This window comes from Actinomycetospora aurantiaca (genome assembly GCF_037401875.1).
GTDB lineage: Bacteria > Actinomycetota > Actinomycetes > Mycobacteriales > Pseudonocardiaceae > Actinomycetospora > Actinomycetospora aurantiaca.
In genome coordinates this window covers 1-56,761 of sequence record NZ_JBBEGN010000020.1, presented here as the reverse complement: position 1 = coordinate 56,761, position 56,761 = coordinate 1, and the positions used below count along the sequence as shown (strand labels likewise).

Annotated in this window: 50 protein-coding genes, 1 tRNA gene and 2 pseudogenes (1 of these 53 cut by a window edge); 24 read left to right on the top strand and 29 right to left on the bottom strand. The window is 75.1% G+C overall.

Annotated features, from left to right (window positions below):
* On the top strand, positions 1-540 hold the 3' portion of the coding sequence (locus WCD74_RS26040) for a PrsW family intramembrane metalloprotease (protein WP_337697814.1). It extends 252 nt beyond the left edge of the window; the window shows 540 of its 792 coding nt (coding positions 253-792); the start codon falls outside the window, past its left edge; it ends in the stop codon at positions 538-540.
* Complete coding sequence (locus WCD74_RS26035) at positions 537-2,096, top strand: FAD-dependent monooxygenase (protein ID WP_337697813.1); 1,560 nt, start codon at positions 537-539, stop codon at positions 2,094-2,096. The genes WCD74_RS26040 and WCD74_RS26035 overlap by 4 nt, the downstream gene beginning before the upstream one ends.
* On the opposite strand, the gene WCD74_RS26030 is transcribed toward WCD74_RS26035, so the two are convergent.
* Entirely contained in the window at positions 2,045-2,680 is a 636-nt protein-coding gene (locus WCD74_RS26030; protein ID WP_337697812.1) for a TetR/AcrR family transcriptional regulator, read from the bottom strand. The genes WCD74_RS26035 and WCD74_RS26030 overlap by 52 nt on opposite strands.
* A gap of 86 nt (positions 2,681-2,766) precedes the next feature.
* Between WCD74_RS26030 and WCD74_RS26025 the strand changes: the two genes are divergently transcribed.
* The 3 genes from WCD74_RS26025 (at position 2,767) to WCD74_RS26015 (ending at position 5,583) form a co-directional block, all read left to right on the top strand.
* Positions 2,767-4,311, top strand: a complete 1,545-nt coding sequence (locus tag WCD74_RS26025) for an acyl-CoA synthetase (protein ID WP_337697811.1) — start codon at positions 2,767-2,769, stop codon at positions 4,309-4,311.
* Positions 4,298-5,089, top strand: a complete 792-nt coding sequence (locus WCD74_RS26020) for an enoyl-CoA hydratase/isomerase family protein (RefSeq protein WP_337697810.1) — start codon at positions 4,298-4,300, stop codon at positions 5,087-5,089. Before WCD74_RS26025 ends, WCD74_RS26020 begins: the two co-directional genes overlap by 14 nt.
* Before the next feature lie 92 nt (positions 5,090-5,181).
* Entirely contained in the window at positions 5,182-5,583 is a 402-nt protein-coding gene (locus WCD74_RS26015; RefSeq protein WP_337697809.1) for an OsmC family protein, read from the top strand.
* 13 nt (positions 5,584-5,596) lie between these two features.
* On the opposite strand, the gene WCD74_RS26010 is transcribed toward WCD74_RS26015, so the two are convergent.
* The gene (locus tag WCD74_RS26010) at positions 5,597-6,535 is read right to left on the bottom strand and encodes an NADP-dependent oxidoreductase (RefSeq protein ID WP_337697808.1); all 939 of its coding nucleotides are present in this window, start codon (positions 6,533-6,535) and stop codon (positions 5,597-5,599) included.
* A 93-nt stretch (positions 6,536-6,628) separates the two neighbouring features.
* Here WCD74_RS26010 and WCD74_RS26005 point away from each other — a divergent pair, with 93 nt between their 5' ends.
* On the top strand, positions 6,629-7,153 hold the full coding sequence (locus WCD74_RS26005) for a MarR family winged helix-turn-helix transcriptional regulator (protein ID WP_337697807.1): 525 nt from the start codon (positions 6,629-6,631) through the stop codon (positions 7,151-7,153).
* Here WCD74_RS26005 and WCD74_RS26000 read toward each other — a convergent pair.
* A complete protein-coding gene (locus tag WCD74_RS26000) occupies positions 7,133-9,055 on the bottom strand; it encodes an acetoacetate--CoA ligase (protein ID WP_337697806.1) in 1,923 nt (640 codons plus the stop codon). The genes WCD74_RS26005 and WCD74_RS26000 overlap by 21 nt on opposite strands.
* 61 nt (positions 9,056-9,116) lie before the next feature.
* Between WCD74_RS26000 and WCD74_RS25995 the strand changes: the two genes are divergently transcribed.
* On the top strand, positions 9,117-10,418 hold the full coding sequence (locus WCD74_RS25995; RefSeq protein WP_337697805.1) for a PucR family transcriptional regulator: 1,302 nt from the start codon (positions 9,117-9,119) through the stop codon (positions 10,416-10,418).
* A gap of 2 nt (positions 10,419-10,420) precedes the next feature.
* Here the strand turns inward: WCD74_RS25995 and WCD74_RS25990 are convergent, their stop codons facing one another.
* Complete coding sequence (locus WCD74_RS25990; protein WP_337697804.1) at positions 10,421-11,026, bottom strand: dihydrofolate reductase family protein; 606 nt, start codon at positions 11,024-11,026, stop codon at positions 10,421-10,423.
* A gap of 169 nt (positions 11,027-11,195) precedes the next feature.
* On the opposite strand from WCD74_RS25990, the gene WCD74_RS25985 reads away from it, so the two are divergent.
* The 4 genes from WCD74_RS25985 to WCD74_RS25970 all read left to right on the top strand — a co-directional run bounded on the left by WCD74_RS25985 (position 11,196) and on the right by WCD74_RS25970 (position 16,623).
* Positions 11,196-12,410, top strand: coding sequence for an acyl-CoA dehydrogenase family protein (locus WCD74_RS25985; RefSeq protein ID WP_337697803.1), 1,215 nt, complete (start codon positions 11,196-11,198; stop codon positions 12,408-12,410).
* 90 nt (positions 12,411-12,500) lie between these two features.
* Positions 12,501-13,865, top strand: coding sequence for an APC family permease (locus tag WCD74_RS25980; RefSeq protein ID WP_337697802.1), 1,365 nt, complete (start codon positions 12,501-12,503; stop codon positions 13,863-13,865).
* A gap of 59 nt (positions 13,866-13,924) precedes the next feature.
* Positions 13,925-16,153 carry a S9 family peptidase gene (locus WCD74_RS25975; protein ID WP_337697801.1) on the top strand — a complete coding sequence of 743 codons (2,229 nt, stop codon included), beginning with the start codon at positions 13,925-13,927 and terminating at the stop codon, positions 16,151-16,153.
* A gap of 8 nt (positions 16,154-16,161) precedes the next feature.
* On the top strand, positions 16,162-16,623 hold the full coding sequence (locus WCD74_RS25970) for an SRPBCC family protein (protein ID WP_337697800.1): 462 nt from the start codon (positions 16,162-16,164) through the stop codon (positions 16,621-16,623).
* On the opposite strand, the pseudogene WCD74_RS25965 reads toward WCD74_RS25970, so the two are convergent.
* Positions 16,588-17,531 (bottom strand): annotated as a pseudogene (locus tag WCD74_RS25965) (pseudouridine-5'-phosphate glycosidase). The gene WCD74_RS25970 and the pseudogene WCD74_RS25965 sit on opposite strands and share 36 nt — an antisense overlap.
* A gap of 54 nt (positions 17,532-17,585) precedes the next feature.
* Between WCD74_RS25965 and WCD74_RS30005 the strand changes: the two are divergent.
* The 4 genes from WCD74_RS30005 to WCD74_RS25950 all read left to right on the top strand — a co-directional run bounded on the left by WCD74_RS30005 (position 17,586) and on the right by WCD74_RS25950 (position 22,076).
* Positions 17,586-17,663 (top strand): putative leader peptide, encoded by a 78-nt coding sequence (locus WCD74_RS30005; RefSeq protein WP_373696136.1) that lies wholly within the window; start codon positions 17,586-17,588, stop codon positions 17,661-17,663.
* A 93-nt stretch (positions 17,664-17,756) separates the two neighbouring features.
* Positions 17,757-18,968 carry an acyl-CoA dehydrogenase family protein gene (locus tag WCD74_RS25960; protein ID WP_337697799.1) on the top strand — a complete coding sequence of 404 codons (1,212 nt, stop codon included), beginning with the start codon at positions 17,757-17,759 and terminating at the stop codon, positions 18,966-18,968.
* Between the two features lie 103 nt (positions 18,969-19,071).
* A complete protein-coding gene (locus WCD74_RS25955; RefSeq protein ID WP_337697840.1) occupies positions 19,072-19,701 on the top strand; it encodes a ribonuclease H family protein in 630 nt (209 codons plus the stop codon).
* A 323-nt stretch (positions 19,702-20,024) separates the two neighbouring features.
* Positions 20,025-22,076, top strand: a complete 2,052-nt coding sequence (locus WCD74_RS25950; protein ID WP_337697798.1) for a DEAD/DEAH box helicase — start codon at positions 20,025-20,027, stop codon at positions 22,074-22,076.
* On the opposite strand, the gene WCD74_RS25945 is transcribed toward WCD74_RS25950, so the two are convergent.
* Entirely contained in the window at positions 22,053-22,451 is a 399-nt protein-coding gene (locus tag WCD74_RS25945; protein WP_337697797.1) for a YchJ family protein, read from the bottom strand. The two genes, WCD74_RS25950 and WCD74_RS25945, sit on opposite strands and share 24 nt — an antisense overlap.
* A gap of 145 nt (positions 22,452-22,596) precedes the next feature.
* Here WCD74_RS25945 and WCD74_RS25940 point away from each other — a divergent pair, with 145 nt between their 5' ends.
* The 3 genes from WCD74_RS25940 to WCD74_RS25930 all read left to right on the top strand — a co-directional run bounded on the left by WCD74_RS25940 (position 22,597) and on the right by WCD74_RS25930 (position 26,002).
* Positions 22,597-24,504 carry a LuxR C-terminal-related transcriptional regulator gene (locus WCD74_RS25940; RefSeq protein ID WP_337697796.1) on the top strand — a complete coding sequence of 636 codons (1,908 nt, stop codon included), beginning with the start codon at positions 22,597-22,599 and terminating at the stop codon, positions 24,502-24,504.
* An 80-nt stretch (positions 24,505-24,584) separates the two neighbouring features.
* Positions 24,585-25,673: a class I SAM-dependent methyltransferase gene (locus WCD74_RS25935; protein ID WP_337697795.1), complete on the top strand. Its 1,089-nt coding sequence runs from the start codon at positions 24,585-24,587 to the stop codon at positions 25,671-25,673.
* A 26-nt stretch (positions 25,674-25,699) separates the two neighbouring features.
* Positions 25,700-26,002, top strand: a complete 303-nt coding sequence (locus tag WCD74_RS25930; protein WP_337697794.1) for a hypothetical protein — start codon at positions 25,700-25,702, stop codon at positions 26,000-26,002.
* Here the strand turns inward: WCD74_RS25930 and WCD74_RS25925 are convergent.
* From WCD74_RS25925 to WCD74_RS25910, 4 genes are all read right to left on the bottom strand, one after another.
* Positions 25,986-26,468: an SRPBCC family protein gene (locus WCD74_RS25925; RefSeq protein ID WP_337697793.1), complete on the bottom strand. Its 483-nt coding sequence runs from the start codon at positions 26,466-26,468 to the stop codon at positions 25,986-25,988. The two genes, WCD74_RS25930 and WCD74_RS25925, sit on opposite strands and share 17 nt — an antisense overlap.
* Positions 26,465-27,163, bottom strand: a complete 699-nt coding sequence (locus WCD74_RS25920) for a DUF899 family protein (RefSeq protein WP_337697792.1) — start codon at positions 27,161-27,163, stop codon at positions 26,465-26,467. The genes WCD74_RS25925 and WCD74_RS25920 overlap by 4 nt, the downstream gene beginning before the upstream one ends.
* Positions 27,164-27,273: 110 nt before the next feature.
* A tRNA-Pro gene (locus WCD74_RS25915) sits at positions 27,274-27,347 on the bottom strand.
* Positions 27,348-27,614: 267 nt separating this feature from the next.
* Positions 27,615-28,175, bottom strand: coding sequence for a TIGR03086 family metal-binding protein (locus WCD74_RS25910; RefSeq protein WP_337697791.1), 561 nt, complete (start codon positions 28,173-28,175; stop codon positions 27,615-27,617).
* A gap of 118 nt (positions 28,176-28,293) precedes the next feature.
* On the opposite strand from WCD74_RS25910, the gene WCD74_RS25905 reads away from it, so the two are divergent.
* Complete coding sequence (locus tag WCD74_RS25905; protein WP_337697790.1) at positions 28,294-30,900, top strand: helix-turn-helix transcriptional regulator; 2,607 nt, start codon at positions 28,294-28,296, stop codon at positions 30,898-30,900.
* On the opposite strand, the gene der is transcribed toward WCD74_RS25905, so the two are convergent.
* Genes der through WCD74_RS25890 form a run of 3 tightly spaced genes read right to left on the bottom strand, consistent with a single transcriptional unit; the run spans position 30,897 to position 33,841 of the window.
* Positions 30,897-32,270 (bottom strand): ribosome biogenesis GTPase Der, encoded by a 1,374-nt coding sequence (gene der, locus WCD74_RS25900; RefSeq protein ID WP_337697789.1) that lies wholly within the window; start codon positions 32,268-32,270, stop codon positions 30,897-30,899. The two genes, WCD74_RS25905 and der, sit on opposite strands and share 4 nt — an antisense overlap.
* A 3-nt stretch (positions 32,271-32,273) precedes the next feature.
* The gene (gene cmk, locus WCD74_RS25895; protein WP_337697788.1) at positions 32,274-33,056 is read right to left on the bottom strand and encodes a (d)CMP kinase; all 783 of its coding nucleotides are present in this window, start codon (positions 33,054-33,056) and stop codon (positions 32,274-32,276) included.
* 38 nt (positions 33,057-33,094) lie between these two features.
* On the bottom strand, positions 33,095-33,841 hold the full coding sequence (locus WCD74_RS25890; protein ID WP_337697787.1) for a pseudouridine synthase: 747 nt from the start codon (positions 33,839-33,841) through the stop codon (positions 33,095-33,097).
* 96 nt (positions 33,842-33,937) lie between these two features.
* Here WCD74_RS25890 and WCD74_RS25885 point away from each other — a divergent pair.
* A pseudogene (locus tag WCD74_RS25885) lies at positions 33,938-34,975 on the top strand (YbfB/YjiJ family MFS transporter); the annotation flags it as partial.
* A 37-nt stretch (positions 34,976-35,012) separates the two neighbouring features.
* Here the strand turns inward: WCD74_RS25885 and scpB are convergent.
* Genes scpB through WCD74_RS25870 form a run of 3 tightly spaced genes read right to left on the bottom strand, consistent with a single transcriptional unit; the run spans position 35,013 to position 37,266 of the window.
* Positions 35,013-35,633: an SMC-Scp complex subunit ScpB gene (gene scpB, locus WCD74_RS25880; protein WP_373696135.1), complete on the bottom strand. Its 621-nt coding sequence runs from the start codon at positions 35,631-35,633 to the stop codon at positions 35,013-35,015.
* Positions 35,579-36,382 carry a segregation and condensation protein A gene (locus tag WCD74_RS25875; RefSeq protein WP_337697786.1) on the bottom strand — a complete coding sequence of 268 codons (804 nt, stop codon included), beginning with the start codon at positions 36,380-36,382 and terminating at the stop codon, positions 35,579-35,581. Before WCD74_RS25875 ends, scpB begins: the two co-directional genes overlap by 55 nt.
* Positions 36,379-37,266, bottom strand: a complete 888-nt coding sequence (locus tag WCD74_RS25870; protein WP_373696134.1) for a ParA family protein — start codon at positions 37,264-37,266, stop codon at positions 36,379-36,381. Before WCD74_RS25870 ends, WCD74_RS25875 begins: the two co-directional genes overlap by 4 nt.
* 197 nt (positions 37,267-37,463) lie before the next feature.
* On the opposite strand from WCD74_RS25870, the gene WCD74_RS25865 reads away from it, so the two are divergent.
* Positions 37,464-38,252: an IclR family transcriptional regulator gene (locus WCD74_RS25865; RefSeq protein WP_337697784.1), complete on the top strand. Its 789-nt coding sequence runs from the start codon at positions 37,464-37,466 to the stop codon at positions 38,250-38,252.
* A gap of 5 nt (positions 38,253-38,257) precedes the next feature.
* Here WCD74_RS25865 and WCD74_RS25860 read toward each other — a convergent pair whose 3' ends face one another.
* A complete protein-coding gene (locus WCD74_RS25860) occupies positions 38,258-38,845 on the bottom strand; it encodes a hypothetical protein (RefSeq protein ID WP_337697783.1) in 588 nt (195 codons plus the stop codon).
* Between the two features lie 152 nt (positions 38,846-38,997).
* Here WCD74_RS25860 and WCD74_RS25855 point away from each other — a divergent pair, with 152 nt between their 5' ends.
* The 3 genes from WCD74_RS25855 to WCD74_RS25845 are packed head-to-tail and all read left to right on the top strand — an operon-like array spanning position 38,998 to position 43,031.
* Positions 38,998-40,236, top strand: a complete 1,239-nt coding sequence (locus WCD74_RS25855) for an MFS transporter (protein ID WP_337697782.1) — start codon at positions 38,998-39,000, stop codon at positions 40,234-40,236.
* Positions 40,233-41,816: a thiamine pyrophosphate-binding protein gene (locus WCD74_RS25850; RefSeq protein WP_337697839.1), complete on the top strand. Its 1,584-nt coding sequence runs from the start codon at positions 40,233-40,235 to the stop codon at positions 41,814-41,816. Before WCD74_RS25855 ends, WCD74_RS25850 begins: the two co-directional genes overlap by 4 nt.
* A gap of 12 nt (positions 41,817-41,828) precedes the next feature.
* A complete protein-coding gene (locus WCD74_RS25845) occupies positions 41,829-43,031 on the top strand; it encodes a CaiB/BaiF CoA transferase family protein (protein WP_337697781.1) in 1,203 nt (400 codons plus the stop codon).
* On the opposite strand, the gene WCD74_RS25840 is transcribed toward WCD74_RS25845, so the two are convergent.
* The 12 genes from WCD74_RS25840 to WCD74_RS25785 all read right to left on the bottom strand — a co-directional run bounded on the left by WCD74_RS25840 (position 43,028) and on the right by WCD74_RS25785 (position 55,724).
* On the bottom strand, positions 43,028-44,194 hold the full coding sequence (locus WCD74_RS25840; RefSeq protein WP_337697780.1) for an acyl-CoA dehydrogenase family protein: 1,167 nt from the start codon (positions 44,192-44,194) through the stop codon (positions 43,028-43,030). The genes WCD74_RS25845 and WCD74_RS25840 overlap by 4 nt on opposite strands.
* Positions 44,195-44,204: 10 nt before the next feature.
* Positions 44,205-45,125: a site-specific tyrosine recombinase XerD gene (gene xerD, locus WCD74_RS25835; RefSeq protein ID WP_337697779.1), complete on the bottom strand. Its 921-nt coding sequence runs from the start codon at positions 45,123-45,125 to the stop codon at positions 44,205-44,207.
* Positions 45,126-45,177: 52 nt separating this feature from the next.
* Positions 45,178-45,861: an NUDIX domain-containing protein gene (locus WCD74_RS25830; protein WP_337697778.1), complete on the bottom strand. Its 684-nt coding sequence runs from the start codon at positions 45,859-45,861 to the stop codon at positions 45,178-45,180.
* Positions 45,858-47,624 carry a CTP synthase gene (gene pyrG / locus WCD74_RS25825; RefSeq protein ID WP_337697777.1) on the bottom strand — a complete coding sequence of 589 codons (1,767 nt, stop codon included), beginning with the start codon at positions 47,622-47,624 and terminating at the stop codon, positions 45,858-45,860. The genes WCD74_RS25830 and pyrG overlap by 4 nt, the downstream gene beginning before the upstream one ends.
* 44 nt (positions 47,625-47,668) lie before the next feature.
* The gene (locus tag WCD74_RS25820) at positions 47,669-48,586 is read right to left on the bottom strand and encodes a copper transporter (RefSeq protein WP_337697776.1); all 918 of its coding nucleotides are present in this window, start codon (positions 48,584-48,586) and stop codon (positions 47,669-47,671) included.
* Positions 48,583-49,800: a putative cytokinetic ring protein SteA gene (steA, locus tag WCD74_RS25815; RefSeq protein ID WP_373696133.1), complete on the bottom strand. Its 1,218-nt coding sequence runs from the start codon at positions 49,798-49,800 to the stop codon at positions 48,583-48,585. The genes WCD74_RS25820 and steA overlap by 4 nt, the downstream gene beginning before the upstream one ends.
* Positions 49,801-49,931: 131 nt before the next feature.
* Positions 49,932-51,782: a DNA repair protein RecN gene (recN, locus tag WCD74_RS25810; protein WP_337697774.1), complete on the bottom strand. Its 1,851-nt coding sequence runs from the start codon at positions 51,780-51,782 to the stop codon at positions 49,932-49,934.
* A 129-nt stretch (positions 51,783-51,911) separates the two neighbouring features.
* The gene (locus WCD74_RS25805; protein ID WP_337697773.1) at positions 51,912-52,817 is read right to left on the bottom strand and encodes an NAD kinase; all 906 of its coding nucleotides are present in this window, start codon (positions 52,815-52,817) and stop codon (positions 51,912-51,914) included.
* A 20-nt stretch (positions 52,818-52,837) separates the two neighbouring features.
* Positions 52,838-53,668 (bottom strand): TlyA family RNA methyltransferase, encoded by an 831-nt coding sequence (locus WCD74_RS25800; protein WP_337697772.1) that lies wholly within the window; start codon positions 53,666-53,668, stop codon positions 52,838-52,840.
* Between the two features lie 5 nt (positions 53,669-53,673).
* On the bottom strand, positions 53,674-53,886 hold the full coding sequence (locus tag WCD74_RS25795) for a hypothetical protein (RefSeq protein ID WP_337697771.1): 213 nt from the start codon (positions 53,884-53,886) through the stop codon (positions 53,674-53,676).
* A gap of 15 nt (positions 53,887-53,901) precedes the next feature.
* Positions 53,902-54,924, bottom strand: coding sequence for an HAD-IIA family hydrolase (locus WCD74_RS25790; protein ID WP_337697770.1), 1,023 nt, complete (start codon positions 54,922-54,924; stop codon positions 53,902-53,904).
* A complete protein-coding gene (locus tag WCD74_RS25785; RefSeq protein WP_337697769.1) occupies positions 54,921-55,724 on the bottom strand; it encodes a hypothetical protein in 804 nt (267 codons plus the stop codon). The genes WCD74_RS25790 and WCD74_RS25785 overlap by 4 nt, the downstream gene beginning before the upstream one ends.
* Between the last annotated feature and the right edge of the window lie 1,037 nt (positions 55,725-56,761).

The following is a 56,761-nucleotide window of genomic DNA, read 5'->3' as shown; positions in this document are numbered from 1 at the left end:
GGCGTGATCGGCACCGTCGTCGCCGGGACCCTCGAGTACGACGCGATGCAGCGGCTCGGCGGCCTGCCGATGCTCGCCGTCGCGATCATCGAGGAGGCCGCGAAGCTCATCGTCCCGGCCGCGATGCTCGTCGTCGCCCGCTACCGGCACGGACCGGCGAACGGCCTGGTCCTCGGCGTCGCCTCCGGTGCGGGATTCGCCGCGCTGGAGACCATGGGCTACGCGCTGACCGTGCTCGTCCAGACCCGCGGCAACATCGCCGCCGTCGACGGGGAACTGCTCATCCGTGGGCTGCTCAGCCCGGCCGCCCACATGGCGTGGACCGGGCTCACCGCCGCCGCGCTGTGGCGGTGGGCCCGGCTCGGGCACGGCCTGTGGTGGTTCCTCGGCACCTACGTCGTCGCCGTCGTGCTGCACACGGTCTGGGACTCCGTCGGCGGCCTGGTCGTCTACGTCGTGCTGGCGGTCGTCGCCTTCACACTGCTGATCCTCACGACCCACCGGCTGGGTCGTGTCGCGACCGAGAGCGAGGCCCGATGACCGACGACGTCCTGGTGGTGGGAGCCGGGCCCGTGGGCCTGACGACCGCCTGTCAGCTGGCCCGGCTCGGCGTCGCGGTGCGCGTGGTCGACCGGCTCGAGGAGCCGACGACCGAGTCCCGCGCGGTCGGGGTGCACCCCCGCAGCCTCGAGATGCTCGCGGCCCTGGGCGTGCTGCCCCGGCTGGAGGCACGCGGGCGCCGGATCGGGGGGCTCGAGATGCTCGACGGCGCCTCCGGTCGCACCCGCGCCCGGATGGACTTCGACCACGTGCCGAGCCGCCACGGCTACATGCTCGACATCGCCCAGCCCGACACCGAGGCCGTGCTGGCCGAACGTGCCGCCGAGCTGGGGGTCGTCGTCGAACGGGGTGTCGAGCTCACGGCCCTGGTGCAGGACGACGACGGCGTCGAGGTCACCCTGCGCGCGGCGGACGGGGAGCAACGCCGGCGCGTCGGCTGGGTGGTGGGCGCGGACGGCGGCCACAGCACCACCCGGCACCTGCTCGGGACGCAGCTCGAGGGTGGCTTCCACGGGCAGCACTTCGCGATGGCCGACGTCGAGGTCGACACCGACCTCTCGCCCGACACCATCCGCATGTTCACCCACGACGAGGGCATCGCGATGCTCTTCCCCCTCGCCGGCCGTCGCGCCCGCACCATCTTCCTCGTCGACCCGCCGCCCACCGGGGCAGAGGCGCCGACGTTGGCGGACGTCCAGGCCCTGGCCGACGTGCGGATGGGTGGCCGGGTGCGCCTGCGGGACCCGCGGTGGCTGACCTACTTCGAGGTCCACCACGCCCAGGTCCCCCGCTACCGGCACGGGCGGGTGTTCCTGGCCGGCGACGCCGCCCACATCCACAGCCCGGCGGGCGCGCAGGGCATGAACACCGGCATCCAGGACGCCGCGAACCTCGCCTGGAAACTGGCGACGGTCGCCCGGGGCGGGGCGGACGCGCGCCTGCTGGACACCTACCACGACGAACGCCATCCCGTGGGCGCGGACGTCGTCCGGACCACCACCGCGCTCACCGCCGTCGGCACCGCGACCGGTCCGGAGGCCGCCGTGCGGGACCTCGCGCTCCACCTCGTGGGCCACGTCCGCCGGGTCGCCGACGCCGTCGCTGCGAAGACGACCGAGGTCACCGTCTCCTACCGCGACAGCGTCCTCTCGGTCCAGCACGCCCCGCACCACCACGGCGCGGCGCGGGCGGGCGACCACGCCCCCGATCCGGCCGGGCTGACCCGGCACGACGGCACGACGGTCGCCGTCGAGGACCTGGCGACCACCCCCGGGTTCCTCGCCCTGGTCCGGTGCGACGACCCGGCCCGGGTCGACGAGCTGCGCCACGGCCTGGGCGACCTCGGCACCGTCGTGGAGCTCGCCGAGTCCGACGGGCTCCTGCGACGGCACTACGGGTTCGGCGCCGAGGGGATCGCCCTCGTCCGGCCGGACGGCTACCTCGGGCTCGTCGCCGACACCGCCGCGCCCGAGCACCTGCGCCGCTACCTGACGGAGACCCTCCACCTCGCCGCTCCCTCGTCGCTCGCGAGGTAGAGGCGGACCAGCCGCTTCCACACGTCGAGCAGGGGGTCGAGGGCGTGGTCGCGGGCCGCGAACGTGTAGGTCAGGGCCGCGCCGCGGAGGCTGGTGAGCAGGACGGAGACGAAGTCGGCGAACCACGGCCGGCCCGCGATCTCCGGGCCGAACATCTCGGCGACGGCGCCCCGGATCGCCCGGCCCAGCTCGTGCTCACGGGGGGCCAGGGCGGTCGCCAGGTCGGGGTGGTTCTTGGCGGCCACCCACAGTTCGAGGGTCGCCGCGAACAGCGTCCCGTGGTGGGAGTTCCACAGCGCGTCGATCGAGGCGTCCACGTCACCGCGCTCGAACGGCGGGGCGTCGAGCGTGGCGGTGCGCGCGGCCGCGAGGTGCTGCACCGCGGCGATGAGCAGGTCCTCCCGGGACGGGAACTGGTGGAGCAGGCTGCCGCGCGACACCCCGGACCGTGCCTGGATGCGGGAGGTGGTCGCCGCCGCGTACCCGTCCTCGGCCAGGCAGGTGACCGCGGCCTCCAGGATGCGCTCGCGGGTCTCCCATGCGCGCTGCTGCACCGGGAGCGGGGCGTTCGTGGAAGCCGGCACCGCGTCACCGTACCTGCTGACTAGTACGCCTTGACTAGTTCGGGGCGTGATGTGAGGTTGTAGTCCTCTCGACGAAGAGGTGACCGATGCGCCTGACCCAGGGGCTGGCCCGTGCGGCCCAGCAGACCCCCGACCTCGCCGCCACCGTGTTCGGCGCCCGCACCCGCACGTGGCGGGAGAGCCGGGACCGCGTCGCGCGCTTCGCCGCCGCCCTGCACTCGCTGGGCGTCGAGGCCGGCGACCGCGTCGCGATCCTGTCGCTCAACCGGGACGACTACCACGAGGTCCAGCTGGCGGTGCCGTGGTCGGGTGGCGTGACCGTCCCTGTCAACACCCGCTGGAGCGTCGAGGAGATCGCCTTCTCCCTGGCCGACTCCGGCACCCGGGTCCTGATCGTCGAGCACACCTTCCGTGACCTGGTCCCCGGCATCCTCGAGCGCGCACCCGGCGTCGGGGCCGTCATCCACGTCGGGGACGACGCCCCCGACGGCGAGCTCGCCTACGAGGACCTGATCGCGCGGCACGACCCGGTGCCGGACGCGCTGCGCGGCGGGGACGACCTCGCCGCGATCTACTACACCGGCGGCACGACCGGGCGCCCCAAGGGCGTCATGCTGAGCCACGCCAACCTGATGAGCTCCGCGCTCGGCACCGCGGCCACCGAGCACTTCCTGGTGCCGGGCGGGCGGCTCTTGCACACCGCGCCGATGTTCCACCTCGCCGACGGGGCGGCCTGGGTGGCGCGCAACCTCGTCGGCGGCACGCACGTGATCGTCCCCGGGTTCGACCCGGTCGGGGTGGCCGCCGCCGTCGCGGAGCACGAGGTCACCGACGCACTGCTGGTCCCGACGATGATTCAGATGCTGGTCGACTCGCCGGACGCCGCGTCGTACGACCTGTCCAGCTTCCAGCGCGTCGTGTACGGCGCGAGCCCGATCAGCGAGGCCGTCCTGGACCGGGCGGCCAAGCGCCTCCCCACCGCCGAGTTCACCCAGCTCTACGGCATGACCGAGCTGTCGCCGGTGTGCACGATCCTCACCCCGGACGACCACGGCCGCGACGGGCTGCGGCGCTCCGCCGGCCGGGCCGCCCCGCACAGCGAGGTCCGGGTCGTCGACGACGAGGACCGGGACGTGCCGCCCGGCACCGTCGGCGAGATCGTCTCGCGGGGTCCGCACGTCATGCTGGGCTACTGGAACCGCCCCGAGGAGACCGCCACCGCACTGCGCGGCGGGTGGATGCACACCGGGGACGGCGGCTTCCTCGACGAGCACGGCTACCTGTTCGTCGTCGACCGCATCAAGGACATGATCGTGTCGGGCGGGGAGAACGTGTACTCCGCCGAGGTCGAGAACGCACTGGCCCGCCATCCCGCCGTCAGCAGCTGCGCCGTGATCGGCGTGCCGGACGAGCAGTGGGGCGAGCGGGTGCACGCGGTCGTCGTCACCGCGCCGGGGGCGTCGGCCACCGCGGAGGAGCTGCGGGACCACTGTCGCGCGCTGATCGCCGGATACAAGTGCCCGCGCAGCGTGGAGTTCGTCGAGGCCCTGCCGATCTCGGGCGCCGGGAAGATCCTCAAGCGGGAGCTCCGGGCGCCGTACTGGGAGACTGCCGGGCGTGGCGTCTCCTGAGCCCGTCCGGCTGACCGTCGACGACCGCGGGGTCGCGGTCGTCGAGCTCAACCGTCCCGAGGCCTCGAACAGCATCGACGTCGCGACCGCGACCGCCCTGGGCGCCGCCGCACAGCAGGCCGCGGACGCCAGGGTGATCGTCCTGCGCAGCACCGGTCGGTTCTTCTGCGCCGGGGGTGACCTGTCGTCGTTCACCGGCGACCCCGCTCCGCGACTGCAGGAGACCGCGGAAGCGTTCCACGTCGCGGTCCGGGCGCTCGCGGCGGCGGACGCCCCGGTGATCGCGCGGGTCCAGGGGGTGGCGGCCGGCGCCGGCCTGTCGCTGGTGGCGGCCGCCGACATCGCGGTGGCCGCGGAGGAGGCGAGCTTCGTCTTCGCCTACGGCGCGGCCGGCCTCTCCCCCGACGGCGGCGCCTCGTACTTCCTCCCCCGCCGCATCGGGGAGCGGCGGACCTTCGAGCTCGCCCTGACGAACCGCCGCCTCGACGCCGCGACCGCCGTGGCGTGGGGACTCCTGAACCGGGTCGTCCCGGCGTCCGGGCTCGACGCCGCCGTCGACGAGTACGTCGAGGCGGCCCTGCGCGGGTCGACCGGGTCGCTGGGCGCGATCAAGCACCTCGTCGCGACGAGCCCGGACGCGACCCTGGACGAGCAGCTCGACCGGGAGTCGGCGGCGCTGTACGCCCGTGGAGCGTCCGCGGACGGCCGGGAGGGCATCGCGGCCTTCCTCGCGAAGCGCCGGCCGGTGTTCGGGAGCGGCACTCGCCCACCCGCGTGATCACCAGACCCTCACGGGGCCCGGGAGGTGCCCGTCGGCCCCGTGCGGGTCCGCTCGTCGAGGGCCGCCGCCCACCGTGTCAGGCTGTCGCCATGGACGCTCCGGTCTGGGCGCGCGGCTCGCTCGCGTGCGACGGGACCCGCACGGTGTCGCTCGACGTCAACGGCCAGGACATCGCCTGCCTGGTGCCCGACCACGAGTCCGAGCCCGACGGGGTGAGCACCTTCGGGCTGCTCGCGGCGTCGCTCTCCGCCTGCACGGCGATGTCGGTGCGGACCTTCCTCGAGCGGTGGCAGGTGACGGTGCAGGACGTGGAGGTCGACGTCGGCTTCTCCGCGGGCCGGCCCCCGACCCTGCACCGCCGGGTCGGGGTGCGCGCCGCGCTCGACGCCGACCTGCGCGAGCAGCTCGCGGGGGTCGTCGACAGCACCCCGGTCACCGTCCTGCTGCGCGACGGGATCACGATCGTCACCCGGCTCGACGTGCATCCCTGAGGCACGGACGGGCTCAGGCCGGGGTGACGACCACCTTGCCGCGCAGGGTGCCGGCGTCGGCCTCGGCGTGGACCGAGGCGAGGTCGTCGAGGGTGACGCGGCGGTCGACGCCGATCTCGAGCTCCCCGCGTTCGACCATGCCGACCAGCCGCGCCAGCTGCTCGGCGTCGCTGCGCACGAACACGCCCGCCGCGCGCACTCCGCGGCTCTCGTCGCCCGGGGACGGCGTGCCGGGCACGGTGTTCACGACGATGCCGCCGTCGCGGACCAGGCGGGTCAGCGTCGCGAGCTCGTCGGCGGGGACCGAGGCCAGGTTGAGCAGCACGTCCACCGGCTCGGTGACCGCGGCCGTCACCTCCGTGGCGGTGTGGTCGACGACCTCGTCCGCCCCGAGCCGGCGCAGGCGGTCGCTGCTGCGGGGGCTGCCGACGGCGATCAAGTGCGCCCCCGCGCCGTGCGCGAGCTGCACCGCGTACCCACCGACCGCCCCGCCGGCCCCGTGGACCAGGAGGCGCTGACCGGACGTCAGCCCGGCCTGCTCGAACAGCGCCTGCCACGCCGTCAGCCCGACCATCGGCAGCGCGGCCGCGTCGGCGAGCGGGACCCCGGCGGGCGCGCGGGTCAGCACCTCGGCCGGGGCGATCGCGTACTCCGCCGCGGACCCGTCGGCGACCATGGGCAGGAACCCGACGACCTCCTGGCCGACCTCGAGCCCCTGCACCCCCGGACCGACGGCGTCGACCGTGCCGGCGATCTCCACGCCCGGGACGTGCGGCAGGGTCACCGGGAAGGGGCCCTGCAGGTAGCCGCCGCGGATGCCGTCGTCGACGAGGTTGAACGTGGAGCCCGCGGTGCGGATCCGGACCTCGCCGGCCCCCGGCTCCGGCCGGTCCACCTCGTCCACCTGCAACACCTCGGGACCGCCGAACTCGTGGAACCGGACTGCCTTCACGGCGGGAGCCTCCTGGTCGTGGAGCCGATGTGCTTCGATTTCGAAGCTACCACTCGCTGCTTCGATGCCGAAGTACTCGGGTACCGGTCCCCCGTGCCCGATCCCTCCCACGCCGTCGACCCGGTCCAGCTCGGCGCCTACTTCGCGCTGGTCGAGGTGTCGAGCCTGCTGCGCCACGCGATCGAGGCGCAGCTGCGCGAGGACGGCGGGCTGACCTTCGTCCAGTTCCAGATCCTGCGGCGCCTGCAGCTGGCCCCGAGCGGCAGCGCCCGCATGACCGACCTGGCCGACTCGATCGTCATCAGCCGCAGCGGCCTGACCTACCAGGCGGACAAGCTCGAGCGCGACGGCCTCGTCGCCCGCGTCCCGTCTCCCGACGACGAGCGCAGCGTGGTCATCTCCGTGACCGACGCCGGGCGGGCGCTGGTCGGCACCGTGCTCCCCGGCCACGAGGAGGTGGTCACGAGGATGCTCTTCGAACCGCTCTCCCACGACGCCGACGCCCTGACCCGCATCCTCGAGCCGGTCCGCGACCACATGCGCGCGGCGCCCCCGCGGTCGGCGGCCCCCCGACGGCGACGCGGCCGGACCGGTCCGTCACACCCCGGGGTGACGTGACGCCCGTTCCGCGAACGCCGTGAGCGCGGACGGGTCGTCGACCGCACCCGGGCTCGCGACCTCCTCGACCGGCCGACCCCGGAGGATCTGCTTCACGGGCTTCTCCAGCTTCTTGCCGGTCATCGTGCGCGGCACGGCCGGCACCGCCTCGATCACGTCCGGCAGGTGGCGCGGGGACAGCTCGGAGCGCAGCGCGCCCCGGATCCGACCGAGCAGGGCGTCGTCGAGCTCCCCTCCCCCGGCGACGACGACGAACAGCATCAGCTGCCCCGGCCCGCCGTCGGAGGCCTCCAGGTGCACGACCAGCGCGTCGGCCACCTCGGGGAGGTCCTCGACGACGCTGTAGAACTCCGCCGTCCCGAGCCGGACACCGCCGCGGTTGAGCGTGGCGTCGGAGCGCCCGGTGATGACGAAGCTCCCGCGCGAGGTCCGGATCGCCCAGTCCCCGTGCCGCCACACACCGGGGAACTCGTCGAAGTAGGACTCGCGGTAGCGCTCGTCGCCCGGGTCGTTCCAGAACCGCACCGGCATCGACGGCATCGGACGGCGGATCACGAGCTCGCCGACCTCGTCGACGACCTCGCGCCCGGACTCGTCGAACACGGTGACGTCGACGCCGAGGCACGGCCCCGCGAGCTCGCCGCGGTAGACCGGCAGCCAGGGGTTGCCGGCGACGAACCCGGAGCAGACGTCGGTGCCGCCGCTCATCGAGTTCACCAGCACGCCGTCGCCGAGCTGCTCGGCCGCCCAGTCGAACCCGTCGTCGGGAAGGGGGGAGCCGGTGATACCGAGGACCCGCAACGACGACAGGTCGCCCACCGCCCGCGGCTCGACGCCGGCCTTGCGGCACGCCATGAGGTAGCCGGGGCTGGTGCCGAGGTGGGTCAGGCGGGCGTCGGCGGCGATCCGCCACTGCTCGCCGAGGTCGGGGTACAGGAAGTTGCCGTCGACCAGCACGATCGCGGCCCGGCACAGCAGGCCCGAGACCAGGATCGGCCACATCGTCCAGGCGGTGGTGGTGAACCAGCAGAACCGGTCGCCGGGGCGCAGGTCCAGCGCGAGCGAGTGGTTCTTGAGGTGCTCGAGCAGGATGCCGCCGTGCCCGTGGACGATCGCCTTGGGCAGGCCGGTCGTCCCGGAGGAGAACAGCACGGTCAGCGGGTGGTCGAACGGCACCGGCTCGAACGCGAGCTCGCCCGGCTCGGCCAGCAGGTCGTCCCAGGCCAGGGCGTCCGGCACCTCGACGTCGCCGTAGGGCACCGCCACGACGTGGCGCAGGGTCGGCAACCCGGCGCGGATCGTCGCGACGTCGGCGGACTTGTCGATCGGCTTGTCCCCGTAGACGTAGCCGCCGATCGTCAGCAGGACGGTCGGCTCGACCTGGGCGAAGCGGTCGATCACGCTGCGGGCCCCGAACTCCGGGGCGCACGAGGCCCAGACCGCGCCGAGCGAGGCGCAGGCGAGGTAGGCGACGACCGCCTCGCCGATGTTGGGCAGGAAGCCGACCACCCGGTCGTCGCGCCCGACGCCGAGGCGCACCAGACCGGCGCGGCACCGCGCGACCCGGTCGGCCAGCTCGCCGTAGGTCACCTCCTGCTTCTCCCGGGTCTGGGACCAGGCGATCAGCGCGGTCGCGTCGGCGTCGCCACGCAGCAGGTGTTCGGCGTAGTTGATCGCGCTGCCCGGGAACCACGTCGCGCCCGGCATCTCCCGCGACGCGAGCACCTCGTCGGACAGGCCCCCGACGGCGAAGTGGTCGCGGACCGCCGTCCAGAAGCCCTCGAGATCCTCGACGGACCAGCGGTGCAGGTCCGCGTAGGACTCGAAGTGCCGGTCGAGTCCCGCGAGGAACGCACCCAGGGCGGTCCCGTCGAGGGGCGCGGCGTCTCGGATCACGGTCATCGGTTCAGCTCCGTTGCGGCAGGGGTCGGCTCGCCACGATCATCGCCCGTGTGGAGCCCGGATGGTGACCCGCGCCGTGGCGGGTCGGGAGTGGCTGCTCGCGCTCGCGCCGCGGGACCCGCGGGACCCGCGGGCCACGCTCGACCACGCCGCCGTCACGGCCGCGAGCCGGGGCGACGCGGTGGCGCGGGTCGGGCCCGCGGCGGTGTGCTGGGCGGTCGGGATCGGCGAGGAGATGGCCGAGCGGATCGTCGCGGAGATCCCGGCCCTGGGCAGCGGGACCGCGCCGTTCGAGAAGCTGCGGTCGGGCACCGAGGCGTCCGTGCTGCGGGCGCTGCTGGTGCTCGCGCAGCCGGACGCCGGGCTCTCCCCGATCCCGCCCGAGTCGCTCGACGGCGTCCAGGAGTTCGTCCGCCGCGGCGTCTCGCTCGACGGCGTGCTGCGCGGCATCCGCCTCGGGCACGCCCACATGACCCGGTCGTTCCTGCGGGACTGCGAGGACCTGGTGGCGCCCGACCGGGTCGCGGCCGAGATGGCCTCGGTGACCGACGAGCTCTTCGTCTACATCGACGGCTTCGCGGGCGCGATGACCCGCGAGTACCTCACCGAGTACGACCGGTGGACCACCAGCGCCGCCGCGACGCGCGCCCAGACCGTTCGGGCGATCCTCGCCGGGGAGGAGGTCGACCCGGTCGCGGCCGGTCGGGTCCTCGACTACGACCTCGCCCGCCGCCACCTCGGGCTGACGATGTGGACCGGCTCGGCGGCCGCCGACGTCGGGCTGCAGCGCGCCGCCGCGGACCTGCTCCGCGCCCGCGGCGCGCGGTCCGCCCTGGTCGTCCCGGTCGGCGCGGGCCAGCTCTGGGCCTGGGGCTCGCTCCCGCCCGGACCGTTCCCGACGACGGGTCCGGTCCCGCCCGGCCTCCGCGTCGCGTTCGGGTCCGCGGGCGCCGGCGTCGACGGATTCCGCCGGACGCACGCCGAGGCGCAGCGGGTCGAGCGGCTGCGCCGGGTGGCCTCGTCCGGTGCCGACGTCGACGGGGCCACCGACTACGACGACGTGGCGGTGGCGGCGCTGCTGGCCGGGGACGTCGGGGCCGCGCGGGACTTCGTGCGACGCGAACTGGGCGAGCTGGCCGGCGCGGGCGAGCAGGCGGCCGACCTGCGCACCACGCTGCTGCACTACCTGGTCGCGGAACGCAGCCTGATCACGGTGGCCGGCGAGCTGCACATCGCCCGCGGCACCGTCGCCTACCGGGTCAAGCGGGCCGAGCAGCTGCTGGGCCGCTCGGCCGGCGAGCGTCGGCTCGAGCTGCACACCGCGCTCGTGCTGGCCCGGGAGCTGGGCGACGCCGTGCTCTGAGGTCAGGTGGTCCGCCGGTAGCGGATGTGCGTGGCGAGGGGCGAGTGCAGCACCTCGACGGGCTCGAAGTCGAACGCGGCGACGCCGTCGAACAGCCGCTCGCCGCCGTGCAGCAGCACCGGCGCGACGTCGAGGGTGAACTCGTCGACCACGCCCGCGACCAGCGCCTGCCGCACCGTGGAGGCACCCCCGGCGATGTCCACCCCCCGGTCGCCCGCCGCCTCCCGGGCCCGGGCGTAGGCGGCGTCGAACCCGTCGGTGACGAAGTGGAAGGTCGTCCCGCCCGCCATCTCGATCGGCTCGTGCGCGTGATGGGTCAGGACGAACACCGGCGCGTGGTACGGCGGTTCGTCGCCCCACCAGCCGCGCCAGTCCTCGTCCCACGCGCCGCGGACCGGCCCGAACATGTTCCGGCCCATCACGTAGGCGCCGCGGGGGCGCATCAGCCAACCGGTCGCGACCTCGTCCGCCGCGGTCGCCCGCGGGTCGCCGATGTGCCACCCGTGCACCTGGATCCCGCCCTTCCCGAGCGGGTCGTCGCGGCTCTGGTCCGGGCCGGCCGCGAAGCCGTCCATCGAGACCGACATGTGGCAGGTCGTGTCGCTCATCCGCACCCCTGAGGAGTTGCATTGTGCAATCGGTCAGCACACCGTAGCGCGTGACCGCGGTCACGCGCGATCCAACCCGGACCCGGCGTCTTGAACTCCCGGACCAAGCGCGGCCGACGTCCCGGGCTGTTGCCTGGGCCACACCGCAGACCGCTGCCGAGGAGAGACGATGACGATCATCCTGGACCGCCCGGGGGCCACCGACGCCGACCGCGACCGCCGCGCCGACCTGGTCGGACGCGCCGCGAAGGTGGTGCCCCTGCTCGCCCGCAACGCCGTCGCCACCGAGGACGCCCGCCGGGTGGTCGAGGAGAACATCGCCGCGATCGAGGAGGCGGGGCTCTTCTCGATCATGCGGCCCGAGCGTTTCGGCGGCCTGCAGACCGACTTCCGGACGAAGCTCGAGGTCTCCCGGGAGCTCGCCCGCGGCTGCGGGTCCACCTCGTGGGTCACGACCCTCATGAACGTCTGCTCCTGGTTCACCGCGCTGTGGCCCGAGCAGGCGCAGCAGGACGTGTGGGGCGGGGACCCGAACGCCCGGATCGCCGGGGTCCTCGCGCCCACCGGCACCGCCCGCGAGGTCGACGGCGGGTGGATGGTCTCCGGCCGCTGGGGCTGGGCGTCGGGCTCGGCGCACTCGCAGTGGGCCCTGGTCGGGCTCCCCCTGACCGACGCCGACGGGGCGCTGGTCGACCAGGGCATGGTCCTGATCCCGATGGCGGACGTGACGATCGAGGACACCTGGTTCGTCGCCGGGATGCGCGGGACGGCGTCCAACACGCTCGTCGTCGACGAGGTGTTCGTCCCGCGGCACCGCTACGTCTCCCTCGGCGCCGCCATCGTCGGCGCGAACGAGCTCGCCCATCCCGACGAGGCCCTCTACCGGTCCGCGTTCATCCCGGTGGCGGCACTCGTGCTCGCCGGGCCGCAGCTGGGCCTGGCGCAGGCCGCCCTGGACCTCGTCGTCGAGAAGGCCCCGAAGCGGACGATCTCCTACACGTTCTACGAGACGCAGGTCGGGGCGCCGACGGTGCAGCTCGCCGTCGGACGCGCCGCCTCGCTGATCGACTCCGCGCACCTGCACGCCTACCGCGCCGCCGCCGAGATCGACGAGGCCGCCGCCCGCGGCGAGTACCCCGACTACGACGTCCGCGCCCGCATGCGCATGGACACCGGCGCGGCCGTCACCCACGCCCGGGAGGCGATCCGGCTGCTGGTCTCCGCCCACGGAGCGTCGAGCTTCGCCGAGGCCAGCCCGCTGCAGCGGATCTGGCGCGACAGCGAGACCGCCAGCCGGCACGCGGTGGTCAACCCGGAGATCTCGCAGGAGATCTACGGCAAGGCGCTGCTCGGTGTCCGTGGCGACGTGACGGCGCTCGTCTGAGGACGCCCGAGGCGGCCGGGAGGACGAGTCGTCACCACACCGTCACGGCACGAAACAGACATACCCCCTCGGACGTGTGACCATCTCCCGATGGCGGAACCAGCAGCAGCACCGACGACCGAGACCGGGGCCGGGCCGACGAAGCTGAAGCGCACGGTGGGCACCGTCCTGCTGTTCTTCTTCATCGTCGGGGACACGCTCGGTGCCGGCATCTACACGCTCGTGGGCACGATGGCCGAGGACGTGGGCGGCATGCTCTGGCTGCCCCTGGTGCTCGCCCTCGTGCTGGCGCTGCTGACCGCGGGCACGTACGCGGAGATGATCACGAAGTACCCGCACGCCGGGGGCGCGGCCCGCTACGCGGAGCGGGCCTTCAAGATCCCGTACGTCACGTTCGTGGTCGGGTTCTTCATGCTGTCGTCCGGCATCACGACGTCGGCGCTGCTCGCCAGCGCCTTCTCCGGCGACTACCTCACCGAGCTGATCGACGTGCCCGCGGCGCCGGTCACGGTGGTCTTCCTGGTGCTGCTGACCGCGATCAACCTGCGCGGGGTGAAGGAGTCGCTGTCCGCCAACGTGGTCGCCAGCGTCATCGAGGTCTCCGGCCTGGTGCTCGTGATCGTCGTGGCCGCGATCGTGTTCGGCGGCGGCGGCGGCGACGTCGGCCGGCTCCTGACGCCGTCGCCGGACCAGCCGATCCTCTACGGCGCGTTCGCGGCCTCGGTCACCGCGTTCTTCTCGTTCCTCGGGTTCGAGGCGGCCGCCAACATGGCCGAGGAGGTCAAGGAGCCGAGCCGCGCCTACCCGCGGGCCCTGTTCGGCGCGATCGGCACGGCCGGCGTGATCTACCTGCTGATCGCGCTCGGGTCCGCGATCGTCGTCGACCCGCTGCGCATGGCCGAGTCCACCGGCCCGCTGCTCGAGGTCATCACCGCGTCCGGGCTCGCGATCCCGGGGTGGGTGTTCTCGCTGATCGCCCTCGTCGCGATCGCCAACGGCGCCCTGCTGTTCATGGTCATGGCGAGCCGGGCGACCTACGGGCTCGCGGAGGCGGGGCTGCTGCCGTCGATCTTCGGCAACGTGGCGCCGACCCTGCGCACGCCGTGGGTCGCGATCCTGGTGGTCGGGGCGGCGACGATCGGGATGAGCTTCGTCGGCGGCATCGGCACGCTCGCGGACATGACGGTGCTGCTGCTGGTGTTCGTCTTCATCTCGACGAACATCTCGTGCCTCGTCCTCAAGAACGACCGGGTCGACCACCGGCACTTCACGATCCCGCGGGTCGTCCCGGTGCTCGCGGTGATCGCCAGCATCGCGCTGCTCTTCCAGCAGTCCGCGGAGATCTGGCTGCTGGCGGCGGTGTACCTCGTGGTCGGCACGGTGTTGTTCCTGATCGCCCGCTACACCCGGCGGCACTTCGACCAGGGCCCGCACGAGACGTCGCTGACGTTCTGAGGACCGCGGGCGTCGCAGGACTTGAGTGTGCCGCGACGGCCGGGTTTCTCCTGTTCGGTATGAGCACGGAGGAGCACCTCTCACCGACCGACTACGCCCGCGCCGAGCAGATGCTCGCGCCGTACCGGGCCCGCCGGGTGCCGCGGGTGACGCCGCACTGGATCGCCGACGGGACACGGTTCTGGTACGAGGTCGGCGGGCGGTACCGGCTGGTCGACCCGGCGGCCGGCACCCGGCGCGACGCGTTCGACCACGAGCGGCTCGCCGCCGAGCTCTCCCGCGCCACGGGCACCGCGGTCGACCCGGCCGACCTGCCCGTCACGGCACCCGAGTTCGACGACGACGGGGTCCGGTTCGCCGCGCTGGAGGGCCGCTGGCGCTTCGCGGGCGGCACCCTGACCCGGCTCGACGACGAGCCGCCGGGACCGATGGAGATCCCGTCCCCGGACGAGCGGCACGTGGCGTTCCGGCGCGACGGGAACGTGTGGGTGCGCGACGCCGGGACCGGCGAGGAGACCGCGCTGACCGACGACGTCGAGCCCGGCGTCGAGTACGGCGGCCTCACCGAGGCGATGAGCAGCCGGATGCTGATGCGGCGCTTCGGGCTCGGCCCGCCGTTCCTCGCCTTCTGGTCGCCGGACTCGACGCGGCTGCTGGTGCACCGGCTCGACCAGCGCGGGGTCGCCGAGCAGGTTCTCGTCGAGTCCTCCCCCGCCGACGGCGGGCGGCCCGTCGAGCACCGCTACCGCTACCCGATCCCCGGCGATGAGGCCCAGGCGACGATGTCGTGGGTGGTGATCGACGTCGCGGAGCGTCGCCTCGTGCGCCAGCAGGAGGACCCGCGCCCGATCGTGCACCCGGTGACGCTCACCCACGCGTGGTGGTCCGGCGAGAAGGGCGACGCGGTCCACCACCTGCGGCAGTCCCGGGACGCGCGCACCCTCGAGCTGGTCCGCCTGGACCCGTCGTCGGGGGAGGTCACGACGCTGGTCACGGAGACCGGACAGACGCGGGTGGACCCGACCCCGCAGCTCGGCGAGCCCGCGATGGTCCGCGTGCTCGACTCCGGGGAGATCCTGTGGTGGTCACAGCGCGACGGCTGGGGCCACCTGTACCGCTACGCCGACGGGGTCCCGATCCAGCTCACGAGCGGGCCCTGGCTCGTCCGGAAGGTGCTGTGGGTCGACGAGGACACCCGGCAGGTGTGGTTCCTCGCCACCGGCCTCGTCGACGACGACCCCTACGCCCGCCAGATCTGCCGCGTCGGGCTCGACGGCACCGGGTTCACGCGCCTGACCCACGACGACCTCGACCACGACGCCGAGAGCCCGGCCGAGGGCGGGCACCTGCTCGACCGCGCCTCCTCGCCGTCGGTGCCGCCGCGCTCCCGGGTGCTGGGCGGCGACGGCCAGGTGCTCGTGGAGCTCGAGGCGCCGACCGTCGACGCGCTCGTCGAGCTGGGCTGGAGCCCGCCGGAGCGCTTCCGGACGACGGCCGCGGACGGCCGGACCCCGGTGTACGGCCTGCTCTGGCGCCCGCACGGCTTCGACCCGCAGCGGCGCTACCCGGTGATCGACAGCATCTACCCGGGCCCGCAGGTCCACCGCGCCGGGCCGGCCTTCGACAGCCTGATGCCCGGGGCCGGGGAGGCCCTGGCCGCGCTGGGGTTCGCCGTCGTCGCGATCGACGGCCGTGGGACGGCGGGGCGCAGCAAGGCCTTCCACGACCACTCCTACCGCCACCTCGGCGACGCCGGCGCCCTCGAGGACCACGTCGCCGTGATCCGCGAGCTCGGGCTGCGGCACCCGTGGCTGGACACCGAGCGCGTCGGGATCACCGGCCACTCGGGCGGCGGGTTCGCGACGGCCCGCGCGCTGGTGGCGCACCCCGACTTCTACTCGGTGGGGGTGGCGACGTCGGGCAGCCACGACGCCCGCGTCTACGTCACGATGTGGGCGGAGCAGTACCACGGGGACGGCGACCCGCGGGACCTGGCGACCGCGGAACTGGCCGGGCAGCTGCGCGGGAAGCTGCTGCTGGTGCACGGCGAGCTGGACGACAACGTGCACCCGTACCAGACGATGCGGCTGGTCGACGCGTTCGTGGAGGCCGACGTCGACGTCGACATGTTCGTGGTCCCGGGCGTGGAGCACTCGCTGCTCGGGCGCGGGCACCACGTGACGCGCCGGACCTGGGACTACTTCGTGCGCCACCTGCACGGCGTCGAGCCGCCCCGCTACCGGCTGGCCCCGCTGCCGGTGTCCCCGGGGATCGCCGGGCTGGGATGATCCCGGCCATGGGACGGACCGACCGCGCCTCCCGGACCGTCGCGGCGTCGCCGGCGGCGGTGTACCGGGCGCTCACCGACCGCGACGCGGTCGAGTCGTGGCTGCCGCCGGACGGGATGCGGGGCCGGGTCGAGCACTGGGACCCGCGCCCGGGCGGCGGGTTCCGGATGGAGCTCACCTACCTCGACCCGACCGGCGCGCCGGGCAAGTCCGGCGACGCGACCGACGTCGTGGAGGTCGGGTTCGCCGAGTTGGTCCCGGACGAGCGGGTGGTGCACCGGGCGGAGTTCGTCGCCGACGACCCGTCGTTCGCGGGGACCATGACGATGACCTGGCAGCTGACGCCGACCGCCGCCGGCACCCAGGTCACCGTCACCGCGGACGACGTGCCACCGGGCATCGACCAGCAGGACCACGAGGTCGGCATCGCGTCGTCACTGGCGCACCTCGCGGCCGCCGTCGAGGGCTGAGAGGGCTTGCGCCACCTGCCCGCCCAGCGCGACGTTCGCCCGGTACAGCGCGACGTTGACCTCCAGGCTGCGGCCCTCGCTGGCGCGGTGGAGGTGGTCGAGCAGGTGCGGGGTCGTGTCCTTGCCCCGCACGCCGCGGGACTCGGCGTCGGACAGGGCGCCCTCGAGCACCGCCCGGTGCAGGGTGTCGTCGAGCTCGTCGGCCTCCGCAACCGGATTGGCGAGCAGCACCGCCGAGCGCAGCCCGAGGTCGTCCCGGGCCCGGGCGACGGCTGCGGCCTCGGCGGGGGTCTCGACGCGGTCGGTCACCGGGAAGCCGGAGTCGCGGACGTAGAACCCCGGGAAGGTGCTCGTCCGGTACCCGAGCACGGTGACCTGCAGGGTCTCCAGCCGCTCGAGGGTCGCGCCCACGTCCAGGATCGACTTCACCCCCGCGGACACGACCAGGATCGGGACGCCCGCGAGCGCCACCAGGTCCGCGGACTCGTCGAAGCTGCTCGCGGCGCCGCGGTGGACGCCGCCCAGCCCGCCGGTGGCGAACACCCGCACGCCCGCCCGGTGGGCGAGCCAGGCGGTCGCCGAGACGGTCGTCCCGCCGGACCAGCCCTGCGGGACGGCGACCGGCAGGTCCCGGCTGCCGATCTTGTGGACGTCGTGGTCGGCACCGAGCCGCTCGATCTCCGCGGTGCTCAGACCGACCGTCGGCCGCCCGTCGACGACCCCGACCGTGGCCGGGACGACCCGGCGTCGCGCAGCTCCTGCTCGGCGGTGAGCGCCGTGCTGACGTTGCGCGGCCGCGGCAGGCCGTGCGTGATGATCGTCGTCTCCAGCGCGACGACCGGCCGCCCGGCGGCCACCGCCCCGCGGACCTCGTCGGAGCAGTGGAGAGCGGCCATGGGTCCGATCATGCCGTCCGGTCACATCGTCTTGGGGAGTTCCCGACGGCGGGTTAGGGTCGCTCCATGATCACGGCGGTGCAGCTGACCACGCGGGGGCACATCGACCTCGCGCGTGTCGCCTCCGCGCTGTGTCGCGGCTGACGGCTCGTCGCCGCTCTCCCCCGTCTCTCAGCGGGCCCCGTCGTGTCGACGTGCGGGCCCGTGTGCCCTGCCGTGCCCATCCGGAGGATTCCCGTGACCACGACCGTCCCCACCACGACCACCGACGAGCAGCTCGACGAGATCTTCGCGCCGGTGTTCGCGCGGATCGCCGAGGGCGCGTTGCAGCGCGAGCACGACCGCTCCCTGGCCCACGACGAGGTCCGCGCGCTGCAGGACGTGCGGTTCGGCGCGCTGCGGGTCCCGACGGAGTTCGGCGGCCACGGCGCGTCGGTGCGCCAGCTGTTCCGGCAGCTGATCGCGCTGGCCGCGGCCGAGTCCAACCTGCCGCAGGCCCTGCGGGTGCACTGGTGGTTCGTCGAGGAGCAGCTGCTCGACGAGTCGCCGGAGCGCGAGCGGTGGCTGCGCGCGGCGGCGGAGGGCCGGCTCGTCGGGAATGCGATCTCCGAGCCCGGCGTCGGGGCGATCGACCGCTACCAGACCCGCCTGACTCCGGACGGCTCGACGCCCGGCGGTCTGCGCCTGTCGGGCACGAAGTACTACAGCACCGGCAGCCTCTACGCCGACCACATCATCGTCGCGGCCGACCGGGACGGCGAGCGGGTGGCGGTGCTGGTCGACGCGGACGCGGACGGCGTCACCCAGCACGACGACTGGGACGGCTTCGGGCAGCGGCTCACGGCGAGCGGGACGACGGAGTTCCACGACGTGTTCGTGCCCGGCGACCGGGTGCTCGGCCCGGGCTACGGCACGCCCGGCCGCACCTACGGCACGTCCTACCTGCAGCTCGTCCAGCTGGCCGTGCTCGCCGGGATCGCCCAGCGGGCCACGGACGACGCGTCCGCCTGGGTCCGCGACCGCACCCGCACCTACACCCACGCGGCCGCCGACCTCCCCCGCCACGATCCGCTCGTCCAGCAGGTGATCGGCCGGCTGTCGTCGGCGGCCTACGCCGCCCGGGCGATCGTGCTGGACGTGGCCGACCAGCTCGACGGGATCCTGGCGGGCCGCAGCGACGACGCCGACCTGCTCGACCGCGTCGAGTTCGACGTCGCCCGCGCCCAGGCCGCCGTCATCCCGTCGGTCCTGGACGCGACCACGCAGCTGTTCGAGGTCGGCGGCGCGTCGATCACCTCGGAGTCGCTGCGCCTCGACCGGCACTGGCGCAACGCCCGCACCATCTCGGTGCACAACCCGCTGATCTACAAGCTGCAGTCGGTCGGCGACCACGTGCTCAACGGCTCCGAGCTGCCCTACGCCTGGAGCGCGGGGACGCGGTCGTCGTAGCCCCTCGTCGCCCCCGCGTGAGGGGAACCCTCACGCGGTCCGGGCGGGTGGATCCTCCCCTCACGGCCGGGTGGCGGGCGCGACCTACCCTGGCCCGGTGCCGATGACCGCGAAGTACGCGACCACGTGCGGGGTCTGCGGGTCCCCCGTCTCGCCCGGCGAGGAGATCGCGAAGGCCGGGCAGCGCTGGGCGCACGCGGCCTGCGCCGACACGGCCGGTCAGGCCCCCGCGGCGAAGGCCGAGAAGCCCGCGCAGGCCGCGAAGGCCGCGAAGCCGAAGCGCGCCGACATGCCGGCCCCCGAGGGCGCGCTCGAGGTCTGGACCGACGGCGCGTGCTCCGGCAACCCCGGTCCCGGCGGGTGGGCCTGGGCCACCCGGGACGGCCGGCAGGACAGCGGGGGCGAGCCCGCCACCACCAACCAGCGCATGGAGATCCGGGCCGCCCTCGAGGCGGTCCGCGCCCTCGACGGCCCGCTCGTCGTCGTCAGCGACTCGACCTACGTCGTGAACTGCTTCCGCGACGGCTGGTGGAAGGGCTGGATCGCGCGCGGGTGGGTCACCAGCGCGAAGAAGCCCGTCGTCAGCCGGGACCTGTGGGAACCACTGATCACCCTCGTCAACGACCGCGGCAACGTCTCCTTCCGCTGGACCAAGGGCCACTCCGGCGACGAGATGAACGACCTGGTCGACCGGCTCGCCGTCGAGCAGTCGAAGGCCGTCACCGCGTCCTGACCGTTCCCGGACCGACGCGCGTGTCCTCCACCGTCGCGCGCGGGGCCCGCGTATGGTGGACTGCAGCGGTTCCTCGGTGACGCACCGGTTCTTCGCTGGACGGTCCTGTCCTGCGGCGGTGGTCCCGGGAGCACCCGGTGGGACCCGTCGACGCTCCCGGCGCCCCGGCTCCCCCACCACACGCTCTGTCGTACGACAGGCCCGCACGGCGCGGACGCCGTGCGGAGGAGGAGGAGTACGTGGCTCGAGGAGGCCAGCCCACGAGGGCTCGCCGTGGTGCGCCGAACGACCGGCGGCGGGGTCGCCGGGGCGGCGACGACGTGATGTCGGTGCTGCAGCGCGCCGTCCGCGAGGTGAAGACCGCGCTCGGCAACGGCCGGGTGACCGCGTCCACCCGCACGAAGTTCCAGGCGGTCGCGCTGATGCTGCGCGACGAACGTACGCGCGTCCGGGCGGACGAGTCGATCGGTGAGACGAAGCGCGCGGAGCAGCTCAAGCGCCTCGACGACGTGGCGACCTCCCTCGCGATGAGCGCGGTGCGCGACCAGCGGCTGATGGCCCTCCTCTCCGAGGACGCCGTCGTCTCCGACGAGGCCCGCGCGCTCGAGCGCGACATGCTGCGCAAGGCCGGCATCGAGGTCGAGCCGGAACCGGAGCCCGAGCCCGAGGAGGAGCCGGTCGCGCCCGTGCGCAGCGGCATCGTCCCGCAGTCGGTGATCTCCCGGCAGCTCGCCAACCCGTTCATGGAGCCTGACTACTCGATCCAGCGCCCGAGCGCCCCGCGCCCGTCGCGCCTGGCGAGCTGGGAACTGCTCGAGCCGCTGCTGCGCTCCTTCGAGCGGGCGAGCGCCGGCGCCGCGGCATGCATGGACCTGCCCGAGCCCGGATCGCTGCACACCCGTGCCGGGCAGGACCTCATGCCGCACCAGGCCGAGGTGGTCGAGGCGGTCGCCGAGGGCCACCGCACCTTCCTGCTCGCCGACGAGCCCGGGCTCGGCAAGACCGCGCAGGCCCTGCTCGCCGCCGAGGCCGCCGAGGCCTACCCGCTGCTCGTCGTCGTCCCGAACGTGGTCAAGACCAACTGGGTGCGCGAGGCCGGGCTCTGGTGCCCCCGCCGCGGGGTCACCGCGGTGCACGGCAACGGCGACTCGGTGGACGGGTTCGCCGACATCGTCGTGGTGAACTACGACGTCCTCGACCGGCACGTCGGCTGGCTGGGCGACTTCGGGTTCCGCGGGATGGTCGTCGACGAGGCGCACTTCATCAAGAACAAGGGGTCGCAGCGCTCGCAGCACGTGCTCGCGCTGTCGGAGCGGATCCGGTCGTTCGCGGGCCGCCCCCTGCTCATGGCGCTGACCGGCACCCCGCTGATCAACGACATCGAGGACTTCCTCGCGATCTGGGAGTTCCTGGGCTGGATCGACGACAAGAAGCCCCTCGCCGACCTCATGGACTCCCTCACCGAGACCGGCCTCACGCCGGCCGACCGGGAGTTCTACCCGGAGGCCCGGCAGGCCGTCGTGGACATGGGCATCGTCCGGCGCCGGAAGGTCGACGTCGCGGCGGACATCCCGGAGCGGCTCATCGCAGACCTGCCGGTCGAGCTCGACGGCCCCACCGGCCGGTCGATCCGCGCCGCGGAGCGTGACCTGGCCGCGCGGATGGTCTCGCGCTACGACGAGGCCATCGCGGCCCGCCGTCAGGAACGGGAGGTCGAGGGCATCGACCACGACCTCGTGCGCCTGGTCGCGAGCTGGGAGCAGAAGGACGCCGAGAACTCCCCGAACGGCGACAACGTGTTCACGATGATGCGCCGCATCGGGCAGGCCAAGGCCGAGCTGGCCGCCGACTACGCCGCGCAGCTCGCCCGCAGCGCCGGCAAGGTCGTCTTCTTCGCCAAGCACGTCGACGTCATGGACACCGCGCAGGAGACCTTCGACCGGCAGGGCGTGCGCTGGTCGGCGATCCGCGGCGACCAGTCGCGCACCGCCCGGCAGAAGAACATCGACGCCTTCGTCGAGGACCCGGAGGTGCAGGTCATCGTCTGTTCGCTGACGGCGGCCGGCGTCGGCATCAACCTGCAGGTCGCCTCCAACATCGTGCTCGCGGAGCTCCCCTGGACCGCCGCCGAGCAGACCCAGGCCATCGACCGGTGCCATCGCATCGGTCAGTCCATGCCAGTCACCGCCTGGCGGATCCTCGCCGCGCAGACCATCGACGCGCGGATCGCGGAGCTGATCGACGACAAGGCGGGCCTGGCCGCCGTCGCCCTCGACGGGTCCGAGGAGGAGATCGCCTCCGCCGACGCGCAGCACGCGACGCTGGTCGCGCTGCTCACGAGCGCGCTGGAGTCACGGACGCCTGCGTTGTCCTGACGCTACGTTCGTCCCGTCCACGTAGACCCACCGACGGTCGTGCCGGGCGAACCGGCTGCGCTCGTGCTGCACGCCGTCGCGGTGGTGGGCGCGGAACTCGACGACGCCGTCGGTGTCGAGCATCCCGCCGCGGACGCGGTCGACGATCTCGAGGCCGCGCCAGCGGACCGCAGGGTCGAGCTCGAGGTCGGCGGGCCGGGTGTCCGGGTGCCAGGTCCGCAGCAGGTGCTCGACGTCGTGCCGGACGAAGGCCGTGTACCGCGACCGCATCAGGGCCTCCGCGGTCGGTGGCGGCGCGCCGTCCGGGCCGAGGTAGCGCCCGCAGCAGGCGTCGAGGGGATCCGGCAGCCCGCAGGGGCAACGCTCGGGCGTCACGGCGGGGAACGATACGTCCACCCCACTAGCACACTGCGTAGCCGCGGCACTGCTCCATCCGAGCGGTACCGCGCCGTAGCTCGCGGCAGGTGCGGCACCATCCTCGCGTGATGCACAACCGGACGTGACGGCCGGGAGGTGACGGATGACGCGAACGATCGCGGACAGGATCCGCGAGAACGCGACGCGGACGTTCGTGGGGCGCGACGCCGAGCTCGCGGAGCTGCAGCGCGCCGTGCTCGACCCGGAGCGGGTCGTCGCCCTCGTCCACGGGCCGGGCGGCATCGGCAAGACCCGGCTGCTGCGGGCCGCACTCGTCGACCTCCCGGCGGGCACGGCCGTCACGGTCCTGGACGGCCGCGACGTCGAGCCGACTCCGGAGGGCGTCGTCCGGGCCCTGCAGCGCGCGCTCGGCGCGAGCGACGTCGTCGCCGCCCTCGGGACCGCGTCCCGTCACGTGCTCGCGGTCGACACCTACGAGGTGCTCGGGCTCGTGGACACCTGGATGCGCACGGTCCTGCTCCCCTCTCTGCCGACGTCCGTCTTCACCGTCCTCGTCGGCCGTGACCGCCCGACGAGCGCCTGGCACACCGCCCCGGGCTGGGCGGGGTCGACGACGGAACTGTGCCTCGGCCCGCTGCCGGCCGACCGGGCCCACGACCTGCTCCGCGCCCGCGGACTCGACGAGGCTTCGGCGCGCCGCGCCGACGACTTCGCCCGCGGGCACCCCCTGGCCCTCGAGCTGGCCGCCGCCACGGCCCGCGGCCGTCCCGGGACCGCCACCTCCCCGGTCACCGCGGGCGGCCCGATCCCCGGCGGGCTGCTCGAGTGCTTCGTCGGCGGCCTCTCCGGCGACGGCAGGGTCGCCCTCGAGGCGGCCGCCACGACGCGGTGGGTCACCGAGCCGCTGCTGCGCGCCGTGCTCGACGCGGACGACGGCGCGGCCCGCGCCGCGTACGACGCCCTCCGACGCCTGCCGTTCGTGGAGAGCACGTCGGACGGGCTCATGCTGCACGACGTCGTGCGGGACACCGTCGGGCACGACCTCGCGGTCCGCGACCCCGAGCGCCGCCGCCGCTACCGGCGGCGGGCCGCGGCCTTCCTCGCCGGTCGGCCACCGGCCCGGGACGACCTGTGGCAGCGCACGGCGGACCTGATGTTCCTGATCGAGAACCCGGTCGTGCGCGACGCCTGCTTCCCCAGCGCACGCCCCACCCACGTCGTCGAGCCGGCCCGGCCGCAGGACTCCGCCCAGATCGCGCGGATCGCGGCCGAGCACGAACCGCCCTCGGTGGCCGCGGCCCTGGCCCGCTGGTGGGTCGGCCACCCGGAGACCTTCGCGGTCGCCCGTGACGGCGACGGCACCGTGGCCGCCTTCGTGCAGATCGCCGAGCTGGGCGCGGTCGACCCGGCGCTGCTGGAGTCCGACCCGGTCGCGCGGCCGTGGCTCGAGCACCTGGAGGCCCGGCCGCCGGACCCCGACGAACGGGTCCTGCTCATGCGGCGCTGGCTCGGCCGGGAGAGCGGGGAGCTCCGCTCGCCCGCCGTGTCCGCGTGCTGGCTGGACGTGAAGCGCACCTACATGCAGTGGCGTCCTCGGCTGCGGCGGCTGTACTCGACGGTCGTCGACCTCCCCCGCCTCGGGCCGATCTTCCTGCCGCTCGGGTTCGCCCCGACAGGGCCGGGCGTCGCGGTCGAGGGCACCACCTACCAGCCGGTGTGGCTCGACTTCGGGCCGCAGAGCGTCGACGGCTGGCTGGCCCGGCTGGTCGACTCCGACATCGACGTCGCGCCCGATCCGGGGCCGGTCGACGACTGCGCGCTCAGCCCCCGGGAGCGGGAGGTGCTGGCGCTGCTCGCCGACGGCCTGTCCAACCGCGACATCGGGAGCCGGCTCTTCGTCAGCGAGAAGACCGCCGGGCGCCACGTGTCGAACATCTTCACCAAGCTCGGCGTGCACACCCGGGCCCAGGCCGCGCGGCTCGCCGCGGAGCGGGGCTGGCTGGACCGGCACCGACCCGTCGTCGGGAATGGGGTGTTCGGGTCACCCTGACGGCGCGATCGCCCGATGCCCGGGCGCCGCCGGGCTCCCTAGCGTCGGCAGCTCCCGTCACCGCGACCCCGGAGCACCCGATGGCCACCACCGCCGACCCCACCTCGCCCCCGACCGTGCCCGACCAGGAGGCCCTCGACGCGTTCCTCGGCCGGTTCGTCACCGATCTGGGCGCGACGGCCGCCGCGGCCGGTGTCGTCATCGGGCACCGCCTCGGGCTCTACCGCGCGCTCGGCGAGGCCCCGGCCACCGCGGAGGAGCTCGCCGGGCGCACCGGCAACCACCCCCGCCCGGTCGCGGAGTGGCTGAACGCCCAGGCGGCCGGCGGCTACGTCCGGTACGACCCCGGCTCCGGGACGTACCGTCTCGACCCGGCCCAGGCGTTCTGCCTCACCGACCCCGACGGACCGGTCTACCTGCCGGCCGCGTTCCAGCTCGCCCTGGGCGCCCTGCGCGCCGAGCCCCGCATCACCGAGGCCTTCCGCACGGGCACCGGCATGGGCTGGCACGAGCACGACGAGGACGTCTTCCTCGGCTGCGAGGCGTTCTTCCGCCCCGGCTACGCCGCGAACCTGACCACCAGCTGGATCCCGGCCCTCGACGGCGTCCAGGCCCGGCTCGGCGACGGCGGCCGGGTGGCCGACGTCGGGTGCGGGCTCGGGGCCTCGAGCGTGATCATGGCGCGGGCGTACCCCACGGCGACGATCCAGGGCTCGGACTACCACGACGGGTCGATCGCGCTGGCCCGCGAACGCGCCGCCGAGGCGGGCGTGGGCGACCGGGTGAGCTTCGAGGTCGCGTCCGCGCAGTCGTTCCCGGGGCAGGGCTACGACCTGGTGACCACCTTCGACTGCCTGCACGACATGGGCGACCCGCTGAGCGCCGCGCGCCACATCCGCGACGCCCTCTCCCCGGACGGCGCCTGGCTGCTGGTCGAACCGGCCGCCGGGAACGCACCCGAGGAGAACCACAACCCCGTCGGACGCCTCTACTACGCGTTCTCGACGCTGCTGTGCGTCCCGAACGCGCTCGCGCAGAGCGGCGAGTACAGCCTCGGCGCCCAGGCCGGGGAGCGCGCGCTCGGCGAGGTCGTGCGGCTCGCCGGTTTCACCCGCTTCCGGAAGGCCACGTCGACGCCGTTCAACGACGTCTACGAGGTCCGGCCCTGACATCCACCACGAGAAGGAGTTCCATCATGATCGACATCCCGACCCGTCTCGACGAGGTGAAACGGGGGACCTCCTCCGCTCTCGCCGCCGTGACCGGCGACGCCGGCGCCTCCACCGTGCTCGTCGCGGTGGTGCGCGAGTTCGACGAGAAGGCCACCAAGGCGACGGCCGCCACGGGGGACGCCGCCCGCGACGCCGTCATCGAGCTGGAACAGGCCGCCGACAGCGCCCGCGCCGCGGCCCGCGCGGACACCGGATTGACCGAGGGCACCCGTCAGGTCGTCGAGGACGCCCACCTCGCGATCTGCATCCTCAAGACGGAGGTGTGAGTCGGGCCAGGTTCTCCAGCGCGCGCTCCAGGTGGCCGACGCCGAACGGCGGGAAGGTGATGACCTCCCGCACCGGCGCCGGCACCTGCGACCAGTCGTAGGTCAGGGACACGCGGCACGCTCCACCGTCGGGCTCGAGGTCGTAGCGCCACCACCAGCCGCCGAGCTGGTAGCTCCCGTCGTCGGTGTAGCTGCCGGGCTGCCAGGCGATCGCCCGCGGCGGGTCCAGGACCTCGACGCGATTGTGGATCTCGTAGTGCCCGTCGGGGTGGTTGGAGTGGTACATGCCCATCCCGAACACCTGTCCGGGCGCGGTGAGCCGCTCGGGGTGGATCGGCTCGCACACCCAGCCGGTGCCGTCGATCGCGGCGTGCTTGGCGGGGTCGGTGAGCACCGCGAACACCCGCTCCGCCGGGGCGTCGACGCGGCGCGTCACCACCAGGGTCTCGTCGGTCGTCGTGGTCATCGGGAGTCTCCTCCGTACTCGTGGTGGCGCCGGGCCCGGTAGGGCGGGAGCTGGGGGCGACCGGCCGGGGTGTCCTCCCAGGTCTCCTGCCGGCCCAGCGGCGTGAGGTCGAGCATCGACAGGGTGGGCAGGAGCGGCTCCACCCCGCGGGCGTCCACGAAGTAGGAGCGGTACACGTGGTCGTGGTCGTCGCGCAGGAACACGTTGACCCCGAAGTAGTCAGCGACGTCGAAGTCCCGGCTGAAGGTGTCGTCGGGCAGCGAGTACCACGGGATGTGCTCCCAGCCCATCCGTGCGCGGAGCGCCGCGATCTGCTCCCGGCCTGCTGGGGACACCATCGCGAAGGTGGTGTCCCAGGCGTTGAGGTGGGCCAGGTGCGGGACGTGGTCGGCGAGGTAGGAGCACCCGGTGCATCCCTGGTCGGGCCACCCGTCGACGTCGGGCTGGTGGAAGAAGCGGTAGACCAGGAGCTGGCGGCGCCCCTCGAACAGGTCGAGCAGCCCGACCTCCCGGTCCGGGCCGACGAAGCGGTACTCCGTGTCGACGCGGGTCACGGGCATCCGCCGACGGCGGGCGGCCAGCGCGTCGCGGGCCCGGGTGAACTCCTTCTCCTCGACCAGCATCGCCTCGTACGCCGCCCGCCAGTCCTCGGGCGGGACCACCGGCGGCAGGGCGTGGTCGGGCAGCGGGTGCATGGCTCCTCCTCTTCTAGGACTTCTCGAACCTAGAACAGGAGTCGGTCGATGGGTACCCCGAACAGCAAAAAGCCCCGTCGACCTGTGTCGACGGGGCTTTCTCGCGTGTGTCGGGACGACAGGATTTGAACCTGCGACCCCTTGACCCCCAGTCAAGTGCGCTACCAAGCTGCGCCACGTCCCGAACCACTGCCCGACCGCTGCAGCGCCGTGAACACTACCGCATCCGGCTCGGTCGGCCCCTGCGCGGGTGGTGATCAGCGTGCGCAGCGAGACCCGCGCGCCGAGCGCGACACCCGGCACGTCCGCGGGCCGCCGAACCTGCGTCACGTCGCACTCGCGACGGCGCGGCCGGGCGCTCAACGAGACCCGCGCGTCGAGTGCGACACCTGGCGGAACCGCGGGCCGCGGGACCTGCGTCACGTCGCACTCGGGGCAGCGCGCCTGGTCCCTACAACGACGGCGGGCCCGACGCCGGGTCACGCCCGGCGAGGCGGAGCAGGCGCTCCAGTCCGGCCGCCTCCCCCGCGCCCGGCAGCGGGTGGGCGAACGGGCCGCCGTCCATGCCCGCGACCTGCTCGACGAAGGGCAGGCAGACCTCGACGTCGGTCTCGGACACCGAGTACGGGACCTCGAGCGCGGCCGCGAGGTCCCAGCCGTGCAGCACGACCTCGTCCAGCGCGACGACGCCGAGCGCGGCCCGCGGCATCGTCACGCCGCCGGCCTCGTCCTGCCCCTGCCACGCCTCGTCGGAGCGCCAGGCCTCGGCCAGCTGGGCGAGCTCCTCAGCGAGCAGCTCCCGCCAGCCCTCCGGCAGGTCCGATGCGGGTGGCGGGCCGTCGGGCGGTGTGGCCCGCGCGACCCCGGCGAAGTGCCAGGCGAGGCCCGCGAGGTGCTCGACCAGGTCGCGCACCGGCCAGGCCGAGCAGGGGGTGGGTCGGTCGAGGTCGTCGTCGGTGACGAGCGCGACGACGCGGGCCGTGGCGGCGGTGGCCGGTCCGAGATCGTGCACGGGCGCACCGTACCGCCGTCGGGCCTCCGCGGAACAGTTCACAGCCGCTTCACCACGATCCCCACGAATGGTGAACACTCTGCTCCGGACGGAAGGCTCCGAGGGGAAGAACGACACGATGAAGACGTGGCCGTTCACCGAACGCGACGACGTGCTCGACGCCGCGGCCGCCGCGCTGCGTGAGCGCGGCGCCGTCGTCCTGGGCGGCCCCGCCGGGGTCGGCAAGAGCCGGCTGGCCCGGGAGCTGGTCGCCCGCAGCACCGGACCCGTCGTCGGGACCGTGCGGGCGACGGCGTCCGCCCAGGAGATCCCGCTCGGTGCGCTGGTCGACCTGCTCCCCCGGGCCACCGTCGATGGCGCGTCGCCCGGGGTCGACCACGTCCGCGCGGCCCTCGACGCGCTCGGGGCGGCCCGCGGCGGGCTGCTCGCCGTCGACGACGCCCACCTGCTCGACGACGCCTCGGCCACCGTGGTCCACCAGCTGCGGAGGTCGGGGCGGGTCCGCGTCCTGGTCACCCTGCGCTCCGGCGAGCCGCCCCCGGACGCGGTCACCGCGCTGTGGAAGGACGAGGACGTCCCGCGGATCGAGCTGGAACCGTTCGCCGAGGACCAGACCGCGGTCCTCCTCGCGGCCGTGCTCGGCGGCCCGCTCGAGGCCCGCACGGTGCGCCTGCTCCACCGGACCGCCGGCGGCAACGTCCTCTGGCTGCGCCATCTCGTCGAGGGGGAACGCGCCGCCGGTAGGCTCGTCCGTACCGGGCCGACGTGGGCCTGGACCGGCGAGGTCGACCTCTCCCCCGCCCTGCGCGACCTCCTCGACGCGCGGATCGGCACGCTGACCGACCGGCAACGGCGGGTCCTGGAGCTGCTGGCGGTGGCCGAGCCGCTGGGTCTGGGGATGCTCGGGACGCTGGTCGGCGAGGACGCGGTCGAGGACGTCGCCGAGCGGGGCCTGGTGGCGGTGCTCCCCGACGGCGCGCGGTGGGAGGTCCGGCTCGCGCACCCGCTCTACGGCGAGTCCGTGCGGTCCGCGATGAGCGTGCCGCGCGTGCGGCGGATTCGCGGCGAGATCTCCGTCGCGCTGTCGCGCACCGGCGGCCGGCGGGCCGGCGACGGCCTCCGTCGGGCCGTGCTCGACCTCGGCAGCGACCGACCGCTCGATCCCGACGAGCTCGTCCGGGCCTCCGTCCAGGCGTCCGGCCTGCGGGATTTCGTGCTCGCGGAGCGCCTGCTGCGGGCGGCGATCGCCGCCGGCGGCGGCTTCGAGGCGAAGCTCGGCCTGGCGCACCTGCTCGACTACGAGATGCGGGTCGAGGAGGCCGACGCGATCCTCGCCGAGGCCGGGGCCGAGGCGACCGACGAGGAACGACGGCAGGCCGTCGTACTGCGCGCCCTGTCCCACCACTTCCAGCTCGACCCCCCGCGCCCCGGCGAGGAGCTCCTCGCCGACGACGAGGCCCGCCATCACGACGGCCGCCGGGACCCCGCCTACGACGGCATCCGCGCGATGATGATCGGGTCGGCGGGCGGGGTCGACGAGGCGATCGGGGTCGCGGAGGGCATCCTGGCCCTCCCGGACGCGCCGCCGGACGACGTCGCGCTCGCGGCCTTCGTCCTCGGGCTCTGCGGTGCGGTCTCCGGGCACGGGGACCCGCTCGCCCCGCTCATCGAGCGGGGCATCGACGCCGCGGCCGTGGCCACCAACGCCGCTGTCGCCACCAACATCGGGTACATGGAGCTCCTCGACGCCGACCTGCGCGGCGAGCCCGGCCGGGTCGGGGCGCGCCTCGAGTGGGCCCGCGGGCTCACCGGCCCCCAGGCGCCGATGTTCGCGGCGCTCTACGAGGCCCGGGTGGCCCGCAGCACCGGGCGGTCCCACGCCGCGATCCGGGCCCTGGCGTCCGCCCTGCCCTCCTTCCCCGGCCACGGCGGTGGCTGGGGCGGATGGGGCACCGCCCTGCTCGCGCAGTGCCACGGCGTCCTCGGCGACGGCCGGGCGGCCCGGGCGGCCGCGGAGGAGGCGGAGCGTCGCCGCCACCCGCACATCGGCGTGGTCGGCTTCGAGTACGACCTGGCCCGCGCCTGGGCCGCGGCCGCGTCCGGGTCCCCGCGCGAGGCCGTCGAGACCTGCCGGCGCGGCGCGCAGGCCGCGCGCGGGAACGGCGCCCTCGCGGCGGAGGTCCTGCTTCTCCAGACCGCCGTCCGGTGCGGCGACCGCGACCAGTCCGACCGGCTCGGCAAGCTGCACCGTCGGCTCGGCAGCACGCGGTCGCGGCTCGCCCTCGCCCATGCCACCGCCCTCGCCGGGCACGATCCGGAGGGGCTCCTGGCCGTCGCCGCGCAACTCGACGAGGCGGGGCTGGTCCTCGAGGCGGCGGACGCCGCGGCCCAGGCGGCGGCCGCGGCGCGGGCGGACCGCCGCCTCGTCCTCGCGTCCGAGGCCGAGCAGCGTGCCCGCACGCTGGCCGGGGACGAGGCCCGCACACCCGCCCTCGTGGAGGCCGAGGCCCCGGTCCCGCTCTCGGCCCGGGAACGCGAGATCGCGCTGCTCGCCGGTGGGGGCCTCACCAACCGGCAGATCGCCGAACGTCTCCACGTCTCGGTGCGGACGGTGGAGTCCCACGTCTACCGCGCCTGCACGCGCCTCGGCCTGCCCGACCGCGCCGCGCTCGTGACGGTCGCCCGGGGAGCGGCCCGTACGGCGCCGTCCTCGCCGGACGACTAGGACTTCTTGCGCTTCTCCCGCACCCGCACGTTGATCTGGATCGGCGTGCCGGTGAGCGCGAACGTCTCGCGGAGCTTGCGCTCCAGGAACCGTCGGTAGCCGGCCTCGAGGAAGCCCGAGGTGAACAGCACGAACGTCGGCGGCCGGTTCTGCGCCTGGGTCGCGTACAGGATCTTCGGCTGCTTGCCGCCGCGGACCGGGGGCGGGGTGGCGGCGACGATGTCGGCCAGCCACTGGTTGAGCTGCCCGGTCGGGATGCGGCGGTCCCAGTTCTCCAGGGCCGTGCGCATGGCCGGGGCGAGCTTGCGCACCGCCCGGCCGGTCTTCGCGGAGATGTTGACCCGCTCGACCCACGGGAACCGGACCAGCGCCCGTTCCAGCTCGCGCTTCATCGCGTCGCGGCGGTCGTCGTCGACCAGGTCCCACTTGTTCATGGCGAGCACGAGCGCGCGGCCCGCCTCGGCGACCTGGGTCGCGACGCGGAGGTCCTGCTCGCTGATCGGCTCGCTCGCGTCGAGGAGCAGCACCGTCACCTCGGCGGCCTCGATCGCGGCCTTCGTCCGCAGCGAGGCGTAGTACTCCATGCCCGAGGCCTGGTGGACCTTGCGCCGCAGGCCCGCGGTGTCGACCAGCTGCCACGTCTCGCCGTCGATCTCGACGAGCGAGTCGACCGGGTCCGTCGTGGTCCCCGCCGTCGCGTCGACCACCGACCGGGTCTCCCCCGTCAGCTGGTTGAGCAGCGAGGACTTGCCGACGTTCGGCTTCCCGACGAGGGCCACCCGCCGCGGCCCGCCCTCGAGGTCGACGTCGTCGCGCGGGGAGGACGGCAGCGCCTCCAGCACGGCGTCGAGCAGGTCGCCCGACCCGCGCCCGTGCAGTCCGGACACCGGGTGCGGCTCCCCGAGCCCGAGCCGCCACAGCGCGGCGATCTCGCCGAGCCCGCGCTCGTCGTCGACCTTCGTCGCGCACAGCAGCACCGGCCGGTCGGAGCGGCGCAGCGTGCGCGCCACGGCCTCGTCCACCGAGGTGGCGCCGACCTGCCCGTCGACCACGAGCAGGATCGCGTCGGCCGTGGCCATGGCGGTCTCGGCCTGCGCCGAGATCGCGGCCTGCATGCCCTTGGCGTCCGGGGTCCAGCCGCCGGTGTCGACCAGGGTGAAGCGGCGCCCGTTCCACAGGGCGTCGTAGGCCACCCGGTCGCGGGTCACACCCGGGACGTCCTGCACGACCGCCTCGCGGCGGCCGATGATGCGGTTGACCAGCGTCGACTTCCCGACGTTCGGACGCCCGACGACCGCGAGCACCGGCTGGGCCGGGCGCTCGGAGTCGTGCTCGGGCAGGTCAAAATCCGCAGGTAGCTCCTGCGTCACGTCTTACCTTCCGTCGGCGCTGGACCAGGCCAGCGCGGAGACCAGCATGCCGCGCTCGGCGGCGAGTTCTTCGAGTCGGTCCAGGACGCCGTCGATGTCCAGCGTCGAGGTGTCGACCTCGACCGCGTCGTCGGCCGCCCGCAGCGGGGACGCGGCGCGGGACGAGTCGAGGCGGTCGCGGCGGGCGAGGTCTGTCCCGGTCGCGGTGGCGTCGGTGGCACGCCCGGCGGACGTGTCCTCGGCGCTGCGGCGCCCGGCCCGGACGGTGTCCGAGGCCACGAGGTAGATCTTCAGGTCGGCGTCGGGGGCGACGACGGTGCCGATGTCCCGGCCCTCGACGACGATGCCGGACCCGTGGTCGAGGGCGGCGGCGATGATCCGCCGCTGCTCGTCGACCAGGTGCCGGCGGACCTCGGTCAGCGCCGAGATCGCGGAGACGTTGCGGGTGACGTCGGCCCCGCGGATCTCCGCGCCGACGTCCTCGCCGCCGAGGCGCACGCGCGGCTCGGCCGGGTCGGTGGACATCGCCAGGTCGGCGTGCACGGCCACCGACACGGCGTCGTCGTGCCCGTCGGCGTCGGTGCGGGTCGCGTCGAGCGGGACACCGGAATGCATCACCGCGAGGGTCGCCGCCCGGTACATCGCGCCGGTGTCGAGGTAACGGGCGCCGAGGCGCATCGCGAGGCCGCGGGCGGTCGTCGACTTGCCGGTGCCCGACGGTCCGTCGACCGCCACGACCCCCTGCAGGACCTTCTCCACGACCAGCGCCTCCCGAACGTCGACCACACCTGCGTCCGGGAGTCCATTGTGCCTGATGACGCGGCTTACAGGCCCACCGCGTGGTACAACGCTCCGACCTCGTCCCGGCCGAGCTTGCGCAGCGTGCCCGGCCGCTGGTCGCCGAGGCGCACGTCGCCCACCGCGGTGCGCACCAGCCGCTCCACCGGCTTGTCGACCGCCTCGAAGATGCGCCGGACGATGCGGTTGCGCCCCTCGTGCAGCACCACCTCGACCATGACCCGCGCCCCGGAGCGGTCGATCACCCGGAAGCTGTCCACGGCCGCGGCCCCGTCGTCGAGCTCGACCCCGTCGCGCAGCTGGCGGCCGAGGTCCTTCGCGATCGGCGCGCGGATCTCCGCGAGGTAGGTCTTGGGCACCTCGTAGCTGGGGTGCATCAGCCGGTTGGCCAGCTCGCCGTCGTTGGTCAGCAGCAGCAGCCCCTCGGTGGCCGCGTCGAGCCGCCCGACGTGGAACAGGCCCTTCGTCGAGCCCGCCTTCTCCAGCACGACGTCGCCGACGCAGCGCCGGCCGTGCTCGTCCCACATCGTCGAGAGCATCCCCTCGGGCTTGTTCAGCGCGAGGTGCACGGTCTCGACGTCGGTGACGACCCGGCTGCCGTCGACGTGGATCACGTTGGTCTCCGGGTCGACCCGGCGGCCCATCTCCTTGACGACCTCGCCGTCGACCTCCACCCGACCCTGGCGCATCAGGATCTCGGCCTGCCGCCGCGAGGCCACCCCGGCCTCCGCGAGCACCTTCTGCAGGCGGACTCCCTGCTCACCCTCGGTCACGGGGCTCCAGGGTAGTGGGTCCCCGCACTAGGGTCGGCGGTCGTGTCGACCCTCCGGCCCGCGGTCGCCGCCGGGGCGGCGGCCCTCGCGGCCGCGATGGGCGTCGGCCGGTTCGTGTTCACCCCGATCATCCCGGTGATGGGCGACGGCGCCGGCCTCTCGACCGCGGGCGCCGGGCTGCTGGCCTCGGTGAACTACGTCGGCTACCTCCTCGGGTGCCTGCTCGCCGTGGCCCCGGTCGTCCGCCGCCACCGCGGGCCCTTCCTGACGACGGGGCTGGTCGGCACCGTGGTCACGCTCGCGGTGATGCCGCTGAGCACGTCGTTCGGGGTCTGGTCGGCCGCCCGCGGGCTGTCCGGGCTCGCGAGCGCCTTCGCCTTCGTCACCGCCACCGACCTGGTGCTCACGCTGCTGCGCCGCCACGGTCGGGACGACCTCGCCGGGTGGGTCTTCGGCGGGGTCGGCGCCGGCATCGCCCTCTCCGGGCTGGTCACCCCCGTCGCGGCGGCGCTCGGCGGGTGGACGGCCACGTGGTGGGCCGCCGCGGTCGTCGCCCTCGCGCTGTCGCTGGTCGCGCTGCGGCCGGCCCGGCGACCGGCCGATCCCGACGACGGACCCGCCGACGGCGCACCGCCCCGGACACCGCTGCTGGTGGCGCTGGGCGTCGCGTACTTCCTGGAGGGCGCGGGCTACATCATCACCGGCACGTTCCTCGTCGACGTCGCGACCGACATCGGCCCGACCTGGATCGCCGCCGGCAGCTGGACGATCGCGGGGCTGGCCGCGGTGCCGTCGTGCGTGCTGTGGGCCCGGGTCGCCGCACGGCGCGGCCGCGGACCGGCCCTGCTCGCCGCCCTCGCCGTGCAGGCCGTCGGGCTGGCCCTGCCCGCGCTCGTGGCGTCGCCGGTCGCCATGGTGGTCTCGGCCGTCGTGTTCGGCGGGACGTTCGTCGCGATCGTCATGCTGACCCTGCCGCTCGCCCGATCCCTCGCCGGGCGCGGTGGCGGACCCGCCGTCGCCGTGTTCTCCGCGCTGTACGGGCTCGGGCAGGTCGTCGGGCCGTTCGCCGTGCTGCTGGTCGGCGGCGACGACGCGCGGCCCGCCCTGGCCCTGGGCGGCGCGCTCGTCGTCGCGGCGACGCTGGTGGCCGTGCCACCGGCGCGCACCACGGTCACAGCTCGTCGATGTCGTCGACCTCGGGCAGCAGCGGCGCGATCGGCGGGAGGTCGTCCAGCGAGCCCAGACCCAGACGCTCCAGGAACAGCTCCGTCGTCCGGTACAGGGTCCCGCCCGTCGCGCCGTCCACGCCCGCCTCGACGATGAGCCCGCGGGCGCTCAGCGTCCGCATCACGCCGTCGACGTTGACCCCGCGCACCGCCGATACCCGCGCCCGCGTCACCGGCTGGCGGTAGGCGACGACGGCGAGCGTCTCCAGCGCCGCCCGCGTGAGCCGGGCGCGCTGGCCGTCGAGCACGAACCGCTCCACGTAGGGCGCGAACCGGGCCCGGGAGGCGAAGCGCCAGCCCTCGTCCGTGCGGCGGAGCTCGAAACCGTGGTCGCGGTAGGACTCCGCCAGCCGTTCGAGGGCGGCCGTCACCCGGGCCACCGGCTCCTCGAGCACCTCCGCCAGTTGCACCGCCGGCACCGGCGCGTCGACGACCATGAGCACGGCCTCCAGCGCGGCGCCCAGCTCCTGCTCCGTGCCCAGGCCGGGCAGGGCCTCGTCGTCGGGAACGCTCATGCTTCCGGGTCCAGGGCCGCCGTCCCGCGGTCGTCGGAGTCCGGCGCCCAGCGCACGGCGAGCTCCGCGAACGCCTCGGACTGGTCGAGGGCGACCTGGCGCGACCGGTACATCTCCAGCACCCCGAGGAACCGCCCGACGACCTCCGCGCCGTGCTCGCAGTCCGCGCACAGCTGCGCGAACGTCAGCTGCCCGGCCGCCGCCAGCCGCCCGCTCATGAGCGTCACCTGCTCGGGCACCGACACCGAGGGAGCGTGCAGGTGGTCGAGCCCCACCGTGGGCGGCGGCGAGGGCCGGAACACCGCCGCGGCCACCTCGGCGAACCCGGCGGCGTCGACGCCGAGCTCCACCGGGGGCAGCAGCGAGGCCAGCTCCGGCGCGAGCGACACCGCCCGCGGGTAGCGCAGCCGCGCCGCGGACTCGAGTTCCCGGAACAGCCCCGCGACCTGCTGGTAGGCCCGGTACTGGAGCAGCCGGGCGAACAGCACGTCCCGGGCCTCGAGCAGCGCGAGGTCGTCCTCGTCCTCGACCTCGGCGCTGGGCAGCAGCCGCGCCGCCTTGAGGTCGAGCAGGGTGGCCGCGACGACGAGGAAGCCGGTGGTCTCCTCGAGGTCGGCGGACCCGCCGAGCGCGGCGGCGTAGGCGATGAAGTCGTCGGTGACCCGGGAGAGCGCGACCTCGGTGACGTCGAGCTCGTGGCGGCCGATCAGCTGCAGGAGCAGGTCGAACGGGCCGGTGAAGTTGTCGAGGGTGACCTGGAAACCGGTCCGCTCCTCGGTGCGCTCCGGGGTGAGGGTCACCGGGCGATGACCTCACGTGCCAGGGCCCGGTAGGCCTCCGCCCCCTGCGAGCGCGACGCCCACCGCGTGATCGGCTCGCCGGCCACCGTCGTCTCCGGGAAGCGGACGGTCCGGTTGATGACGGTGTCGAACACGAGGTCGCCGAACGCCTCCACCACGCGGGCCATCACCTCCCGGGTGTGCAGGGTGCGCGGGTCGTACATGGTGGCCAGGATGCCGGTGATCTCGAGATCCGGGTTCAGCCGGTCCTGCACCTTCTCGATCGTGTCCATCAGCAGCGCCACCCCGCGCAGCGAGAAGTACTCGCACTCGAGGGGGATCAGCACGCCGTGCGCGCAGGCCAGCGCGTTGACCGTGAGCAGGCCGAGGGAGGGCTGGCAGTCGACCAGGACGTAGTCGTAGTGCGCCAGCGCCGGGGCGAGCACGCGGCCCAGCGTCTGCTCCCGGCCGACCTCGCTGACCAGCTGCACCTCGGCCGCGGACAGGTCGATGTTCGACGGCAGCAGGTCCAGACCGTCCACCGCGGTCTTCAGGACGACGTCGTCCAGGGTCACGCGGCGTTCCATGATCAGGTTGTAGATCGTGGTGTCCAGCTCGTGCGGCTGCACCCCCAGCCCGACCGACAGCGCACCCTGCGGGTCGAAGTCGACCAGCAGCACCCGCCGGCCGTACTCCGCGAGGGCGGCACCGAGGTTGATCGTGGACGTGGTCTTGCCGACGCCGCCCTTCTGGTTGCACATCGCGAGCACGGTCGCGGGGCCGTGCCCGGACAGCGGCGCGGGGTCGGGGACCTCGCGGCGGGGCCGGGACGTCGGGTCGGGCGGCTCCACCGCAGGGGCCACGGCGGAGACGTCGGCGACGTCGGGGCGGGCCGGCTCACCCATCCGGAGCGACTCGGCATCGAAGAGTGGTGCCGACATGATCGCGATCGTCCTCCTCCCGGGTGACGCGGGGAGAGCACCGGCAGAGCACCGGTCGAGCACCGCCCCCGTCGTCCGCCCAGGCTAGGAGGGGGGCCCGAGCGGGGCCATCATGACGCGCCGGGGTGTGGCGGACGCGGTTCGGGGGGATGCTCTGCGCCATGACGTCGGAGGGGGGCGACACCGGGGCGGCGGAGGAGACACCACGCTCCGTGCTCGGTCGTGCCCTGGGCGTGCTCGGTGCGTTCTCCGACGCCGCCCCCGAGCTCGCGCTGGCCGACATCGTCACCCTCACCGGTCTCCCGCCGGCCACGGCGCACCGCATCGTCGCGGAGCTGGTGGCGTGGGGCGCGCTCGAGCGGGTCGGGCGCGGCCGGTACCGGGTCGGGCTGCGGCTGTGGCGGATCGGCGCCCTCGCCCCCACCGCCCGGACCCTGCGCGAGGCCGCCCTCGCCCCGATGCAGGACCTCGCGGCGGTCACCGGGCACGTGGTGCACCTCGTGGTCCTGGACGGGCACCGCGCCCTGTTCGTCGAACGGCTCGCGGGGCGGGAGGACCACACGGTGCGCTCGCGGGTCGGGCGGGACATGCCGCTGCACGCCAGCGGGCCGGGCAAGGTGCTGCTGGCGCACGCCCCGGCGGCGTTCGTCGAGGAGATCATCTCCCGGGGCCTGCCCCGGCTGGCGCCGGGGACGATCACCGACCCGGCCGCGCTGCGCTCGGCCCTCGCCGACGTCCGCCGGACCGGGCACTGCCTCTCGCACGAGGAGATGACGGCGGGGGTGTCGTCGGTGGCCGCCCCGGTCGCCGGCGCCGACGGTCGGGTGGTCGCCGCCCTCGCCGTCGTCGTGCCCGCGACCGACCCCCTCCCGCCCTACGTGCCCGCCGTGCAGGTGGCGGCGGCGACGGCCTCCCGGCGCCTCGGGGTGCGTCCGCAGGACCGCGCCTGACGCGCTCACACCACCGCGAAGCGCAGCCGCAGGGTCCCGGCGTCGACGAGGTCGACCTGGGCGGACCGGACCGGGTCGCGTCCGGTGCAGGTCACGGTGGCCCCGACCACCGGCGACGGGCAGGAGAAGGGCACCACCCCCGCGCGTCCGAGCGACCGCAGCGCCAGGCCGACCTCCAGGGTGAGCGTCCGGCCCACGGCGAGGGCGTCCGTGCCGAACGGGGCGGGGAAGGTGCGGTCGTACCCGCCGGCGGCGTCGAGCACGAGCGCGCCCCGGTAGCGCAGGACGTGTCCCGGGGAGTCGGGCAGCGTCAGCGGGTCGGCGCGTTCGCGGGCGCTCAGCGGGTCGCGGGACGCCTCCGAGACGGTGACGCCCGCCCAGCCGCGCCGCCCGTCGGCCGTGACTAGCCGGCAGGAGACCTGCTCGTCGACGACCGGGTCCTCGCACGACGCCGTCACCACCGGCCCGCCCTCGGCCTCGGCCACCGCCGCCGCGACCCGCTGCTCGACCTCGCCGCGGGACGGCGGCGCGCTCCCGCACGCCGACACCGCGAGGAGCACCACGGCACCGAGCACGACCGGCAGCCACCGCACGACCGTGACGATATGTCCGTTTCCGTCGGCCGGCCGTGAGCGGGACCCGGCACGTTTCCGCTCAGTGAGAGAGCCCGGTGACCGCACACCGTGACCGCTCACATACTCCGCCGACGGCGCGACAGGGGTGTCGGGCCAGGAGGGCGGCGGTGATGACGGCGACGACGAACGCGTCCTCGACCTGGGTGCGGTGGCTGGCGTGGTCGGCCGTCGCCCTCGAGGGCTACGACCTGGTCGTGCTCGGGGTGGTCATCCCGGTGCTGCGCCGCGACCCGTCCTTCGCGCTGAGCCCGGGGGCCGCGACGACGGTGGCGACCGTCGGGCTCGTCGGCGTCATGGTCGGCGCCCTCGCCGTGGGGCCGGTGTCCGACGTCTGGGGCCGGCGCCGCACCGTCGTCGCCTGCGTCCTGGCCTTCTCCGTCCTCGGCGCCGCGTGCGCGTTCGCGACCGGCGCGGTGAGCCTCGGGGTGCTGCGCTTCCTCGCCGGGGTGCCGCTCGGGGGCGTGCTGCCGGTCGCGCTCGCCATGACCGCCGAGCACGCACCGCCGCGGCGCGGGAACAGTGCGACGACGGTCCTGATGACCGGCTACCACGTCGGGGCGGTCGCCGCGTCCCTGCTCGGGGCCCTGCTGGTGAGCTCGCTCGGCTGGGAGTTCATGTTCGTGGTCGGCGCGGTGCCCGCCGTTGTGCTCGTGCCGCTGATGCTGCGCCGCCTGCCCGCCGACACCGCCCCGGTGGCCCGCGCGGCCGGCAGCCGGAAGAACCCGGTCGGAGATCTGTTCCGGGGCGGGTTCGGCGTCGCCACGGTCGCCTTCTGGGTCGCCTCGTTCATGGGCCTGCTGCTGGTCTACGGCCTGAACACGTGGCTGCCCGAGATCATGCGGCTGGCCGGCTACGAGCTGACCCAGGCGCTGTTCCAGCTGCTCGCCCTGAACGTCGGCGCGGTGATCGGCCTGCTGGTCGGCGGCCGGGTCGCCGACCGGATCGGCGTCCGCCCGGCCACCATCACCTGGTTCGCGGTCGCCGCGGTATTCCTCGCCCTGCTCTCGATCCGGCTGCCCGGCGCCGCGGTCTACGTCGCGATCCTGCTCGCCGGCATCTTCGTCTTCTCCTCCCAGGTGCTGGTCTACAGCTGGGTCGGCCGCATCTACCCCGCCGCCGCCCGCGGGACCGCACTGGGCTCCGCGAGCGGCGTCGGTCGCCTCGGGGCGATCTCCGGGCCCGCGTTCACCGGGGCGCTCGTCGCCGGCGGTGTCGCCTACCCGTGGGGCTTCTACTTCTTCGCCCTGGTCGCGGCGCTCGGAGCCGTCGCGGTCGTGTTCATCCGGCGCACCGAGCCGGCGGACGACCTGGCCGCGACCGCGGTCGAGCGTGACCGGGCGGCGTCCTGAGCACCGTCCGCGAGGCCGCGTTCGACGTCCTGCGGCGGCGCGGCCTCGACCGGATCTTCGCCAATCCCGGCTCCACCGAGATCACGCTGCTGACCGACCTCCCCGACGACCTGGACTTCGTGCTCGCGCTGCACGAGGGCTCCGTCGTCGGGCTGGCCACCGGGTACGCGACCGCCACGGACCGGCCGGCGCTGGCCGTCCTGCACACCACCGCCGGGCTGGGCAACGCGGTCGGCGCGCTCGCGACCGCGCGGGTGAACCGGGTCCCGCTGGTCGTGGTGGTCGGGCAGCAGGACCGCCGCCACCTCGCGTCCCGTCCGTTCCTCGCGGGCGACCTGGACGGTCTCGGCGGCACGTACCCGGTGTGGACCTCGGCGCCGGTACGCCCGCAGGACGTGCCCGGTGCGATCGACCGGGCCTTCCACGAGGCACTCACCGGTCGCGGACCCGCCGTCGTGACCGTCCCCAGCGACGACTGGGCCGCCGAGGCCGACCCGCGGGCCCTCCCCTCCCCCGCCGTCGTCCGCCGCGGGCTCCGTCCCGACGACGGGTCCGTGCGCGAGCTGGCGGCGCTCGTCGCCGGCGCCCGCTCGCCCGCCCTCGTCGTCGGCGCCGACGCGGACTCCCCCGCCGCGTGGGCCGCGCTGGTCGAGCTGGCCGACCGGCTCGACGCGCCCGCCTGGCAGGAGGCGTTCGCCGCCCGGGCCGGGTTCCCGCAGGACCACCCGCGGTTCGCCGGGCACCTGCCCCCCGAGCGCGCCGCGCTGCGGTCCGCCCTGGCCGGGCACGACCTGGTGCTCGTGGTCGGCGCCCCGGTGTTCCGGCAGTACCAGTACTCCCCGGGCGACCTGGTGGAGCCGGGCACGACGATCGCCCTGGTCACCGACGACGCCGAGGACGCCCACCACAGCCGCGCCGACCTCGCCGTCCTCGCCGACCCGGCCGCGACGGTCGCCGCGCTCACGGCCGCTCTCCCCACCCGCGTCAGCGATGGCCCGGTGCTGACCCCTGACGTCGGAACGGCGCCACTCGCACCGGCGGCCGACGGCCCGCTCGACGCGCCCACCGTGTTCGTCGAGCTCGCCCGCCGGCTCCCGGCCGACGCCGTCGTCGTCGAGGAGACCCCGTCGTCGCGCCCGGACCTGCACCGGCTCGTCCCGGCCCGCGCACCCCTCGGCTTCCTCTCCGCGGCGCAGGGCGGCCTCGGGTTCGGGGTGCCGGCGTCGATCGGGGTGAAGCTGGGCGCACCGGACCGGCCGGTGGTGGCCGTCGTCGGCGACGGGTCCACGCTCTACGGCGTCCAGGGCCTCTGGTCCGCGGCGCACTACCGCGTGGGCGTGCTCGTCCTCGTCATGGACAACGGCCGCTACGCGATCATGGACCGGTTGGCGACGGAGGCCGGGGGCAAGGCGCCGTGGCCCGGGTTCGGTGAGGTCGACGTGGCGACCCTCGCGACCGGCCTCGGCTGCGAGGCCCGCCGCGTGGACACCGTCGGGGCGCTGACCGGGCTCCTCGACGAGGTCGTCCCGGGGCTCCCGGAGCGCCGGGCCCCGCTCGTGGTGGTCTGCTCACTGCGCTGAGAGGGTGCCGGCGTGGCCGACCCCGCGCGACTGCCCCTGCACGGCCTGCGGGTGCTGGACATGGCCTCGCTGGCCGCGGCGCCGCTGGCGGCGACCTACCTGGGCGAGTTCGGCGCCGACGTCGTCAAGATCGAGCCGCCGGGCGTCGGCGACGCCCTGCGCGGCTGGGGCGCCCGGCGCGACGGCGTGGGCCTGATGTGGAAGAGCCTCGGGCGCAACAAGCGGTCGGTGACGATCGACCTGCGCACCCCCGACGGCCAGGACCTCGCCCGGCGGCTCGCCGCCCGCTCCGACGTCGTCGTCGCCAACACCCGCCCGCACACGCTGCGCCGCTGGGGCCTGGACTTCGAGCGGCTGCACGCCGAGAACCCGCGCACGGTGATGCTGCACGTGACCGGGTTCGGGCTGACCGGCCCGAAGAGCGACCGGCCGGGCTTCGGCACGCTCGGCGAGGCGATGAGCGGGTTCGCCCACCTCACCGGCGAGGCCGACGGACCCCCGACGCTGCCCGCGTTCATGCTCGCCGACTCGGTCGCGTCGCTGAACGCGGCGTACGCGGTGATGACCGCGCTCTACGACCGCGACGTGCACGGCGCCGACGGCCGGCTGGTCGACGTGAACCTGCTGGACCCGCTGGCACGGCTCCTCGAGCAGTCCGTGCTCACGTGGGACGCGACCGGCACCGTGCCCCGTCGGGCAGGCAACCGCTGGGACATCTCCGCGCCCCGCAACACCTACCGGACCGCCGACGAGCGCTGGCTCGCGATGTCCGGCAGCGCCCCCACGGTCGCCCTGCGGGTCTTCCGCGCGATCGGCCGGCCGGACCTCGCAGAGGACCCGGACCTCGCCGACGCGCAACGGCGCCTGGCCCGCGCCGCCGAGGTCGACGCGGTGGTCGCGGACTGGGTCGCCCGGCACACGCTGGCGGAGGCGATGGCGGTCTTCGAGGCCGCCGAGATCGCCGCGGCCCCGGTCTACGACGTGACCGACCTCGTCGCCGACGAGCAGATGGTGGCCCGCGAGGTGTTCCGGCGGGTCCCCGACGACCAGCTGGGCAGCCTGCTCGTGCAGGCACCGGTCCCGCGCATCGGCGGGGTCGAGGGCCGCATCGACCACCTCGGCCCCGAACTGGGTGCGCACACCCGCGAGGTCCTCGCCGAGGCGGGCCTGTCCGCCGATGAGATCGACGACCTCGCGGCGCGCGGCGTCGTCTAGTAGGACCGCTCGAGCCCCAGGACCGACTGCGCCAGGTAGTTCAGCGCCATGGCCTGCGGCAGCGGAGCGAGGCGCTGCAGGCGGGCCTCCCGGAAGTAGCGCTCGACGTGGTACTCCTCGGCGTAGCCGAAGCCGCCGTGGACCTGGACCGCCGTGTCCGCGGCGAAGAAGCCGGCCTCCGCGGCCACGAACTTCGCCGTGTTCGCCGCCTCCCCGGCCGGTGCCCCCCGGTCCACCGTCCACGCCGCCTCGCGCACCACCAACGACGCCGCGTGCAGCCGCGCGTGGGCCTCCGCCAGCGGGTGCGCCACCGCCTGGTTCGCGCCGATCGAGCGCCCGAACACCCGGCGCTCCCGCGCGTAGGCCACCGCGCGGCGCAGGGCGGCCCGGCCGGTGCCCAGGGCCTCCGCCGCGATCAGCACGCGCTCGGCGTTGAGCCCGTCGAGCAGGTACCGGAAGCCCTGCCCCTCCTCGCCGACCAGGTCGTCGACGGACACCTCGAGACCGTCGTAGGCCACCTCGCAGGAGGCGACCGCGTTGCGGCCGAGCTTGCGGATCGGGGTGATCGTGACGGCGGGGTCGCGCAGGTCCGCGAGCAGCAGCGACAACCCGTCGGTGCGCCGCGCACACCGCTCGGCCGGCGTGGTGCGCACCAGCAGCAGCACCTTCTCCGACTCCAGCGCCTTCGACGTCCACACCTTCCGGCCGTGGACCCGGTACACGTCGCCGTCCCGCTCGGCCCGGGTGGTGATCGCGGTCGTGTCCAGCCCCGCGTCCGGCTCGGTCACCCCGAACGCCACGTGCAGGTCGCCGGTCGCGATCCGCGGGAGATAGCGCGCCCGCATCGCCTCGCTGCCGTGGAGCACCACCGGGTGCATCCCGAACACCGACATGTGGATCGCGCTGGCGCCGTTCATGCACGCGCCCGACGCCGCGACCTCCTCGAGCACGACCGACGCGGCATCGATGCCCTGCCCGCCGCCGCCGTAGGACTCCGGGATCGCGATGCCGACCCAGCCGCCGGCGGCCATGTCGTCGTAGAACGCCCACGGGAACGCGTGCTCGCGGTCGCACGCCGCCCAGTACTCGTCGTCGTACTTCGCGCAGACGTCCCGGACCGCCTCGCGGATCAGGCGGTGGTCCTCGGACTCGGAGAAGTCCATGGCCGCGACGCTAACCCGCGCGCGCCCGCGGGTGCGAGGTCGCATAGACCTCGCGCAGCCGGTCCACGGTGACCATGGTGTAGATCTGCGTCGTCGTCACGGACGCGTGGCCGAGCAGCTCCTGCACCACCCGCAGGTCGGCGCCGCCGTCGAGCAGGTGCGTGGCGAACGAGTGCCGCAGGGTGTGCGGCGAGAGCTCCTGGGTGATCCCGGCGAACTCGGCGGTCTCGCGCAGGACGTTCCAGGCGCTCTGCCGCGACAGCCGGGCGCCGCGGGCGTTGAGGAACAGCGCCGGCGTGCCCCGCCCCCGCACCGCGAACCCCGGCCGCGAGCGCACCCGGTAGGCCTCCAGCGCCGCCAGCGCCGGGCGCCCGACCGGCACCAGGCGCTGCTTGCCGCCCTTGCCCGACAGCAGGACGGTGCGCTGCTCGGTGTCGACGTCGTCCACGTCCAGGCCGACCACCTCGCTGATGCGCGCTCCCGTGGAGTAGAGCAGCTCGAGCAGGGCCCGGTCGCGGACCCCGCGCGGGTCCTCGGCCGACGGCGCCTCCAGCAGGCGCTCCACGGTGTCCACGTCCAGCGCCTTCGGCAGCGTGCGCGGGGGCGCCGGCGGGTGGACCTCGGCGGCGACGTCGACGGCGACCTCCCCCTCCGCCAGCGCGAACCGGTGCAGCCCCCGGACGGCGACGACGGCCCGCGACGCGCTCGACGTCGCCAGCGGCCGGTGCCCGTCCTGCCCGGTCCGCAGCGCGACCAGGAAGGTCCCGACGTCGGCCGCGGTCACCTCGGCGAGGTCGGCGCGGCCCAGGGCGGCCAGGTGCTCGACGTAGCGCGACAGGTCACGGCGGTAGTTGGTCAGCGTGTGGACGGACATCCCGCGCTCGACGTCGAGGTGGTCCAGATAGACCTGGACGACGTCCGCGGGCTCCACGGTTCCCGACGGTACGGCCGGGCGCGCCCGCCGCCCCGGTGCCGCGCCGGGGTCAGTCCGCCGTGCGGCGCCGGACGTACTGGGTGGGCCGATCGAGCCACGGGGCGTCGACCGGGCGCGGGGCGAAGCGGCCCGCGACGACCTCGGCGGCCGCGAACACCCCCGCGATGCACGGCCCGTTGACGACGGCGCCCGACATGGCGCCGGCCACGAGGTCGTCCAGCGGCACCCGGCGGATCACGAGGTCGGCCTCCTCGTCGTCCCCGCTCTCCGGCCGGTCCACCGTGCGCAGGCCGCGGGCGAGGAAGACGCGGACGGACTCGTCGGCGAACCCGGGGCAGCCCACGACGTCGACGAGCGTCGACCAGTCGTCGGCCTCGACCCCGACCTCCTCGACCAGCTCCCGCTTCGCGGCCTCGACGGGGGCCTCCTCCGACCCGCCGTCGAGCAGGCCCGCGGGCATCTCCCAGATCCGGCGCCCGATCGCCGGCCGGTACTGGTAGATCATGACGAGGCGGTCCTCGTCGTCGAGCGCGGCGACCGCGACCGCGCCGTAGTGCTCGACCTTCTCCCGGGTGGCGACCCGGCCGCCGGGCATGCGCACCCGGTCGCCGCGCAGCGCGAAGATCGCGCCCTCGTAGAGGACGTCGGAGTCGACGACGTCGAACGAGTGCGGCGGGTGCCCGCCGTGCGGGTCGGCCAGGCTGTCGGGCGTCTCCGACGAGCGCGGATTCATGAGAGCGCCGAGGACTCGAGCCGGGCGGCCTCGGCGTCGACCGGGTCGTCGCCCTCCAGGTCCTGCTCGGGGCTGTCCGCGGTGTCCTCGGTGTCGGAGCCGCCGAACAGCCTCGACGACGCGTCGTGGCGCAGCGCGGCCGCGACGAACGCCGCGAACAGCGGGTGCGCCCGGGTCGGCCGGGACTTCAACTCGGGGTGCGCCTGGGTGCCGACGAAGAACGGGTGGGTCGAGCGGGGCAGCTCCACGAACTCGACGAGCGTGCCCTCCGGGGAGGTCCCGGAGAACACCAGGCCCGCGGCGGCCAGCCGGTCGCGGTAGGCGTTGTTGACCTCGTAGCGGTGGCGGTGCCGCTCGGAGACCCGGCCGGTGCCGTAGGCGGCGCGGGTGACGGTGTCGGCGGCGAGGACCGCGGGGTAGGCGCCGAGACGCATCGTGCCGCCCATGTCCCGCTCCCCCGCGACCACGTCGGTCTGCTCGGCCATCGTCGAGATGACCGGGTCGGGGGTGGCCGGGTCGAACTCCGCGGAGTTCGCGGCCTCGATGCCCGCGAGGGCCCGGGCGGCGTGGATGACCATGCACTGCAGCCCGAGGCAGAGCCCGAGCGCGGGGACCTGCTGGCGGCGGGCGTGGTCCAGCGCGCCGATCTTCCCCTCGATGCCGCGCACGCCGAAGCCGCCGGGGACGAGCACGCCGTGCACCCCGTCCAGCGCCTTCTGCGCACCCTCCCGGGTCTGACACTCGTCGCTGGGCACCCAGCGGATCGCGACCCGCGCACGGTGCGCGAACCCGCCCGCGCGCACCGCCTCGGTGACCGACAGGTACGCGTCCGGGAGGTCCACGTACTTCCCGACGATCGCGATCGTCACCGTCTCCGACGGCTGGTGGACCCGGTCGAGCAGGTCGCCCCACACCGCCCAGTCCACGTCGCGGAACGGCAGGCCGAGCCGACGCACCACGTAGGCGTCGAGCCCCTCGGAGTGCAGTACCCGCGGGATGTCGTAGATCGACGGCGCGTCCGGACAGGCGACGACGCCGTCCTCGTCGACGTCGCACATCAGCGAGATCTTGCGGGTCATCTCCTCCGGGATGTGCCGGTCGGCGCGCAGCACGAGCCCGTCGGGCTGGATGCCGATGTTGCGCAGCGCCGCGACCGAGTGCTGCGTCGGCTTGGTCTTCAGCTCACCGCTCGGGGCGAGGAACGGCACGAGCGAGACGTGCAGGAAGAAGCAGTTGTCGCGGCCGACCTCGTGGCGCAGCTGGCGGGCGGCCTCCAGGAACGGCAGCGACTCGATGTCGCCGACCGTGCCGCCGATCTCGGTGATGACGACGTCGGGTGCGGGTCCGTCCCCGCCGTCGCGCATCGCGAGCACCCGCGACTTGATCTCGTCGGTGATGTGCGGGATGACCTGGACGGTGTCGCCGAGGTACTCCCCGCGGCGCTCCTTCGCGATGACGTCGGAGTAGACCTGCCCGGTGGTGACGTTGGCGCGGCCGGAGAGGTCCCGGTCGAGGAACCGCTCGTAGTGCCCGATGTCGAGGTCGGTCTCGGCGCCGTCCTCGGTCACGAAGACCTCGCCGTGCTGGAACGGGTTCATCGTCCCGGGATCGACGTTGAGGTACGGATCCAGCTTCTGCATCGTCACGCGCAGACCGCGCGAGGTGAGCAGCTGGCCGAGGCTGGACGCCGTGAGGCCCTTGCCCAACGAGGACGCGACGCCCCCGGTGACGAACACGTGCTTGGTGGTCCGGGGGTGCTGCACGGAACCTCACCCTAACACCGCCGACCGGGTGAGCGGCGCGGACCTCAGGCCGCGGGGGTCCGCGGCGGCAGCGCGGACAGGCCCGGGGCCGAGCCGTAGGCGCCCGCCCCGCCGCCGGCCTGCTCGGCCGCGGCGAGCACCGTGGCGAGCCGGCCCGCGGTCGCGCCGATGCCGTCGACGGTGGAGACGTCGCGCACCGCCGGGTCGGTCCGGGCGGTGGCGACGGCCCCGTCGGCGGACCGCGTGGCGAGCACGGTGCCCGCGCCCCCGGCCCGCACCCCGCCCGCGAGGTGCGCGAGGGCGGTGGCCCGCCCCGACGCGTCGGGACCGGGCGCGGGGTCCCCGCCCACGACGACCGCGAGCTGGGCCGGGACGGGTGCGACGCCGGGGGCCAGGAAGCCGCCGTCGGCGAGGGCGGTGAAGGCGGTGCCGATCTCGGCGGGCGAGCTCGACGGCCCGCGCCCGGCGGTGACCAGCGATCCGAGCAGCGCGCCGGTCAGCGTGCCGGCGTCGGTGGTCGACGGGAGCTGCACGCCGGCCGGGAGCACGCGCGTGACCAGGCCCCGCAGGGCGTCCGCGCGGTCGGGCGCCAGCGCGGCGTCGGTCAGACCGAGCGTGCCGGTGACCCGTCCCCCGGCCTGCCCGACGAGCCCGGTCACGGCCTCCAGGTCGGCCGGGTCGGCGCCGGGCGCGGCGAGCAGCACCACCGTCCGGTCCGCCAGCGCGCCCCCGACGACGGCGGGTGCGGCGCCGGCCAGCACGCGGTCGGCCGCGGCCTGCTGGGCGCGGGCGGTGTCGCGCTCGGCGGTGAGCGTGCCGACCTGCCCGGAGAGGTCCGCGCGGTCGGTGCTCAGGGCGCCGAGCATGGTCTGCGAGAGCGACGAGGCGCCGAGCACGACGCCCAGGGCGAGCGCCAGGACGACCGCGCACAGCGAGACGACGTGGTACCGGAACGAGATCATCCGACGACGCTCCGGAACACCGTCGTGGCCCAGGTGCCGACCGCACGGCCGCCGGTCTCGAGCAGCAGCACCAGGGACGGGCCCGCGCCGAGGGCCAGCGCGGCCACGACCGCGGTGGCCAGGACGGCGAGCACGAGCATGACGAGGGTCCAGATCGAGACGCGGCTGCGGTACAGGGCGAGCACGGCGGGCGCGTCGACGAGCGTCGGGCCGAGCCGCAGCCTCGTCAGGAACGTGGAGGGGATCGACCCGGAGCGGCCGCGGTCGAGGAAGCCGCCGAGGCTCGCGTCGAAGCCGACGGCCACCACCAGCGCCGCCCCGTGGGCGTGCGCGAGCAGCAGGGCCATGTCCTCCGGGTTGGCCGAGGACGGGAAGGCGATCGGGTCGACGCCGAGGTCCTGCATGCGGGCGAGCCCGGCGACGAAGCCGTCCGGGTCGGCGGGCACGACGACGTCGCGGGCCTTCCGGGCGAGCGCGGGGTCCAGCTCGGCGACCGTCCCCAGCACGACGGCGGGACTGTGCCCGGCCTCGCGCAGCGCGTCCGCCCCGTCGCCCACCCCGACCAGGACCGGCTTGAACTCCCGGATGAACCCGGTGAGCGCGCGGACCTCCTCGGCGGTGCCGGGACCGCCCGCGACCACGACCACCTGCCGGTCGCGCATCGACGTCGAGATCGCCGGGACCCCGACGCCGTCGACGAGCAGCGACCGCTCGCGGCCGAGGAACTCGCTGGTGTTCGCCGAGAACGCCTCGAGCTGGGCGGCCATCCCGCCGCGGGCCTCGTCGAGCAGGTCGGCCACGGTGTCGCGGTCCTGGGCGAACCCGCGGACCACCTCCCGGTCGCCGACGTGCACCGCGCCGTCGTGCAGCCGCACGGTGGACCCGTCGGCGAGGTCGGTGAAGACGCCCGGCCCGCAGTCGTCGACCAGGGTGACCCCGGCCTCGACCAGGATCTCGGGGCCGAGGTTGGGGTAGCGGCCGGAGATCGACGGGGCCGCGTTGACCACCCCGACCACCCCGGCCTCGAGCAGCGCGGACGCGGTGGCCCGGTCGAGGTCGACCTGGTCGATGACCGCGACGTCGCCCGGGCCCAGGCGGCGCAGGTACGCCGCGTCGGTCGCGCCGCCCGCGGCGCCGCGGCGGCCGATCCGGGCCGTGCCGCTCACGCCGGGGGGCGCTTCCCGGGTCCGGGTCCCACGTCCAGGCCATCGCATGCCGACGATGCTGACGCGCGATCACGATCCGGACACGCCGCCACGCCGACGAACCTCTCAGGTCTCACTCGTCCCGGGCGCACCACGAGTCACACGAGGCGCGGGTGGGTGCCGGCCCGCGTCCGTCCGGCTCAGCCGGCCTTGCGGCGCGGACCGCGGCGCCGTCCGCCCTGAGTGATCGGGGTCGGCTCGGGCACGCCCCGCCGGTCGTGCGCGGCCGCGGCCAGCAGCTCCTCGGCGTGCGCCCGCCCGGTCTCGGTCTCCTCGGTGCCGGCGAGCATCCGGGCCAGCTCGACCACGCGCTGCGAGTCGTCCAGCGTGCGCACCGAGCTGCGGGTGACGCCGGCGGTGGCCGACCCCTTGTCGACCACCAGCTGCCGGTCGGCGTACGCCGCGACTTGGGCGAGGTGGGTGACGACGACGACCTGGTGGGTCTCGGCCAGCCGGGCGAGCCGCCGCCCGATCTCGATCGCGGCGCGCCCGCCGACCCCGGCGTCGACCTCGTCGAACACCAGCGTGGGCACGGTGTCGGCGCCCGCCAGCACCACCTCCACGGCCAGCATCACCCGCGAGAGCTCGCCGCCGGAGGCGCCCTTCGCGATCGGCAGCGGCGGCGCGCCCGCGTGCGGGGCGAGCAGCAGCTCCACCTCGTCGACCCCGTCCGGCCCGGCTGCGACCCGCCGGCCGTCGATCTCCAGGGCGTCGGCTCCGGTGCTGTCCTTGTGCCCGACCTGCACCTGCACCGTCGCCGCGGCCATCGCGAGCCCGTCGAGCTCCGTGCTCACCGCCTCCGCGAGCCGGGTGGCCGCCTCGGTGCGCACCGCCGACAGCTCGGTCGCGTGCCCGACGAGCTCGGCGCCGAGCTGCTCGGCCTCCGCGGCGAGCGCGGCGATCGCCTCGTCGGAGGTGTCCAGGGACTCGAGCCGCTCCCGGGCGGTGTCGGCCCAGGCGAGCACGCCGGCGACGTCGGCGGCGTACTTGCGGGTCAGCCCCTTGAGGGCGGCCTGCCGCTCCAGCACCCACGCGAGGCGCTCCGGGTCGGCCTCCAGGGCCTCGAGGTAGCCGGAGAGCTCCGCGGCCACGTCGGTGAGCAGCGTGGCGGCCTCGGCCAGGCGGGGTTCGAGGGCGGTGAGCCGGGGATCGTCGGTGGCCAGGGCGCGCCGGGCCTCGGCGACCAGGGCGGTGGCGTCCGGCTCCTCGCCGGTGCCCTCGGGCGGCCCGGCGACCGCGGCCAGCGCGGTCAGCGCCGAGGACCGCAGGTCGTCGACGTCGGCCAGCCGCCGGGCCTCGGCCACCAGGGCGTCGTCCTCGCCCGGCTGCGGGTCCAGCGCCTCGATCTCGGTGAGCCCGTGGCGCAGCAGGTCGGCCTCGCGGGCCATCTCCCGGGTGCGCTCGCGCCGCTCCGCCAGCTCCGCGACCGCGGTGCGCCAGCGCGCGCGCGTCGTGCGGTACCGCGCGAGGGCCTGCTCGGCCGGGGCCCCGGCGAACCGGTCGAGCACCGCGCGCTGCTCCGCCGGGCGGAGCAGGCGCAGCGCCTCGTGCTGCCCGTGGACGGCCAGCGAGGCGTCGGCGACGTCGGAGAGCACGGCCATCGGCACCGAGCGCCCGCCGAGGTGGGCCCGCGACCGACCGTCCGCGGACACGGTGCGCGCCGCGATCAGCGACCCGTCGTCGTCGAGCGCCGCCCCGGCGTCGCGCGCGATGCCCGCGGCGTCGTGCGGCTCGGGAGCCTCCTCGTCCGTGCCGCCGGGCGGGGCGTCGTCGCCCACCGGCAGCACGTAGCGGCCCTCCACCACCGCGCGCGACGCCCCACGCCGCACGCGGGAGGAGTCCGCGCGGCCGCCACCCAGGAGGTGCAGCCCGGTGATCACCATCGTCTTGCCGGCGCCCGTCTCGCCGGTCACCGCGGTGAGCCCCGGATGCAGCTCCAGGGTCGCGTCCTCGATCACGCCGAGGCCCTGGATTCTCAGCTCGGAGAGCACGCGGCCACTGTAACGACGGGGTCCGACACCCACGGCCGAACACGCCGATCGGAATCGAACAGGTGGTCGAACGGTCGGTGAACCGCGGTGGTCGGTGGCGGTCGGTGGTGGTCGGTGGTGGGGTCGGCCCTACCGCCGCCCGCGCCACCCCTGCACCGGCAGCTCGAACTTGCGCACGAGGCGGTCGGTGAACGGCTGGACCCGGAGCCGGGCGAGCAGGACCGGGGTCGCGCCGCGGCCGATCTCCACCCGCGAACCCGGCGGCAGGTCCAGGGTCCGGCGCCCGTCGCAGACCAGCACCCCGGCGTCGCCCCGGTGCGAGACCTCCAGGGCGACCCGCGACTCGGGGGACACCACCAGCGGCCGCGCGAACAGGGCGTGCGCGTTCGACGGGACGAGCAGCATCGCCTGCACCTCCGGCCAGACCACCGGCCCGCCCGCCGAGTAGGCGTAGGCCGTGGACCCGGTGGGCGTCGCGCACAGGACGCCGTCGCAGGCGAACTCGGAGACCGGGCGGCCGTCGACCTCGAGCACGACGTCGAGCAGCTTCGCCCAGTTCGTCTTCTCGACGATGGCCTCGTTCAGGGCCCACGTCCGGCCCAGCACCTGGCCGTCCTGGGCGGCCTGCACGTCGACGGTCATCCGCTCCTCGACGCGGTAGGACCGCGCGACGACCGCGTCCAGCACCTCGTCCAGGTCGTCCAGGTCGGCCTCGGCGAGGAACCCGACGTGGCCGAGGTTGATCCCGAGCAGCGGCACCCGCGCCTGCCGGCACAGCTCCGCCGCGCGCAGCAGGGTGCCGTCGCCACCGAGGACGATGACGATCTCCGCGCCGTTGGCGGCGTCGTCGTCGGGATCGATCCGCCGGGGCCGTTCGTCGGGGTCGAGGTCGTCGAAGAGGCCCGCGTCGGAGGAGAACTCGTCGGGCATCACCCGCAGCTGGAAGCCGGCGCGGCACAGCCGGGACGCGACCGTCGACGCGACCTTCCGCGTCGCCTCGCGCCCGGTGTGCACCACGATCAGCGCGTCCCGCACTCGCTCTCCCGTCGATGACGTCACTGCGGCCCGTCCTCGACCGCCCGGCGCACCCACGCGCCGTCCGTGTCGTTCGTGTCCCCCGTACCCGTTCCGGGCCGCAGCCACAGGAAGTACTCGACGTTCCCCGACGGTCCGGGCAGGGGGCTGGCCGTCACACCGGCCAGCGTCAGGCCCCGCTCGCGCGCGGCGCCGACCACCGCGAGCACCGCCTCGGCCCGCAGCGCGGGGTCGCGGACCACGCCGCCCGCGCCCAGGCGGTCCTTCCCGACCTCGAACTGCGGCTTCACCATCGGCAGCAGGTCGCCGCCGGGCGCGGTGCACGCGGCGAGGGCGTCCAGCACCAGGCGCAGCGAGATGAAGGACAGGTCCGCGACGACGAGGTCGGCCGGTCCCCCGATCTGCTCGGGGGTCAGCGCGCGGACGTTCGTGCGGTCGAGCACCGTGACGCGCTCGTCGGTGCGCAGCGACCACACCAGTTGCCCGTACCCGACGTCCGCAGCCACGACCTCCCGCGCCCCGCGGCGCAGCAGCACGTCGGTGAACCCGCCGGTCGAGGCGCCCGCGTCGAGACACCGCCGGCCCTCCGGGTCGACCCCGAAGGCGTCGAGGGCCCCGAGGAGCTTGTGCGCGCCGCGGCTGGCCCAGTCGTCGACGGTCCCGTCCGGCTCCGGGGTGACGACGACGGCGGCGGCCGTCTCGACCGCCGTCGCGGGCTTCGTCGCGACGCTCCCCCCGACCGTCACCCGACCGTCCGCGATCAGGGCGGCGGCCTGCTCGCGTGACCGCGCGAGGCCGCGGCGCACCAGCTCGGCGTCCAGCCGGAGCCGCCGACTCGTCGTCCGGGCCACCGGTGTCAGCTCTGCGGGCGGTCGCGGTCGGGTCCCGCGCGGCGCTGCGCGGCGTCCCCGGCGTCGGTCAGGGCGGCCGCCAGCGCCTCGTGGAGCGCCTCGAAGCGGTCGGCGTGCTCGGTCGGGTCGGTCGCCGACGGGTCGTGGTCGAGGTCCGCGACGGCGGCGGCGGCCGCGCGCAGCCGCACCAGCTCCCCGCCGTGCGCCCCGTGATCCACGGCCTCCACGCTAGCTCACCGCCCGGCGTCGAGGCCGAGCGCGGAGATCATCCGGCGGGCGGCGTCGTCGGCCCCGTGCACGACGGGGGTCCGGGTCGCGTCGCCGACGGCGTCCCAGTGCGACGCGCAGAGGGCGCGCAGGGCCGCCACCCGGGCGTCGGGATCGCCGCCCGGGCCCCCGGTCGCGAGCTCGAGCGACCCGTCGTCGCGGACCTTCGCCGTCCAGCCGTCGTCGGCGCGGACGCGGACCGCCTCCGGGTCGGTCAGGGCGGCGAGGTCGGCCGCGACGAAGGTCGGGCGCTGGTCGGCCGGCGCGGCCAGCAGGTCGGCCGGGGTGGAGACCCCGGTCAGCACCAGCAGCGACTCCGCGTCGATGGCGTGCCCGCCGGCGATGTCGGTGTCCAGCCGGTCGCCGACCACCAGCGGCGTGCTCGAGGACACCCGCTCCATGGCCTGGCGCAGCAACGGTGCGGCCGGCTTGCCCGCCACCTGCGGCTCGCGACGGCTGGCGTGGCGCAGCGCCGCGACCATCGACCCGTTGCCGGGGAGGAGGCCCCGCTCCGACGGCAGGGTCGGGTCGACGTTGCACGCGACCCAGAGCGCGCCCCGCGCCAGGGTCAGGGCGGCCTCGGCGAGCTGGCGCCACCCGGTCTCCGGGGAGTGGCCCTGGACGACCGCCACCGGGCCGTCGTCGTCGGCCCGCACCGGGGTCAGCCCGACCGCGGTGATCTCGTCGGCGAGCGCGTCGGTCCCCAGCACGAGCACCTTCGCACCCGGGTCGACCTGCGCCGCGAGCACCGCCGCACCCGCCTGCGCGCTCGTGACGACGTCGTCCTCGGTGACGGTCAGGCCGAGCTCCGACAGGTGCCCGGCGACCGCCCCGGGCGCGCGCGAGGCGTTGTTCGTGACGTAGGAGACCGTCTGGCCCCGATCGCGGGCGGCCTCCAGGGCCTCGACGGCGCCCGGGATCGCGGTGGGCCCGGCGTAGACGGTGCCGTCGAGGTCGACCAGGAGGGCGTCGTGCCGGGAGCCGCTCACGAGTCGTCGCTCCGGGCGGCGGTCGTGTCCGTGCCCTCGGTCCCGTCGGCCTCGTCGGTCTCGGTCCCGTCGGACTCGTCGGTCTCGGACTCGTCGGTCTCGGACTCGTCGGTCTCGGACTCGTCGGTCTCGGTCTCGTCGGTCTCGGTCTCGTCGGTCTCCGCGAGCTCGGCGGGCGGCGTGTCCACGCCCGCCGCCACCAGGGCGGCCCGCTCCTCGGCGTCGGTCTCGCCGTCGGCGTCGGTCTGCGCGGCGTCGAGGAAGGCCCGCACGGCCTCCTCACGACGCCCGGCGGCCACCAGCGCCTCGCCGTAGGCGTAGAAGAGCCGGCAGGTCCACGGGTCGTCCGTGCGGCGAACGTCCAGCTCGGGGACCTGCAGCCCGACGACCGCCGCGGCGAACTCGCCGAGGTCACGACGGGCTCCGGACGTGACGATCAGCAGTTCCATCGCCTCGTCGCGGGGCAGGTCGGACGACTCGGGGCTGCGGGCGATCTCGAGCGCGCGTTCCGGGCGGCCCAGGGCGCGCTCCGCGTCGGCCATCACCGGCACGTGCGCGGCACCGCCCATCCGCCGGCTGGCCCGCAGTTCCGAGAGCGCCTCGGCCCACTCGCCCGCGTGGTAGGCCGCCAGCCCGCACGCCTCCCGCACGACCGCCACCCGGGACGCCCGGTGCCGGGCGAACCGGGCGTGCGCGAGCGCGGTCTGCACGTCGTCGTCGATCAGCTCCCCGACCGCCACGAGGTGGCGCGCCACGTTGTCCGCGAGGTCCTTGGGCAGTCCGCGCAGGTCACGGCGCACCTCGCCGTCCAGCAGGTCCGGGGTGATCTCCTCGGGCAGCGCCGGCTCGGTCGGCCGCGGCTGCGCGTCCTGGTGACGCCGGATGGGCCGGTCCTCCTCGGAGCGCGGCGCCTGCTCGCGGCGGTCCCGGGGCGGTCGGCCGTCCCGGCCCTGACCGCCACGCGGCGCGCCCTCCGACCTCGAGCCGCGCCGGTCCCCGGAGGCCGGGCCTCGTCGTGGCCCTGCGCTCGCCGCGTCGTTCCGCCGCGGCGCCGAGCCGCGCTGCCGCTCGGGGTCCTCACCCCGAGGTGCCGGGCGACGGTCGTCGGTCCGGTGCTCGCCCTGCCCGCCGCGCCGGTCGTCGGTCCGCGGGCGCGCCGGGCCCCGACCCCGGTCGTCGTCCCGGGGACCGCCGCCGCGTCGGTCGTCCCGTGCCCGTCCGTAGGAGGCGCGGTCGTCGCGGGGGCGGTCGGCACCCGGCCGTCCTCCGCGGTCGGAGCCGGCCCGGGGGCCGCGCCGGTCGTCGCCGCCGTCGCCCCGTCGGCCGTCCCACGAGCGCCCACTGCGGTCGTTCCCACGCCGGTCGGAATCCGCGCGGCCGCCCTGGCCTCGCTGAGGGCGGTCGTCCCGCGCCCGGTCGCCGGCGGATCGGTCGGTGCGCGGTCGACGGTCCTCCCGGGCTCCGCCGGCGTCGCGGCCGCGTGCCGCCTGATCGCGCGAGCCTCCGCGGTCGGAGCTCCCGCGCGAAGGGCGGCCCCGGTCGTCCTGGCGGCCGCCGCGTCCGCGGTCGTCGCCACGGGGAGGGCGACCCGGACGGTCGTCCCGACCGGCCCGGCGGTCTCCGCCGGTGCGCCGGTTGTCGCGCGAGTCGTCGGTCCGGCGTCGGTCCTCCGGGGTGGACGACGATCGGTCGCCCCGGCCGTCCTGTGGGTCCACGCTCACCGATCGGCCTCCTGACATGCGAAAACGGGGCAGGACGCTTCCGTCCTGCCCCGCATCGAAGGGTGCCGCCGAGAACCTCGGCAGCACCGTTCACTCTCGAGATATGGGTCATGCAA

Coding starts and splice junctions, on each gene's coding strand:
- WCD74_RS26035 (WP_337697813.1), top strand. CDS start 537: ATGACCGACGACGTCCTGGTGGTGGGAGCCGGGCCCGTGGGCCTGACG.
- WCD74_RS26025 (WP_337697811.1), top strand. CDS start 2,767: ATGCGCCTGACCCAGGGGCTGGCCCGTGCGGCCCAGCAGACCCCCGAC.
- WCD74_RS26015 (WP_337697809.1), top strand. CDS start 5,182: ATGGACGCTCCGGTCTGGGCGCGCGGCTCGCTCGCGTGCGACGGGACC.
- WCD74_RS26000 (WP_337697806.1), bottom strand. CDS start 9,055: ATGACCGTGATCCGAGACGCCGCGCCCCTCGACGGGACCGCCCTGGGT.
- WCD74_RS25995 (WP_337697805.1), top strand. CDS start 9,117: ATGGTGACCCGCGCCGTGGCGGGTCGGGAGTGGCTGCTCGCGCTCGCG.
- WCD74_RS25990 (WP_337697804.1), bottom strand. CDS start 11,026: ATGAGCGACACGACCTGCCACATGTCGGTCTCGATGGACGGCTTCGCG.
- WCD74_RS25985 (WP_337697803.1), top strand. CDS start 11,196: ATGACGATCATCCTGGACCGCCCGGGGGCCACCGACGCCGACCGCGAC.
- WCD74_RS25980 (WP_337697802.1), top strand. CDS start 12,501: ATGGCGGAACCAGCAGCAGCACCGACGACCGAGACCGGGGCCGGGCCG.
- WCD74_RS25975 (WP_337697801.1), top strand. CDS start 13,925: ATGAGCACGGAGGAGCACCTCTCACCGACCGACTACGCCCGCGCCGAG.
- WCD74_RS25970 (WP_337697800.1), top strand. CDS start 16,162: ATGGGACGGACCGACCGCGCCTCCCGGACCGTCGCGGCGTCGCCGGCG.
- WCD74_RS30005 (WP_373696136.1), top strand. CDS start 17,586: ATGATCACGGCGGTGCAGCTGACCACGCGGGGGCACATCGACCTCGCG.
- WCD74_RS25955 (WP_337697840.1), top strand. CDS start 19,072: ATGACCGCGAAGTACGCGACCACGTGCGGGGTCTGCGGGTCCCCCGTC.
- WCD74_RS25950 (WP_337697798.1), top strand. CDS start 20,025: ATGTCGGTGCTGCAGCGCGCCGTCCGCGAGGTGAAGACCGCGCTCGGC.
- WCD74_RS25940 (WP_337697796.1), top strand. CDS start 22,597: ATGACGCGAACGATCGCGGACAGGATCCGCGAGAACGCGACGCGGACG.
- WCD74_RS25935 (WP_337697795.1), top strand. CDS start 24,585: ATGGCCACCACCGCCGACCCCACCTCGCCCCCGACCGTGCCCGACCAG.
- WCD74_RS25930 (WP_337697794.1), top strand. CDS start 25,700: ATGATCGACATCCCGACCCGTCTCGACGAGGTGAAACGGGGGACCTCC.
- WCD74_RS25925 (WP_337697793.1), bottom strand. CDS start 26,468: ATGACCACGACGACCGACGAGACCCTGGTGGTGACGCGCCGCGTCGAC.
- WCD74_RS25920 (WP_337697792.1), bottom strand. CDS start 27,163: ATGCACCCGCTGCCCGACCACGCCCTGCCGCCGGTGGTCCCGCCCGAG.
- WCD74_RS25905 (WP_337697790.1), top strand. CDS start 28,294: ATGAAGACGTGGCCGTTCACCGAACGCGACGACGTGCTCGACGCCGCG.
- WCD74_RS25870 (WP_373696134.1), bottom strand. CDS start 37,266: ATGGGTGAGCCGGCCCGCCCCGACGTCGCCGACGTCTCCGCCGTGGCC.
- WCD74_RS25865 (WP_337697784.1), top strand. CDS start 37,464: ATGACGTCGGAGGGGGGCGACACCGGGGCGGCGGAGGAGACACCACGC.
- WCD74_RS25855 (WP_337697782.1), top strand. CDS start 38,998: ATGACGGCGACGACGAACGCGTCCTCGACCTGGGTGCGGTGGCTGGCG.
- WCD74_RS25840 (WP_337697780.1), bottom strand. CDS start 44,194: ATGGACTTCTCCGAGTCCGAGGACCACCGCCTGATCCGCGAGGCGGTC.
- WCD74_RS25830 (WP_337697778.1), bottom strand. CDS start 45,861: ATGAATCCGCGCTCGTCGGAGACGCCCGACAGCCTGGCCGACCCGCAC.
- WCD74_RS25820 (WP_337697776.1), bottom strand. CDS start 48,586: ATGATCTCGTTCCGGTACCACGTCGTCTCGCTGTGCGCGGTCGTCCTG.
- steA (WP_373696133.1), bottom strand. CDS start 49,800: ATGCGATGGCCTGGACGTGGGACCCGGACCCGGGAAGCGCCCCCCGGC.